The 42,446-nt window shown below is 68.9% G+C and carries 36 protein-coding genes (1 of these 36 only partly in view); 10 read left to right on the forward strand and 26 right to left on the reverse strand.

Annotated elements, in window-relative coordinates; translation table 11 throughout:
• From ABTZ43_RS02015 to ABTZ43_RS02035, 5 genes are all read right to left on the reverse strand, one after another.
• Positions 1-833: the 5' portion of a hypothetical protein gene (locus ABTZ43_RS02015; protein WP_350537659.1), read on the reverse strand. The gene continues 67 nt to the left of window position 1, outside the view; only the first 833 of its 900 coding nucleotides appear in the window; its start codon is at positions 831-833; its stop codon lies off the left edge, out of view.
• A 119-nt stretch (positions 834-952) separates the two neighbouring features.
• Positions 953-1,222, reverse strand: coding sequence for a 30S ribosomal protein S15 (rpsO, locus tag ABTZ43_RS02020; protein WP_017203073.1), 270 nt, complete (start codon positions 1,220-1,222; stop codon positions 953-955).
• Between the two features lie 208 nt (positions 1,223-1,430).
• Complete coding sequence (locus tag ABTZ43_RS02025; protein ID WP_056416795.1) at positions 1,431-1,985, reverse strand: YceI family protein; 555 nt, start codon at positions 1,983-1,985, stop codon at positions 1,431-1,433.
• Between the two features lie 181 nt (positions 1,986-2,166).
• Positions 2,167-2,535 carry an FKBP-type peptidyl-prolyl cis-trans isomerase gene (locus tag ABTZ43_RS02030; RefSeq protein ID WP_045255339.1) on the reverse strand — a complete coding sequence of 123 codons (369 nt, stop codon included), beginning with the start codon at positions 2,533-2,535 and terminating at the stop codon, positions 2,167-2,169.
• Between the two features lie 269 nt (positions 2,536-2,804).
• Positions 2,805-4,142, reverse strand: coding sequence for a PrsW family intramembrane metalloprotease (locus ABTZ43_RS02035; RefSeq protein WP_350537660.1), 1,338 nt, complete (start codon positions 4,140-4,142; stop codon positions 2,805-2,807).
• An 88-nt stretch (positions 4,143-4,230) separates the two neighbouring features.
• On the opposite strand from ABTZ43_RS02035, the gene ABTZ43_RS02040 reads away from it, so the two are divergent.
• Positions 4,231-5,100, forward strand: a complete 870-nt coding sequence (locus ABTZ43_RS02040; protein ID WP_056416792.1) for a fumarylacetoacetate hydrolase family protein — start codon at positions 4,231-4,233, stop codon at positions 5,098-5,100.
• A 76-nt stretch (positions 5,101-5,176) separates the two neighbouring features.
• Here ABTZ43_RS02040 and ABTZ43_RS02045 read toward each other — a convergent pair whose 3' ends face one another.
• On the reverse strand, positions 5,177-6,637 hold the full coding sequence (locus tag ABTZ43_RS02045) for an aspartate ammonia-lyase (protein WP_350537661.1): 1,461 nt from the start codon (positions 6,635-6,637) through the stop codon (positions 5,177-5,179).
• 93 nt (positions 6,638-6,730) lie between these two features.
• Positions 6,731-7,645 carry a metallophosphoesterase gene (locus ABTZ43_RS02050; protein WP_350537662.1) on the reverse strand — a complete coding sequence of 305 codons (915 nt, stop codon included), beginning with the start codon at positions 7,643-7,645 and terminating at the stop codon, positions 6,731-6,733.
• An 80-nt stretch (positions 7,646-7,725) separates the two neighbouring features.
• On the opposite strand from ABTZ43_RS02050, the gene ABTZ43_RS02055 reads away from it, so the two are divergent.
• The gene (locus ABTZ43_RS02055; protein WP_350537663.1) at positions 7,726-8,292 is read left to right on the forward strand and encodes a TetR/AcrR family transcriptional regulator; all 567 of its coding nucleotides are present in this window, start codon (positions 7,726-7,728) and stop codon (positions 8,290-8,292) included.
• A 75-nt stretch (positions 8,293-8,367) separates the two neighbouring features.
• On the opposite strand, the gene ABTZ43_RS02060 is transcribed toward ABTZ43_RS02055, so the two are convergent.
• Together ABTZ43_RS02060 and ABTZ43_RS02065 are read right to left on the reverse strand one after the other, a co-directional pair.
• Positions 8,368-8,703, reverse strand: coding sequence for a hypothetical protein (locus ABTZ43_RS02060; protein WP_056416781.1), 336 nt, complete (start codon positions 8,701-8,703; stop codon positions 8,368-8,370).
• Positions 8,700-10,064 (reverse strand): inorganic phosphate transporter, encoded by a 1,365-nt coding sequence (locus tag ABTZ43_RS02065; RefSeq protein WP_314096552.1) that lies wholly within the window; start codon positions 10,062-10,064, stop codon positions 8,700-8,702. Before ABTZ43_RS02065 ends, ABTZ43_RS02060 begins: the two co-directional genes overlap by 4 nt.
• A 156-nt stretch (positions 10,065-10,220) precedes the next feature.
• Between ABTZ43_RS02065 and ABTZ43_RS02070 the strand changes: the two genes are divergently transcribed.
• Complete coding sequence (locus ABTZ43_RS02070) at positions 10,221-12,320, forward strand: S9 family peptidase (protein WP_350537664.1); 2,100 nt, start codon at positions 10,221-10,223, stop codon at positions 12,318-12,320.
• A gap of 111 nt (positions 12,321-12,431) precedes the next feature.
• Here ABTZ43_RS02070 and ABTZ43_RS02075 read toward each other — a convergent pair whose 3' ends face one another.
• From ABTZ43_RS02075 to truB, 6 genes are all read right to left on the reverse strand, one after another.
• Positions 12,432-13,460 carry an ATP-dependent 6-phosphofructokinase gene (locus tag ABTZ43_RS02075; RefSeq protein ID WP_350537665.1) on the reverse strand — a complete coding sequence of 343 codons (1,029 nt, stop codon included), beginning with the start codon at positions 13,458-13,460 and terminating at the stop codon, positions 12,432-12,434.
• Positions 13,461-13,681: 221 nt separating this feature from the next.
• Entirely contained in the window at positions 13,682-15,826 is a 2,145-nt protein-coding gene (locus ABTZ43_RS02080) for a DEAD/DEAH box helicase (RefSeq protein ID WP_149423227.1), read from the reverse strand.
• A gap of 202 nt (positions 15,827-16,028) precedes the next feature.
• Entirely contained in the window at positions 16,029-16,979 is a 951-nt protein-coding gene (locus tag ABTZ43_RS02085; RefSeq protein ID WP_350537666.1) for a bifunctional riboflavin kinase/FAD synthetase, read from the reverse strand.
• A complete protein-coding gene (locus ABTZ43_RS02090) occupies positions 16,976-17,422 on the reverse strand; it encodes a hypothetical protein (protein ID WP_350537667.1) in 447 nt (148 codons plus the stop codon). Before ABTZ43_RS02090 ends, ABTZ43_RS02085 begins: the two co-directional genes overlap by 4 nt.
• A 64-nt stretch (positions 17,423-17,486) precedes the next feature.
• Positions 17,487-17,855 (reverse strand): hypothetical protein, encoded by a 369-nt coding sequence (locus tag ABTZ43_RS02095; protein WP_056416759.1) that lies wholly within the window; start codon positions 17,853-17,855, stop codon positions 17,487-17,489.
• Positions 17,852-18,745, reverse strand: coding sequence for a tRNA pseudouridine(55) synthase TruB (gene truB / locus ABTZ43_RS02100; protein ID WP_350537668.1), 894 nt, complete (start codon positions 18,743-18,745; stop codon positions 17,852-17,854). Before truB ends, ABTZ43_RS02095 begins: the two co-directional genes overlap by 4 nt.
• A gap of 132 nt (positions 18,746-18,877) precedes the next feature.
• Here truB and ABTZ43_RS02105 point away from each other — a divergent pair, with 132 nt between their 5' ends.
• The gene (locus ABTZ43_RS02105) at positions 18,878-19,741 is read left to right on the forward strand and encodes an iron-sulfur binding domain-containing protein (RefSeq protein WP_350537681.1); all 864 of its coding nucleotides are present in this window, start codon (positions 18,878-18,880) and stop codon (positions 19,739-19,741) included.
• 63 nt (positions 19,742-19,804) lie between these two features.
• On the opposite strand, the gene ABTZ43_RS02110 is transcribed toward ABTZ43_RS02105, so the two are convergent.
• The 5 genes from ABTZ43_RS02110 to nusA form a co-directional block, all read right to left on the reverse strand.
• Positions 19,805-21,874 (reverse strand): helix-turn-helix transcriptional regulator, encoded by a 2,070-nt coding sequence (locus ABTZ43_RS02110; RefSeq protein ID WP_350537669.1) that lies wholly within the window; start codon positions 21,872-21,874, stop codon positions 19,805-19,807.
• Positions 21,875-22,060: 186 nt separating this feature from the next.
• On the reverse strand, positions 22,061-22,495 hold the full coding sequence (gene rbfA, locus ABTZ43_RS02115) for a 30S ribosome-binding factor RbfA (RefSeq protein ID WP_056416747.1): 435 nt from the start codon (positions 22,493-22,495) through the stop codon (positions 22,061-22,063).
• Between the two features lie 95 nt (positions 22,496-22,590).
• Positions 22,591-25,410, reverse strand: coding sequence for a translation initiation factor IF-2 (gene infB, locus ABTZ43_RS02120; protein WP_350537670.1), 2,820 nt, complete (start codon positions 25,408-25,410; stop codon positions 22,591-22,593).
• A 94-nt stretch (positions 25,411-25,504) separates the two neighbouring features.
• Complete coding sequence (locus tag ABTZ43_RS02125) at positions 25,505-25,759, reverse strand: YlxR family protein (protein ID WP_082539347.1); 255 nt, start codon at positions 25,757-25,759, stop codon at positions 25,505-25,507.
• A 59-nt stretch (positions 25,760-25,818) separates the two neighbouring features.
• On the reverse strand, positions 25,819-26,802 hold the full coding sequence (gene nusA / locus ABTZ43_RS02130) for a transcription termination factor NusA (RefSeq protein WP_045255356.1): 984 nt from the start codon (positions 26,800-26,802) through the stop codon (positions 25,819-25,821).
• 129 nt (positions 26,803-26,931) lie between these two features.
• On the opposite strand from nusA, the gene ABTZ43_RS02135 reads away from it, so the two are divergent.
• Positions 26,932-28,287, forward strand: a complete 1,356-nt coding sequence (locus ABTZ43_RS02135) for a flavin monoamine oxidase family protein (protein ID WP_350537671.1) — start codon at positions 26,932-26,934, stop codon at positions 28,285-28,287.
• Here the strand turns inward: ABTZ43_RS02135 and ABTZ43_RS02140 are convergent.
• A complete protein-coding gene (locus ABTZ43_RS02140) occupies positions 28,256-29,296 on the reverse strand; it encodes an LOG family protein (RefSeq protein ID WP_350537672.1) in 1,041 nt (346 codons plus the stop codon). The two genes, ABTZ43_RS02135 and ABTZ43_RS02140, sit on opposite strands and share 32 nt — an antisense overlap.
• A 134-nt stretch (positions 29,297-29,430) precedes the next feature.
• On the opposite strand from ABTZ43_RS02140, the gene ABTZ43_RS02145 reads away from it, so the two are divergent.
• Positions 29,431-29,934, forward strand: coding sequence for a pyridoxamine 5'-phosphate oxidase family protein (locus ABTZ43_RS02145; RefSeq protein ID WP_149423237.1), 504 nt, complete (start codon positions 29,431-29,433; stop codon positions 29,932-29,934).
• Between the two features lie 62 nt (positions 29,935-29,996).
• Here ABTZ43_RS02145 and ABTZ43_RS02150 read toward each other — a convergent pair whose 3' ends face one another.
• Both ABTZ43_RS02150 and ABTZ43_RS02155 read right to left on the reverse strand, forming a co-directional pair.
• Positions 29,997-31,754, reverse strand: a complete 1,758-nt coding sequence (locus ABTZ43_RS02150) for a proline--tRNA ligase (protein ID WP_350537673.1) — start codon at positions 31,752-31,754, stop codon at positions 29,997-29,999.
• A 42-nt stretch (positions 31,755-31,796) separates the two neighbouring features.
• Positions 31,797-32,567: an isocitrate lyase/PEP mutase family protein gene (locus ABTZ43_RS02155; protein WP_056416734.1), complete on the reverse strand. Its 771-nt coding sequence runs from the start codon at positions 32,565-32,567 to the stop codon at positions 31,797-31,799.
• 443 nt (positions 32,568-33,010) lie between these two features.
• Here ABTZ43_RS02155 and ABTZ43_RS02160 point away from each other — a divergent pair, with 443 nt between their 5' ends.
• On the forward strand, positions 33,011-34,426 hold the full coding sequence (locus ABTZ43_RS02160; RefSeq protein WP_350537674.1) for an RNB domain-containing ribonuclease: 1,416 nt from the start codon (positions 33,011-33,013) through the stop codon (positions 34,424-34,426).
• 14 nt (positions 34,427-34,440) lie between these two features.
• Complete coding sequence (locus ABTZ43_RS02165; protein ID WP_350537675.1) at positions 34,441-35,133, forward strand: nucleotidyltransferase domain-containing protein; 693 nt, start codon at positions 34,441-34,443, stop codon at positions 35,131-35,133.
• 7 nt (positions 35,134-35,140) lie between these two features.
• On the opposite strand, the gene ABTZ43_RS02170 is transcribed toward ABTZ43_RS02165, so the two are convergent.
• A complete protein-coding gene (locus tag ABTZ43_RS02170) occupies positions 35,141-36,007 on the reverse strand; it encodes a hypothetical protein (RefSeq protein WP_350537676.1) in 867 nt (288 codons plus the stop codon).
• A gap of 135 nt (positions 36,008-36,142) precedes the next feature.
• Positions 36,143-37,294, reverse strand: coding sequence for a flavodoxin-dependent (E)-4-hydroxy-3-methylbut-2-enyl-diphosphate synthase (gene ispG, locus ABTZ43_RS02175; protein WP_188042367.1), 1,152 nt, complete (start codon positions 37,292-37,294; stop codon positions 36,143-36,145).
• Positions 37,295-37,524: 230 nt separating this feature from the next.
• Between ispG and ABTZ43_RS02180 the strand changes: the two genes are divergently transcribed.
• Positions 37,525-39,408, forward strand: a complete 1,884-nt coding sequence (locus ABTZ43_RS02180; protein ID WP_350537677.1) for a chorismate-binding protein — start codon at positions 37,525-37,527, stop codon at positions 39,406-39,408.
• A gap of 43 nt (positions 39,409-39,451) precedes the next feature.
• On the opposite strand, the gene ABTZ43_RS02185 is transcribed toward ABTZ43_RS02180, so the two are convergent.
• Complete coding sequence (locus ABTZ43_RS02185; protein ID WP_056416713.1) at positions 39,452-40,768, reverse strand: M50 family metallopeptidase; 1,317 nt, start codon at positions 40,766-40,768, stop codon at positions 39,452-39,454.
• A 134-nt stretch (positions 40,769-40,902) separates the two neighbouring features.
• On the opposite strand from ABTZ43_RS02185, the gene ABTZ43_RS02190 reads away from it, so the two are divergent.
• A partial coding sequence (locus tag ABTZ43_RS02190; RefSeq protein ID WP_350537678.1) for a Mur ligase family protein occupies positions 40,903-42,446 on the forward strand: 1,544 nt, incomplete at its 3' end.

The following is a 42,446-nucleotide window of genomic DNA, read 5'->3' on the forward strand; positions in this document are numbered from 1 at the left end:
CTCAGCACGCCGACCAGAACCGGAATGTCATCGACGAGCACCGCCAGCGACAGCACGCAGGCGGATACGGCGAAGGCAACGAGGTGAGGCCAGCGCCAGGAGGCACCGACGGCCGGGAGCCCCATCTCCGTGCGTCCCGCCATGAGCCAGGCGAACAACATCAGCACGACGAGCAGGAGCAGCGCGCTCGTGAGATTCCCGTCCGACGAGGACCCGAGCATCGCAAGCACACCGACGGCGATGCCGACGCCGATCGTTCCCCACCGCACGCCGCGCGGGAGCGGGGCAGGATGCGACCGTGGAGGGGGACCGTCATCGGCCGCCCGAGCGAGCTGCACCACCCCGTAGCCGCCATACCCGATGAGCACGAGCGCGGCAGGGATCCACATCCCGATCGTCGGAAATCGGGGATCCCAGACCACGAAGCCGAATACGACGAGTGCCGCGACCGTCAACACCGCGCCTGAGACCCACAGCAGCCAACGCGACCGCGTCAGGCGCCACTGCATCCCATTGCGCTGCGCGATGCCGCTGGCCAGCTGCCCCCACAGGAGGAACCCGAAGAGCATCACCTGGCTCGCCCCCGCGTGATGGTCGCCACGCAGGGCCGCCGCCATCGCGACGAGGTACACGGCGGTGATGACGGCGTTCGCGATCTGCAACCACGCCAGCCCTCGCCGATCGACGACACGCCCGCGTCGATGCACCACCGCATCCGCCTCGTCGAGATAACTCTGGGCGAGCTCCGCGCTCGGCGGTGCGAGCGCCTCCTGTCCCTGGACCGGCTTCTGCTCCATCGCGTGTCCTCCGATCGCTTTCCAGTAGGAAAGCACATTACTTTCCTACTGGAAAGAGATCGAGAGATCAACCCCGGACATGACGAAGGCCGCCCCACACCTGGGACGGCCTTCTCAAGAATGTTTTGCGCGATTGTACGCGCGAGCGCTCTGCGTTATCGGCGGAGACCCAGGCGAGCGATCAGCGAGCGGTAACGCTCGATGTCGACGCTCTGGAGGTAGCCGAGCAGACGACGGCGCTGACCCACGAGCAGGAAGAGGCCACGACGCGAGTGGTGGTCGTGCTTGTGCTCCTTCAGGTGCTCGGTGAGGTCCTTGATGCGCTGCGTCAGCATCGCGGCCTGCACCTCGGGGGATCCGGTGTCACCGGGGTGCGTCGCGTACTCTTCGATGATCGCCTTCTTGACGTCTGCTTCCAGTGCCATAGATTCGATCCCCTCTCTACTTGTTGCGCGGTGCCCGACGCCTGATGCGTGAGCTCTCTTTATCCGCGGCCGATCAAACGGCAACCTGTCGAGTCTACCAGGCATCCACCCCGTCGCACGACGCGAGCAGACTCCGAACGCTCAGGCCCCGGATGCAGAGAGGACCCCGAGCCCTCACGGGCCCGGGGTCCTCCGATGCGATGCGGGATCAGTCCTGCTGCAGAGCCGCCTGCAGGTCGAGGTTGATCGTGACGTCCTTGCCGACGAGCACGCCGCCGGTCTCGAGTGCGGCGTTCCAGGTCAGACCGAAGTCCTCGCGGTTGATGACGGCCTTCGCCGACGCGCCCGCCTTGTAGTTGCCCCACGGGTCGGAGCCGAAGCCGCCGAAGTCGACCTCGAACGTGACGGGCTTGGTGATGCCGCGAATCGTGAGGTCACCGTCGACGAACAGCTCGCCCTTCTCGGCGCGTGCACCGGTGGAGACGAAGTCCATGGTCGGGAAGTTCTCGGTGTCGAAGAACTCGGCCGAGCGGAGGTGCTGGTCGCGGCCCTCGTCCTTCGTGTCGACGGACGTGACGTCGACGCTGGCCTCGACCGTGGTCTCGAGGGGGTTCTCCGGGGCTGTGAGCGTCGCGCTCTTCACACCGAAGGTGCCGCGCACCTTGGAGATCATCATGTGGCGGACACTGAAGGTGACCTCGCTGTGGGCGGGGTCGAGGACGTAGGTGCCGGGACGGTAGCCCGGGATGTCGATGCTGGTCATGGTTTTCTCCTCGGGAGACGGGGGCCGCGGGTGGCGGCAGGGATGAGGGGCCGTGTTCACGGCGTCACGCGTAACAACTTACATGCGTACGCATATATTCCGCTGTATGCGACGAATGTCGTCCGCGTTCGCAGAAGGCGCCGACCCCGACGGGGTGCGGCTCCTTCGTCGCTCGTCGGTGTCAGCCGACCTTCACGAGGTCGATGATGAAGATGAGCGTCTTGCCGGAGAGGAAGTGCCCACCGCCGACGGGACCGTAGGCGAGGTGCGGCGGGATGACGAGCTCACGTCGGCCGCCCTCCTTCATGCCGGGGATTCCGTCCTGCCATCCCTGGATCAGGCCGCGCAGCGGGAACTGGATGGTCTCACCACGACCCCACGAAGAGTCGAACTCCTCGCCGGACTCGAACTCGACTCCGGCGTAGTGCACGGTGACGGTGTCGCCGGGCTTCGCCTCGGCCCCGTCTCCTTCGATGATGTCGCGGACCACGAGCTCCGCGGGTGCGGGGCCGGTGGGGGCGTCGAACTCAGGCTTTGTGCGATCAGTCATGATGTCCATCCAACCCGAGCACCGGGGGCAGGGTCAACGCGACGGCGCCCGCTCACAGCGAACACGTCAGAACCTGCCCGCTCGCCCCGGCAGCGCGACCGTCCTCACGAGCGCGGAAGGTCTTGACACCCGTCGATACCGGGTGCACCCTGTTTACAGATCAACTCAGCGCCCGGTAGACATGCAGGCATCGCCGCAGCACCGGGCGCTGAGTCTTTGCCACGGCAGACCCGACACCGCTCGAGGCGATCACTCCCCCGCCGTGGCGATCAGTACGCCAGCAGGGCCGCCCTCGCCGCACGGGTGCGCGCGAGCAGCGCCTGCTCGTCGGCGGGGGCCATCGGGTCGCGGCCGGTGATCGCCCGCTGGCGCACCGAGGCGAGCATCGTCGCGTCCTTGATGAACTGCCGCATGAGGGGACGTCGGTCGCCGCGCAGCTGCGATGCCCAGGCCAGCCCGGTCTTGCGCCCGGCCGGCGTCGCCAGCATCGTGACCTCCTCGGGGGTGAACCATCCGGCGGAGGCGTAGTCGCCGAGTCGCGCCCTGGTGAGGCGCGACTCCTCCCGCCGCAACGCGATGATGCCGAAGATGAAGCCGACGAACAGCGGAACCTGCAGAACGAAGTACAGCAGGAAGAAGTTCACGAAGGACGATCCGTTCCACAGGCCGTGCAGCAGCATCGCGCCGAGCATGCCGAGGACGCCGAATCCGAGCGCCGCGCCGCTGGAGGCGTGGCGACGGGCCGCGAGGCCGATGGCCAGGCCCGTCAGCGAGGTGAACATCGCGTGCGCGAACGGCGACATGATCGCCCGCAGGATGAAGGTCACGGTGAGCTGCCCGCCGCCACCCTCGATGAGGCTGATCGCGAAGTACTGGATGTTCTCGGTGAAGGCGAAGCCGGCGCCGACCAGCGCACCGTAGACGACGCCGTCGACCGGACCGTCGAACGATCGGCGCGCGATCAGGAAGATCAGGAAGACGCCGATGCCCTTCCAGAACTCCTCGACGATCGGGGCCTGGACCACTGCTCCCGCCACCTCGCCGCGGAATCCGAGGACCGCGGTGAGACCGAGATCGACCAGCAGGGTGAGGCCCACCGCGGCGATGGCTCCCCACGCGATCGCGAAGAACACCAGCGACTTGGGCTCCGGTTCCCACCGGTCGATCATGCGCACGACGAAGAAGACGATGGCCAGCGGCACGAGAGCGAGCACCAGGCCGATGACCGACGCCGCCGCTCCGAGGAACAGGCCGAAATACGCCACGAGAGCGAGCATCAGCAGACCGAGGAAGCCGAAGAGCGAGTAGAGAGCGATCCGGCCGCCCCGTCGCCCGGGCGGAAGAGGGGGAAGTCCCTGTGCCGGCGACGGCGCGGCAGGAGCCGGCGGCGAGTACGGGGTCGGCTGCGCGAGCACCGACGCGTACACGGGCTGCTGCGCGAACTGCGGCGGCATGTAGTTCGACTGCGCGTACTGCTGGGCCGAGTACTGCGGCGGCTGCCCGTGCTGCGGCTGCGGCTGCCCGTACTGCGGCTGCTGTCCCTGTTGCTGCGGCTGTGCGGGCGGCGGCGAGTAGGGCGATGGCTGGGACGGTCCTCCGGAACTCATAGCGAAAGCATATGGCGAACAAGCTCCTCCGCCCGGGTCTGGCGACTTCCTCCAGCCGATCCGGGGCGGCACCGGATAGCGTAGGAGTATGCGGTTCGCTCATCTGCGCCGTGCCGACTCCTCGACTGTGCATCTCGCAGTGGTGGAGGGGGCCGACGCCATCCTCGTCTCCGATCTCCTCACCGACCCTCCTGCGACTCTGCAGCAGCTGATCGAGGGCGGTGAGCCGGTTCTCGCCGCGCTGCGCTCGGCGGTCGCCGACGGCGAGGCGCCCCGGCATCCGCTCGACGGCTGGGACTACGCATCCGCCGTCATCGCTCCCCCGGCGGTGCTCGCCGTGGGACTCAACTACGCCGCGCACTCCAGCGAACTCGGTCTGAAGACCGACGCGGCGCCGACGGTGTTCACGCTGTGGCCGAACTCGCTCACCGGCCATGAGCAGACCACCTCCTGGCCGCGCGCGCTGAGCGAGGCCGTCGACTACGAGGCCGAGCTCGGGGTGCTCATCGGCACCCCGGCGAAGGACGTCGCAGAGGCCGAGGCCCTGTCGCACGTATGGGGCTACACCGTCGTCAACGACATCACGGCGCGCAACGTGCAGTTCTCCGAGGCGCAGTGGTCGCGATGCAAGTCGTTCGACGGCTTCACCCCGACCGGCCCCTTCGCCGTCACGGCCGATGAGATCGCGGATCCTCAGGACCTCCACATCTGGGCCGTCGTCGACGGGCAGACCGTGCAGGACGCCAGCACCGACCAGATGGTGCGGTCCGTCGCGAAGCTCATCGCGCACCTCTCGCAGTCGCTGACCCTGCTGCCGGGAACCCTCATCTCCACCGGCAGCCCCGGCGGTGCGGGCTACTCCCGCGATCCGCAGATCTTCCTCCGCGACCGTTCCACCGTCACCGTCGGCATCGACGGCATCGGCGAACTCACGACCCACTGCCGCGTGCAGGACTGACCGCAGACCCCGCATCATCGCGGACGACGAAGGGCCCGGCGACTCCGCCGGGCCCTTCGTCGTGTGCGGAGTCCGCTCAGATCTCGATCAGATCCTCGGAGGCGATGACCGGGATCGCGGCGGTGATCGCCTCGAGACCCGACAGACGCGCAGGCGACAGCTGCTTGATGACCTCGTCGCGAGACATGAGTCCGGCCTCGACGACCAGATCCGCGACGTTGCGGTTCGTGAGGAGAGCGGTCTTCGCGAGGGCGGCAGCCGCCGCGTAGCCGATGAACGGGGTGAGTGCGGTGATGACGCCGACGGATGCGCCGACCATGGCGCCGAGACGGTCGCGGTTCGCGGTGATCCCGTCGACGCAGTTCACCCGAAGCGTCCACATGGCCTGACGCATCCAGGTGATCGACTGGAAGATCGAGTGCGCGATCACCGGCTCGAAGGCGTTCAGCTGCAGCTGACCCGCCTCGGCCGCCATCGTCACGGTCATGTCGGCACCCGCGACGGCGAAGGCGACCTGGTTGACGACCTCGGGGATCACCGGGTTGACCTTGCCCGGCATGATGCTGGAACCGGCCTGCATCGCCGGGAGGTTGATCTCGCCGAAACCGGCCTGCGGCCCCGACGACAGCAGCCGCAGATCGTTGCAGATCTTCGACAGCTTCATCGCGTTGCGCTTCAGGGTCGACGAGAACGACATGAACGAACCGGTGTCGCTGGTGGCCTCGACGAGGTCGGCGGAGGTCACGAGGTCGAGAGTGGTGATCTCGCGCAGGTGCTTGAGCACGGCGGGCGCGTAGTCGGCGTGTGTGGTGATTCCCGTGCCGATCGCCGTCGCGCCCATGTTGATCTCGAACATCAGCGACGCGTTCTCGGTCAGACGCGTGTGGTCGTAGCCGAGCGTCGAGGCGAAGCCGTGGAACTCCTGGCCGAGGGTCATCGGCACGGCATCCTGCAGCTGCGTGCGACCGACCTTCAACACGTCGTGGAACTCGCGGGACTTGTTGAGGAAGGAAATCCGCAGGAGATCGAGTTCCTCGAGCAGCGAGCGCAGCGTGAGCGAGAGGCCGATCTTCACCGCGGTGGGGTAGACGTCGTTGGTCGACTGGCTGCGGTTGGTGTGATCGATGGGCGACAGGAACGCGTAGTCGCCCTTCTCGCGACCCGCGAGCTCGAGCGCGATGTTGGTGATGACCTCGTTCGCGTTCATGTTCGTCGAGGTGCCGGCGCCGCCCTGGATGACGCCGACCGTGAACTGGTCGTGGAACTCGCCGTCGATCACCCGCTGCGCCGCACGATCGATCAGATCGGCACGCTCGGCATCGAGGACGCCGATCTGTCGGTTCGCACGGGCGCTCGCCTGCTTGACCATCGCGAGAGCGACCACCAGATCGGGGTAGACCGAGATCGGACGCTTGGTGATCGGGAAGTTCGCATCGGCGCGAGCGGTATGGATCCCCCAGTACGCGTCGGCGGGAATCTCCATGCTCCCGAGCGAATCGGTCTCGGTGCGGGTACGGGTAGGCGCGGCAGAAGCCATGTCACATCCTTGTGGGTAGTGGCGAGTGTGGAGTGCGGGGGATGACCCAAGTCTACGCCCGAGCACATGCGCACACCGGGATACGTGTCCCGATCAGCGTTTCCGCGAGAAGACCTCGAGCCGCTCCTCGGGGCTGAGCGCGGCCATGCGCTCGACCCAGGTCTGAGAGAACACGTCTCCGGTCGGCGCGTCGACGACCGGCACCACGGTGTGCGTGATCGTGTCGGCGCGCACATGCACGATCTGGAACGCCTGCGCCGCATCCATGCCGTTGACGTCGGCCGCGGGACGCGCGACGTTCATGGTGTAGCAGGTGGCCGACGAGACGCTGACGGGCACACCCGCGAACGTCCCGTGTGCGGAATAGTGCAGGTGCCCGGCGAGGATCCCGCGCACGTCGCTCCCCCGGATCGCCTCGGCCAGCTCGTCCTGATGACGAAGCTCGAGGATGTCGAACAGCGGCAGGTGACTCGGCAGCGGCGGGTGATGCATCGCGAGCAGTGTGCCGTGCGGGGCCGGCTCACGCAGGATCTCCCGCAGCCACGACAGCTGGCCCTCGTCGAGATCGCCGTGATGCCAGCCCGGAACACTCGTGTCGAGGGCGATGAGCCGCAGTCCGTCGAGATCCCAGACGCCCGTCACCGGATCCGAGGTCGGCGCCAGATCCAGCAGTCCCTCGCGCAGCGCCGGGCGCTCATCGTGGTTTCCGGCCACCCACACCACGGTGGTGCCCAGCTCCTCGGCCACCGGCTCGACCGCCGCACGGAGCCGACGATAGGCATCCGGCTCGCCGAGATCGGCGAGATCGCCGGTGACGACGATCGCCGTGGGGTGCGGATGCACGGCGCGGACGGCCTCGAGCGTCCGGGCGAAGTTCGACTCGACGTCGTACCGCCCGCCCAGTCGCGCACCGTCGGCGAGGAAATGCGGATCGCTCACGTGGATGATCACGTGAGACGCGGGCTGGTGGCGACCGAAGACGTGCTCGCTCTCGGAATGCGCTGACATGCTCCCAGCCTAGGCCGCGCTCCGACACCGGCCCCGGCTCGGCACCACGTCAGGTGTAGTGATCACGATAGGGTTCTCGGATGGCGAAGAACGAGGCACGCAGGCGGCTCATCGCGGACGCGGGACTGACGATCCTCGCGACGGAGGGCTCGCGCGGACTCACCCATCGCGGGGTCGACGTGGTCGCAGAACTCCCGGTCGGCACGACGTCGAACTACTTCCGCAGTCGTGACGCCCTCATCGAGGGACTGGTCGATCGGATCGGGGAGCGTCTGGCGCCGAGCGAAGACGACCTGGCGCGTCGGGCGTCGGCGACCCCGAGCGCCGAGCTGTTCGCCGACTACCTGCGTGACATCGTCAGACGACTCAGCGATGACCGCGACGTGACGGTGGCACTGTTCGAGTTGAGGCTCGAGAGCAGCCGACGCCCCGAGGTCGCCGCGCTGCTCGGTGCCTGGCAGCGGGCGGGGTTCGAGGCCGACGTCGCCTTCAACGCCTCCGCCTCTCTGCCCGGCGGACGGCATGAGATCGCGCTGTTCCACTACGCCATCGACGGTCTCCTGCTCGACCGGCTGACCACGCCCATCGACCCCGACACCTCGACCGACGAGATCATCGACCGACTCGTGGCGGGGCTGCTGCGCTGAGGACGCAGGAGCGGCACCTCAGCGGGTGCTCAGCGGGTGCTCAGCGCGGGACGATGACTCGGGGCCCGTCGACGATCAGTGCCCGACGACGATGATGAGGATGCCGGCGACGACGGCGACCGCGCACAGCGCGAAGCAGCCGTAGGCGCCGAGCAGTGCGATCCGACGCTGCGCCTCGGTCAGCGGGCTCTTCTTCGCGGCCTTCGCCGCCTGCTTGGCCGCGCGACGCAGCTCCTTCTCGGTGATCACGGTGATGGCATCCGTGAACTCGGCCGGGCTCACGACCGGCGCGCGGCCGCTGCGCACCAGCAGGCGCAGACCCAGCGAATAGAAGGTCACGACGGCGCATGCGCCGATCAGCGCGGCGAGGAAGACCTGGAGGAACGCGCTCCAGTCGATGTCGACACTCACTTCGCCTCCTCGCTGTCCGTCGTCCCGGCATTGTCGATCCTGGGCGCGGCACCGGTGCTCGGTCCGCGCTTGGCAGCTTTGGCCGCGGCCTTCTCCTTGGCCTCGGCCTTGGCCTTCGCCTTGGCCTTCTCCCGCGCGTCGGCGCGCGCCTTGGCCTCGGCCTTCGCCTCGATCGCCCGCTGCTGACGGCGGGTGGGCGGCGGCATGTCCGGGTGCTCGATGGCGAGACCGGATTCCGCCACGTCGCTCATCGCGTTCGCGGGCGTCACGGCGTCCTTGCGCGAACGCAGGAACAGTCCGATGATGACCACGAGGGCGAGCACCGCATCGATCGCGATGCCCCAGGTGCCGAGCCAGGTGATCAACAGCGCCGCGAGAGCGCCGACCGCGCCGGCGGCGGGAAGCGTGAGCAGCCATCCGATCGCGATGCGCCCGGCTGTCCGCCAGCGCACGGTCGAACCGCGACGGCCGAGGCCGGAGCCGATGACCGAGCCCGAGGCGACCTGAGTGGTCGACAGCGCGAAGCCGAACGCGCTGGAGGCGAGGATCGTCGCGGCCGTGGAGCTCTCGGCCGAGAACCCCTGCGCCGGCTTGACCTCGGTGAGCCCCTTGCCGAGTGTGCGGATGATGCGCCATCCGCCGAGGTACGTGCCGAGGGCGATCGTGACGGCGCAGGCGATGATGACCCACAGGTGCGGATCCGCCTGCGAGCTGCTCTGCCAGCCGACGGTGATCAGCGCGAGCGTGATGACACCCATGGTCTTCTGCGCGTCGTTCGTGCCGTGCGCGAGGGCGACGAGCGACGACGTGAAGATCTGTCCCCACCGGAAGCCGTCGCGTCCGTCGGGCTTGCCGTCGTAGCGCCGGGTGATCGAGTAGGCGAGCTTGGTGGCCGCGAAGGCGATGATGCCGGCGGTCAGCGGCGCGATCAGAGCCGGGAGGATGATCTTCGACAGCACCATGCCGAAGTCGATTCCTCCCACGCCGACGCCGACCAGCGTCGCGCCGATCAGTCCGCCGAACAGCGCGTGCGAGGAGCTCGAGGGCAGGCCGAGCAGCCAGGTCAGCATGTTCCAGGTGATCGCGCCGATCAGCCCGGCGAAGATCATGGGCAGGAACGCATCGCCCTGGATCGTGTCCTCCCGGATGATGCCGTGCGAGACGGTCTTCGAGACCTCCGTCGAGAGGAAGGCTCCGACCAGATTGAGCACGGCCGCGAGGAGGACCGCGGTCTTGGGCTTGAGGGCGCCGGTCGCGATGGGCGTGGCCATCGCGTTCGCGGTGTCGTGGAACCCGTTGGTGAAGTCGAAGAAGAGTGCCAGCAGGATCACCAGCACGACGATGAGGGCTGCGGTTTCCACCGGTCGCTTTCGGTCGTTGAGGAAGAAGGAGATGTCGACGTGATCGACGTGACGAACGAAGAGTTCACCGTGGGTTTGACTTCCGTTAACCGGCCCCGTTGAATCTTCCCACCCTCCCGAGTGCCGGTCAACTCGACCTGGGCTAGCGTGGATCCCGTGACTGATGCTCCGATCGCAGACCGCCGCTCGACCCTCCGCACTCACCACGGCGACACGTTCGACGATCCGTACGAGTGGCTTCGCGCGAAGGACTCCCCCGAGGTGATCGCGCACCTCGAGGCCGAGAACGCGCACACCGACGCCGAACTCGATCACCTGGCTCCGCTGCGGGAGACGCTGTTCCAGGAGATCAAGGGACGCGTTCAGGAGACGGACCTCTCGGTCCCCACCCGCCGCGGCGACTGGTGGTACTACAGCCGCACCGAGGAGGGCGCCCAGTACGGCATCCACTGCCGCACCGCCGCGGCCGAGGGAGACTGGACTCCTCCCGTCCTCGAACCCGGTGTCCCGGTCCCGGGAGAGACGGTGCTGCTCGACGGCAACGTCGAGGCAGAGGGACACGAGTTCTTCTCGCTCGGCGCCTTCGACACCTCGGACGATGCCACGAAGATGCTCTGGGCCACCGACTTCGAGGGTGACGAGCTGTATACGGTGCACGTTCGCGACCTCGTGACCGGCGAGACCCTCGCCGACGAGATCCCCGACACCGGCGGCGCGTTCTTCACCCCCGACGGCACCGGCATCCTCTACACGACGCGCGACGACGCCTGGCGTCCCGACACCCTCTGGCTGCACCGCCTCGGCACCCCTGTGACGCATGACGTGAAGCTCTTCCACGAGCCCGACGAGAAGTACTGGCTCGGCGCGGGCATCACGCGCAGCCGGAAGTACCTCGTGATCGCCGTCGGCTCCAGCATCACGAGCGAGGAGTACCTCGTCGACCTGTCCGGTGACCTGACCGCGGCGCCGCAGATCGTGTGGCCGCGTCGCGAGGGCGTCGAGTACTCGCTCGAGCACGCCGTGGTCGACGGCGAGGACCGGCTCTACATCCTGCACAACGACGGCGCTCTGGACTTCGAGCTCGTCTCGGTGGCCGCCGCCGACCCGCTCGGCGAACGGCGCGTGGTGCTCGCGCACGAGCCGGGCCGGCGACTGCTCGGCATGGACGCGTTCCGCGACTTCGCGACCGTGGAGTACCGCAGCGAGGGACTGGAGCGCGTCGGACTCCTCGACTACGCGACGGATGACGTGGAGGATGTCGTCTTCGACGAGCCGCTGTACTCGGCGGGAGTCAGCGGCAACCCCGAGTGGCATTCGCCGTTCCTCCGGCTCGGGTACACCTCGTTCGTCACTCCCGGAACGGTCTACGAGCTCGACCTCGCCACCCGTGAGCTCGAGCTGCGCAAGCAGGTATCGGTGCTGGGCGGCTACGACCCGCTCGACTACGGCCAGGAGCGCGCCTGGGCGACGGCATCCGACGGCACGAGAGTGCCGATCTCACTCGTCTGGAAGCGCTCGTTCGGCGCCCCCGGAGCCGAGCCTCGCCCCGTGCACCTCTACGGCTACGGGTCGTACGAGCACTCGATCGACCCGGGCTTCTCGGTCGCACGCCTCTCGGAGCTCGACCGCGGCATCGTCTTCGCCGTCGCGCACGTCCGCGGCGGGGGTGAGATGGGGCGCCAGTGGTACGAGGACGGCAAACTGCTGAACAAGCGCAATACGTTCACCGATTTCGTGGCGTGCGCCAGGCACCTCGTCGACGAGGGGATCACCTCCCCCGAGACGCTGGTCGCCGAGGGCGGCAGCGCGGGTGGACTGCTGATGGGGGCGATCACCAACCTCGCTCCCGAGCTCTTCGCCGGCGTGCTGGCGGCTGTTCCCTTCGTGGACGCCCTCACCACGATCCTCGATCCCTCGCTCCCCCTGACCGTCATCGAATGGGACGAGTGGGGAGACCCGCTGCACGGGGCCGACGTCTACGAGTACATGAAGTCGTACTCGCCCTACGAGAACGTCCGTGACGGCGTCGCCTACCCCCGCATCCTCGCGGTGACCTCACTCAACGACACGCGCGTGCTCTACGTGGAGCCGGCGAAGTGGATCGCCGCGCTGCGCGTCGCCGGTGCCGCAGATGCGCTGCTCAAGTGCGAGATGGTCGCCGGGCACGGCGGCGTCAGCGGGCGCTACAACTCGTGGCGGGAGCGCGCGTTCGAGCTGGCCTGGATCCTCGACACGGTGGGGCTCGCCCGGGAGTGAGACCCGCGGGGTGGTCACCCCGCGGGATCAGGACGACGGTCCGGACTCAGGATGCTCCGCTGCGACGCATCCCGCGTTCGGGCGAGTCCCGTGTTCAGCCGAGTCCCGTGTTCAGCCGAAGAGCGCCGCGGCCTCGTCGTACCGGCTGCGCGGAACCGTGTTGAGCTCGCCCAGCGCCTCGGCGAACGGGACCCGCACGATGTCGGTGCCCTGCATGGCGACCATCTGTCCCCAGGAGCCATCGACGATCGCGTCTGCGGCGTGCAGACCGAGGCGCGTGGCGAGCACGCGGTCGAATGCCGACGGGGAGCCGCCGCGCTGGATGTGGCCGAGGATCGTCGCACGCGTCTCGATGCCGGTGATCCGCTCGATGGCCGGGGCGAGCTGATCGCCGATGCCGCCGAGACGCGGGCGGTTGAAGGCATCCAGGCCCTTGTCGCTGAAGGCCTCGTCCATGCCGAGCAGCTTGAAGCCCTCGGACACCACGACCAGCGGGGCGCGACCGCGATCATGGGCGCTCGAGACGAGATCGCAGATGTCGTCGATCGACATCGGGACCTCGGGGATGCAGATCGCGTGGGCGCCCGCAGCCATGCCGGCGTGCAGCGCGATCCATCCGACGTGACGTCCCATGACCTCGGCGACCATGCAGCGCTGGTGGGAGTCGCCCGTGGTGCGCAGTCGATCCATGGCGTCCGTGGCGATGTTCACCGCGGTGTCGAAGCCGAAGGAGTAGTCGGTCGCCCGCAGGTCGTTGTCGATCGTCTTGGGCACGCCGATGACGTTGATGCCGTCCTTCGCGAGACGGTCGGCCGCGGCCAGGGTCCCCTCGCCGCCGATCGCGATGATTCCGTCGATCTTGTGGCCGTACAGGGTCTTGGCGATGTTCTCCGCTCCGCCGCGCTCCCCCTCGTACGGGTTCGTCCGGCTCGTGCCGAGGATCGTGCCGCCGACCTTCGAGAGTCCCTTGACCTCGTGACGGGTGAGCGGGAAGAAGTCGCCGTCGACGACTCCGCGCCATCCGTCGCGGATGCCGACGAACTCGAGATCGTACGTGGTGGTGCCCTTGAGCACGATGCCGCGGATGACCGCGTTGAGTCCGGGGCAGTCGCCGCCGCTCGTCAGAATGCCGATCTTCATGCTTGCCTCAGACGGGTTCAGGGGAAAGGGAACAGGCGACGGTGCCTGCGATCGACACTATCGGTCTGCGACGTGCGGGCGCCATTCGAGAGGAGGAAAACCGCGGATCTTGCCCGAGGTTCGGCCACGATCTCCCGAATATTCGCGATCACGCCCTGTACGGCGCGAGATCGGCGTCAAGAACCGTGGTTCTTGACGCCGATCTCGGAGGACTGCTTCGCTCAGGAGGTGGCGAGCGTCTCCCGGAGCAGGTGCATGAGCGCACCGAGCTGCACGGGCTCGGCCGCAGCCTGGTCCATGGCCTCGCCATCGAGTGCACGGGCGGCGAGCCCCTGCTTCTGGTCGATGAGCTCCGCGATCTTCGCGTCGATCGTGTGCGCCGCGATGATCCGCCAGGCGGTCACCGGCTCGTCCTGACCGATTCGGTGCACGCGGTCGATCGCCTGCGTCTGCTCGGCGGCCGTCCACGAGAGCTCCGCGAGCACGACGTTCGATGCGGCCTGCAGGTTGAGGCCCACACCCGCCGCGGTGAGCGAGCAGACGGCGATGCCGACTCCCGGATCGCCGTTGAAGTCATCGATCGCCTGCTGGCGCGTCGTCGTGGTCTGATCTCCACGGATCGACACCGCACGGATCCCGACAGACGCGAAGTGCGCCTCCGCCTGATCCATCACGTCGATGTGCTTCGCGAAGAACACGACCTTGCCGACCGAGCGCTGCAGCTGGGCGGCGTAGTCCGCGGCGAGATGCGCCTTGGCCTGTCCGATCCGGCGGACCATGGTGAAGACGTTGTCGCCCCCGGTTCCCGCGGCCTTGGACTCCTCGAGCTCGTTCTGCGAGACGAGACGCACGATGTCGTCGTCGATCTCCCCCGGCGCGAGCCCGCGGTCGCCGCGGGCCTCAAGGATGCGACGGTAGCGCGCGGCGAGCCGCTCGCCCAGCTCGCGCTCCGCCTGGCGGATGCTGCGCCCGAACTCGTCGTCGAGCTGCACGGGCAGATCGGCGATGAGCTTGTCCGGCAGATCGGCGGCGACGTCCTTCTTCTTCCGACGGACGATCCCCATCGAGATCACCGCTTCACGCGCCTCGGGATAGAAGGCCTTGTCGGCCGGCGTGAACCCGGTCGCGTCGAGCTTCTCCATCAGCTCCGGTCCGGGCTTCTCGCCCGTGGTCCAGCCGAGGAAGCGCCAGATCGCGTCGAAGTCCTCGACGTCGTTGATGAGCGGGGTTCCGGTGAGCGCCAGCATGAGCGGCTTTCCGCCCGGGGTGCGCTCGCGCACCCGGTTGGCGAGCGACAGCACGTTCTGCGAACGCTGCGAGCTGAGGTTCTTGATGAAGTGCGCTTCATCGACGACCATGCCCCGCAGTCCGATCGAGGCGAGCCACGACATGTGCCGGTCGAGGATCTCATAGTTCACGATGAAGATGTCGGCGAAGGCGTCGATGTCCGTTCCGTCGCCCTGGATCACCGTCGCGCGCCGCTGCGGCGTCCACCGCTCGACCTCGCGGGCCCAGTTCATCTTCACGACGTTGGGCACGACGACCAGCAGCGGGTAGGCCCCGGCGACGGAGGCGGCCAGCACCGACTGCGCGGTCTTGCCCAGGCCGGGCTCATCGGCGAGCAGGAAGCTCCGATGGCCCTCTCGCACGGCCTCGAGGAAACGGGACTGGTGCACCATGATCTCGAGCCCCTTGGGCGAGAGGTGGTCGTACTCGGGTGCGGGAGGCAGATCCATGCTGGCCGCCCCTCCCCCGGCTCCCGTCTCGAACGACTTGTACAGCGGGCCCATGAGCTCCCAGCCGTCCAGACGACGGCGGGGCGTGGTGGCCGCGCGAGGCGTGAGGTCGGGCACGAGGAACGGGTTGGCGAGCTGGCGCGCCTCGACGGACGGCGGCGTGACCTGGCGCTCGGCGATCGCCGCGGAGACGACGGGCGTCTGCACCGGAGCGACGTCCGCGATGATCAGTTCCTCGGGCGCGAGCTCCGCACCCGATTCGAGCAGCCAGTCGCGACGCATGCGCTTCGCCACGGGCGACGTCGCCTGATCCGCCTCGAGCAGCTGGATCAGCGAGGTGTCGCGCGCCGCGGTCTTCGCCAGGATCGTCGCCACGCCGTCGAGCCGCTTGAGCAGCTCCGCCCTGGCGGAATCGACGATCTCGGTGTCCGCCTTCACCCTGGCGCGCTCCTCGCGCACCAGGAAAGCGATCACCTGGAACTTGACCCGATTGGTCGGGCCGAGCTTTCCGCGCTGGGACTTCGCCTCGATCTCGCGCACCTTGCGCGCGAGGATCGGGATGAGTGGTGCCTCGTCATCGCGACGAGACGTCTTCTTGCGCCGCGATGCGGCGGTTGCCGTGGTCGGCATGCTCCTCCTGAGCGTGAAGGCCGAAGCATCCCGGGGATGCAGAGGCCGTTCTCGATGTCCGCGTGTGGCGTGAGCCAGGACCGTACGAACGGTGATTCCGGTGATCGTCGACACGACTGACGCGAGGACCGTGAACCACCGACGCCAATCCTATGCCATCACGCCGGCGGACGCGGAACATCGCAGGAGAGTCGGAATCCCGTCAGCGTGCCCCGGCGAGCACGCGCTCCGCATCGTCGACGTCGGCGGCCATCTGATCCTTGAGCTTCTCGATGCCCTCGAAGGCCACCATGCCGCGCAGACGGCTCACGAACTCCACGGTCACGTCATGACCGTAGAGATCGAGGTCCGTCTCGCCGATGACGTGGGCCTCGACCTGCCGCTCGAGCACGTCGTCGAAGGTGGGGTTGGTGCCCACCGAGATCGCGGAACGATGACGGATGCCGGTCACGTGATCGATCAGCCACCCCGCGTACACACCGTCCGCCGGCACGAAGGAGTCGACGGATGCCGAGAGGTTGGCGGTCGGGAAGCCCAGCTCTCGGCCGCGCTTGAGACCGTGCACGACCTCGCCGCGCACGTCGACGTTGCGATCGAGCACCCGCGCGGCGGCCGTCACGTCGCCGGCCATCAGCAGCTCCCGGATCCAGGTCGAGGACACACGGCGGTCGGAGCCGTCGAGGAAGACGTCGTCGACCACCTCCACCGTGAACCCGTACCGCGGCCCGAGTTCCCGCAGCAGCGCCGGCGTGCCCTCTCCACCGCGGCCGAATCGGAAATCCTCGCCCACCAGCACGGTCGAGACCCGGAGCGCATCGACGAGGATGCCGGTGACGAAGTCCTCGGCACTGCGGGAGGCGAACTCCGCGTCGAAGGTCAGCAGAAGGGTGGCGTCGAGAGCCAGCTCACCGAGCAGCTCGAGCTTGCGGTCGACCGTGACCACGTTCTCGGGGCACCGATCGGGGCGGAGCACCGCGAGCGGGTTCCGGTCGAACGTGACCGCGACGGTGCGCAGACCGGACTCGGCGGCAACCTCCGTCAGACGGCGGATGACCGCGCGGTGTCCCGCGTGCACCCCGTCGAACTTGCCGATCGCGACGGCGGAGGCGCCGAAGTCGTTCGGAATCTCGTTCGGGTCGCGGAAGACGATCACGCGCCGACCTCGACGGACGCCCGTGCCGCGGTCCTCTCGACCGGCCGGTGGGTGCGGAGCCACCAGATGCCGAACACCGGCAGGACCAGCGGGATGAACAGGTACCCGCGACCGAACATCGACCATACGGTGTCGTGCGGGAACAGATCGGGGAGGAAGATGCTCAGCGCCCCGACCACCAGCACGCCGGTGAGCTCGAACACGATCGCCACCCAGGCAACGACGTACCAGCCGCGACGGCCGGCGAGCACGAGGGCGAGCGTCGCGAGGATGTACACGGCGGCGGCGAGTGCCGAGAGCGCGTACGCCACCGGTGCCTCGTCGAACTGTCGGAAGATCTGCACGAAGCTCCGACCGGTCGCGGCCAGTGCCATCACGGCGTAGACGATCACGAGGACGCGGCCGATGCCGGTCATCCGGGAGGTGGGGACGGTGGTGCTCATAGCGCCACCCATTCTAGTTCCGGGCCGGGGCACGAGATGCGCGCCACGGCAGCGCCCCAGCGGCTCAGGCGATCTGGATCGTCCAGATGACGTGCATGCGCCACACCATGATCGCGACGGCGAGCGCGGCGACCCCGAGGATGACGGTGCTCCAGCGGCTGCGCTCCATGAGAGCCCAGAGCACGGCGCCGATCGGCAGCAGCACGGCCGAGACGAGGTAGACCCAGTATTCGAGCAGATCGCCGGTGGGAGGGTTGCCCGCGAGCGGTGCGACGATGGCGACGACCACCTGCACGATCAGCAGCAGCTCGACGAGGGCGAGAGCACCCACCGAGTAGTCGCTCGGACGCCTGCCCGCGAGCCCGGCGACGAGGCAGAAGAGACCCGCGACGACCGCGACGGCCACCTGCGCGAGAGTGAGCCACAGGATCATCGCTGCACCTCGGGCATGTTCATGACGCTCTTCAGGTCGGTGCCGCGCTTCTCGACCACGCCGACGAGGACGTCATCCTCATCGATCGCGGCAGCGAGCGCCCCGTTCAGGCGCACGGCCTGCTGTGCGAGCCGTTTGCCGTGCCGGAGGTCGCGTGCCTCGTCGCCCGACACCCGCAGGGCATCGAGCACGCGCACGGCTGCGGCCGCAGGGGTGAGCAGCGCGGACTCCGTCGCCTCCTCGATCTGCACGGCATCCGCGACGTCGAAGTCCCCGACGCGCGTGCGGCGCAGCGCCGTCAGGTGACCGCCGACGCCGAGGTCGGCACCCAGATCGCGGGCCAGCGAGCGGATGTAGGTGCCCGAGGAGCAGTCGACGACGACATCGAGGTCGAGGAAGCCCTCACCGCGGCGCTCTGCGAGGACATCGAACCGGGAGACGGTGACCTCGCGCGCCGCGAGGACGACCTCCTCGCCGTCGCGCACACGATCGTAGGCACGACGTCCGTCGACCTTGATCGCGGACACGGAGCTCGGGACCTGGGAGATGGCACCGGTGAGCGATGCGATGCCGGCGGCCACGCGCTCGGGGGTCACCGCGGCCCAGGCCTGCTCGGGGGCGCGGGTCAGGACCTCGCCGTCCGCGTCGTCGGTTCCCGTGGTCTGTCCGAGTCGGATCGTCGCCTCGTACGTCTTGTCCGCACCGACGATGAACGTCAGCAGCCGCGTGGCTCCTTCGACACCGATCACGAGCAGGCCCGTGGCCATCGGATCGAGCGTGCCGGCGTGCCCGACCTTGCGGGTGCCGAGGGCGCGCCGCGTGCGGGCGACGACATCGTGGCTGGTCAGCCCAGCGGGCTTGTCGACGAGGAGGATGCCGGGCGAGACCATCCCTCAAGCCTACGGTGCGGCAGGCTCCGCATCGGCACGGACATCGAGGGTCGTCGGGGCGGTCGCTGCCCGGCACCGTTCGCCTAGGCTGTCGAGGTGCGCTCGACTCCCCCTCCCGCCGATGCCGTGACGATGCCTCTGGCCCGGTGGTACCGCGACGCCGCACGCGACCTCCCGTGGAGACGGTCGGAGTTCCACGACGAGTTCGGCGCCTGGGGGACGCTGGTCAGCGAGTTCATGCTGCAGCAGACACCGGTGAATCGAGTGATCCCGCATCTGGAGGCATGGCTCGCCCGCTGGCCCACACCGTCGGCCCTCGCCGCGGCGACGACGGCCGAGGTCGTGCAGCAGTGGGCCAACCTCGGCTATCCCCGCCGTGCACTCTGGCTGCACCGGGCGGCCGTCGAGATCACGGAACGCCACGACGGCGTCGTGCCGCGCGACGTGGAGGCGTTGCTGAGACTGTCCGGGATCGGCGACTACACGGCACGGGCGGTCGCCGTGTTCGCCTACGCCGACCGTCACCCCGTCGTCGACACGAACACCCGCAGGGTGCTGGCCCGGGCGGTCCTCGGGCAGGCGCAGCCCGGACCTCCGTCCCGCCGAGATCTGGTGCTCATGGAAGAGCTCCTGCCGGAGGACGTCGGAGAGTCCGCCGTGTTCAACGCCGCGGCGATGGAGCTCGGCGCGACGGTGTGCACCTCGAGATCGCCCCGGTGCGAGGCCTGCCCCCTCCTCGGGGGCTGCGCCTGGGTCGCCGCAGGTCGGCCGGACACCGGCGATGCCCGGCGCCGTCAGGCGTCGTTCGAAGGCTCGGATCGGCAGGCGCGCGGGGCGGTGCTCAGAATCCTCCGCGACGCGGCTCCGGACTCGGTGCCGCTCGAATCCGTGCTGCCCGAGTGGCCGGACCCGCTGCAACGACACCGTGCCATCGACTCCCTCATCGCCGACGGGCTGGCCGAGGCCGACGGCGAGCTGATCTCTCTCCCCCGCTGAGCGCTCTCCGCCCGCTGAGCCCTCTCCGCTCGCCAGGACGCCGATCCGTGCCGAGCGAGCATGCTATCCACCGATCCGGTGGGCCAGGACCGTGAGCTCGACGCGCGTGCGCACGTCGAGCTTGCCGAAGACCCGCCCGAGGTGCACCTCGACGGTTCGCACGGACACGTGCAGCGCATCGGCGATGTCACGGTTCGACGCCCCCTCGACGGCCAGCATGGCCACCTCGAGCTCGCGGGCGGTCAGCTGCGCCTCCCACACCCGCCGCGACGAGGAGAGGGGATCCTTCGCGAGCGGCGCCGTCTCTTCGGCATCCACCCGGTCGATCCGGCTCTCCACCGCGCGAGACCAGGCGGACGCACCCGACACCTCCAGCAGATGCCGGGCGGCCGCCAGGTAGTCGCGGCCGACCGCGACCTCGCCGTCACGAATCCACCGGATGCCGATCATGGCCTCGACGCGACCGCGGGTGAACGGGGATCGGAGGGTGCGTGCCGCCTCGGAGATCGAGGCGCGCTCGGCCCGCCAGTCCTGTCCGGGCAGGTTCAGGATGCGGGAGCGAAGCCTGCGGGCGAGGGCGATCTCGGGCGGTTCGATCGGCGCGGACCGCGGCGGGTCTTCATCGCTCTCGATACTCGCCTCCTCCAGCCCCGGCACGGACAGCGCCGGCCGGGGTGCCCCGCGATCGTGCCACAGTCGCATCAGCGCGATGGCCTCGTCCTCCTCGCCGGCCAGGAAGGCCTCTATACCCCGATCCACCAGCCGATCGATCTGCTGCGGCGTCGGGAGCGCAGCCGTGAGAGCGCGGGCGAAGGGGCCGAGCGTGCCGAGCACGGCGAGGTCGAGACGGCGGGTGATCACCACGCCGAGGCCCGCGAACGGCAGTGCGACGGGCAGCGCGACAGCCGCCCTCATCATCCTGATGCGGGCCGCACCGATATCACCCCGCCACATCAGCAGCAGCACCTCGACCACCGCGCGGTAGGCGGCGACCAGCGGACTGCGCTCGAACCCGGCGACGAGCGGATCGACCTCCGCGGCCATCCCCGTATCCCAGGCGGCCAGCAGGCGGAGGCCGAGATCGAAGTCCCCCTCCATACCCGCATGAAGCGCGCCGAGGATTCCCCTCGAGAGCGGGCCCGTCCCCTGCACGTCGTCGATGTCCCTGTCGCCGAGAACCAACCACGAGAGGGCCACGACGGGGTCGCGCAGGCAGCGGTCCGCGCCCACCTTCGCGCTGCCCTCCCGCATGGCGTCGAGCCAGGCACGCATCCCCCGGCGATCACCGCGCTCGGCGCAGAAGAACGCCGCGAGCCCCGAGGCCCGCGTCCAGGAGTACCAGTCGTCGAGGTCGTCGGTCCGCGGCGTGAACGTGTGGGCGTCCAGCTCCGGCACGGCGCCCCGGACACAGGCCTGAGCGACCAGCAGACCCCCGAGACCCTGCAGGCGGTGGCGCTCGGCGGCATCGGGGTACAGCCCGACGAGCAGTCGCACGGCGTCCACAGCGTGGCCCGCGGCGATCGCCGAGACCCCGGCCACGAGCGTGGCCTCGTCGTGCTCCGCGCCGGACGTGTGGGACGCCGCCTCGCCGGCGATCTGGAACGCCCGCCCGCTCCGCCCGGCCTGCGAGAGGATGCGGGCCGTGCGAATGAGCTCGCTCGCGGCCACCGGGCTCGGGGACGTGGACGACCTCGCCGCATGCCAGTCCGCGCACACCTGCTCCCCGCGGGCCAGGAAGACACGGTGCAGACGCGCGTGCACCGCCACCGTGTGTGAGGCGGGCGTCCCGGTCTGCAGCCAGATGGCGAGCCGGGGATCGATCAGTCGGATCCTTCCGGCGTGCATCTCGATCAGCTCCCCGACCGGGCCGGACGCCAGCTCACCGGCGGTGCGCCCGTCGAACGCGAGGATCGGCTCGAGGGAGTCGCTGAAGTGCAGCGCCACCGCGAGGAGCAGATCACGATCGCGGTCGGCGAGCTGCAGGCTCTCGTAGAGCGCGTCGATCTCGGGCACCGACGGCAACGGTGACGGCAGCGCCCTGAGCCCCTGGCGCTGCGCGAAATCGAGCCTGGCCGCCATGGCCCTGACGGTCGCCGTGTCTCCCGTCACCTCCGACACGAGCCTCGCGACCACGTGCGGAGCACAACTCAGGTCGTCATCCAGCAATGCGGAGACCAGAGCCTCCAGTGAGGCGGGGTCGATCGAGACCGCCCCCCGCGCACTCGATCCGTCGATGCCGAACCCCCCGAGTCCGTACGAGCATCCGCTCGTTCAGGTGAGGGTAGCAAGCCCTCGCACTCGGAGCGGGGCAGGCACAGGTCAGGAGCGCGAGTCGTCCTCATCCGGATGCAAGTAGGGGTCAGCCTCTCCCGCGTGCGACGCCGACGACGCGAGCGCCGCGACCTCCGCGTCACGCTGCTGCGCCTCGCGGAGCAGCGCGGAGATGTGGTCGGCGTTCTCGGGCAGAGCATCCGGGATGAACTCGAGCGTCGGCACCAGTCGGGTGCTCAGCTGTCGTCCCACCTCGCTGCGCAGCATGCCCGTCGCCGATGCCAGGGCGGCACCGCTGGCGATCCGCTCCTCCTCCGTGCCGAGCACGGTGTAGAAGACGGAGGCGTGCTGCAGATCGCCGCTGACGCGGCAGTCGGTGAGGGTCACGAAGCCGAGGCGCGGGTCGCGCAGCCCCTTCTCCAGTCGCTCGGCAAGGATCACTCGGATCCGATCGGCCAGACGGGCCTGACGTTCACCAGCCATTGTTCTCTCCCTCTGCGTACCCTTCGGGCGCCCTTCGTCTCGCTGGCCCGCTGAGGAGCCGGAGCGAAGGACGCCCGAAGATATATCGAACTCGATCAGCCGCGCGGCTTCTCGACCAGTTCCGTCGTCTCGATCTCGTCGCCGATCTGGATGTCGTTGAACTTGCCGAGGCCGATACCGGCCTCGTAGTCCGTGCGCACCTCGGTGACGTCGTCCTTGAAGCGACGCAGCGACTCGATGGCGAGGCCATCGGCGATCACGACGCCATCGCGGATGACACGAGCCTTGGCGTTTCGCGTGATCGTTCCCGACCGCACGATGACACCGGCGATGTTGCCGAACTTCGAGGAGCGGAACACCTCGCGGATCTCGGCAACACCCGACTGGATCTCTTCGTACTCCGGCTTGAGCATGCCCTTGAGCGAGCTCTCGATCTCGTCGATCGCGTTGTAGATCACCGAGTAGAACCGGATGTCGACGCCCTCACGCTGAGCGCGCTCGCGCGCCTTCGTGTCGGGACGGACGTTGAAGCCCACGATGATCGCGTTGTCGATCGTCGCCAGGTTCACGTCGGACTCCGTGATCGCACCGACACCGCGGTGGATGATGCGGAGCTGCACCGAGTCGTCGACCTCGATCTTGAGCAGCGACTCCTCGAGCGCCTCGACGGCACCGGAGACGTCACCCTTGATGATGAGGTTGAGCGACTCGACCTTGCCGTCCTCGAGAGCACGGGTGAAGTCCTCGAGCGAGATGCGCTTGCGGGCCTTGGCCAGCTGCGCGTTGCGCTCGACCGCTTCACGCTTCTCAGCGATCTGACGGGCCATACGGTCTTCCTCGGTCACGATGAAGACGTCACCGGCACGAGGCACCGAGTTGAGACCCTGGACCTGCACGGGACGCGACGGGTAGGCCTCGAGGACCTGCTCGCCGTTCTCGTCGGCCATCGCACGAACTCGTCCGTACGCGGTTCCGGCGACGATGGCGTCTCCGATCCGGAGCGTTCCGGACTGGATGAGCACCGTGGCGACCGATCCGCGGCCCTTGTCGAGCTTCGCCTCGATGGCCACACCACGCGCGCCCTTGTTCGGGTTCGCGGTGAGGTCGAGACCCGCATCGGCGGTGAGCAGCACCGCGTCCAGGAGTTCCTGGATGCCGGTGTTGGCACGAGCCGACACATCGACGAACAGCACGTCTCCGCCGTACTCCTCAGCGACCAGACCGTACTCGGTCAGCTGCTGACGGACCTTGGCCGGGTTGGCGTCGGGCTTGTCGACCTTGTTCACCGCGACCACGATCGGCACATTGGCCGCCTGGGCGTGGTTGAGGGCCTCGACCGTCTGCGGCATGATGCCGTCGTCGGCCGCGACCACGAGGATCGCGAGGTCGGTCACCTGCGCACCACGGGCACGCATGGCGGTGAACGCCTCGTGACCCGGGGTGTCGATGAAGGTGATGGCCCGCTCGATGCCCTCGTGCTCCGTCCAGACCTGGTACGCACCGATGTGCTGGGTGATGCCACCCGCTTCACCGTCGATGACGTTGGTCTGACGGATCGCGTCGAGCAGTCTGGTCTTACCGTGGTCGACGTGACCCATGACGGTGACGACCGGGGGACGGATCTCGAGGTCGTCCTCGCTCTCCGCCTCCAGCTCGGCCTCGAGGTCGAGACCGAAGCCCTCGAGGAGCTCCTTGTCCTCGTCCTCGGGCGAGACCATCTGGATCTTGTAGCCGAGCTCCTCGCCGAGCACCTCGAACGTCGCCTCGTCCAGCGACTCGGTGGCCGTGGCCATCTCGCCGAGGTTGAAGAGGATCGTCACGAGGGTTCCGGGCTGGACCGTGTAGCCGGTCAGCGTCTCGATCTTGTCGGCGAAGTCCGCGATGGACGCGCCACGGCGCATGCGGATGACCTCTCCGTTACCGCGGGTGACGTTGACGCCACCGACGACCGGAGCACTCCGCATCTCGAATTCCTGCCGCTTCGCCCGCCGCGACTTGCGCTGCTTGCTCTTGCCGCCGCCCTTGCCGAAGGCACCTGCGGTACCTCCACCGGGACCACGGCCACGGCCTCCGCCGCCACCGGGACGACCTGCGAAGCCGCCGCCGGGACGTGCACCGGGGCCACCTGCACCACCGGGTCCACCGGCACCGCCGGGACGGCCGGGGCCGCCGGGACGCTGCTGGAACGGTGCACCGCCGGGACGACCACCCTGACCACCGCGCGGAGCGCCGGGACGGGGGGAACCGGGACGAGGCGCACCCGGACGCGGCGCGCCGGGACGAGGCGCCTGCGGACGCGGGATGTTGCCGGGGGTCGGGCTCGGGCGCTGGCCCATGCCCTGAGCCGACGCGAACGGGTTGTTACCCGGACGAGGGCCGGCCGGGCGCTGGCCCATGCCCTGAGCCGACGAGAACGGGTTGTTGCCGGGGCGCGGGGCGCCGGGCTTCGGCGCTCCACCATCGGCGGGCTTCGCCTCTTCGGACTTCGCCTCGGCGGGTTTCGCCTCGGCGGGTCCGGGGGTCGCCGCTGCGGGTGCAGCCTGCGGAGCCGGAGCCTCCTCGACCGGAGCAGCGGGCTGCTCGGGCGCGGGTGCCGGCTTCGGACCGGGCTTGGGGCCGGGGGTCGGGGCGCCGGGCCGTGCGGCCGCGGGCTTGGCAGCGCCGGTCTTGGCGGCACCGGGCTTGGCAGCACCGGGCTTGGCGGCACCGGGCTTCGCGGCCGACGTGGTGTCTGCGGACGGCTTCAGCGAAGCATCCGCCTCGATCGCCGCGCGCAGCTTGCGCGCCACCGGCGGTTCGATGGTCGAAGAGGGGCTCTTGACGAACTCTCCGAGTTCCTTGAGCTTTGCAAGTGCGATCTTGCTGTCGACGCCGAGTTCGGCGGCGATCTCGTGTACGCGTGGTTTACCAGCCACAATTCTCCTGTCTGAGTCGGTCCACCCAGACAGGGCAGACCACTAGTCGCGGACGGGTCTCATTTCGAGCCGTTCACTTTGTTTCCATAGCTGTTCAGCCTTTGTTTCTTGGTGGATGCTGTGCGATGTTCCGCGTGTCCAGTTCGCTGGTCACGCGCAGTGCTCTTCCGAAGGCGCGGCGCCGCAGAGCGGCTTCCATGCATTCCGGTGTCGGATGCACCCACGCGCCGCGCCCCGGCAGGACAGCACTCTCATCGAGGATGAGGATGTCGTTCTGGGACACCACCCTGAGCAGAGTGGAGCGGGGAGCACGCGTGCGACAGCCGACGCACGTTCGTACGGGTTCCATCTTACACCTGAGTTCCCGTACGACTCACGTGAGAGCCGCGAGTCGTACGTGCCGCGTGGTCAGTCGAGGACGCTGTCGGGCTGGATGTCGATCTTCGCACCGGTGAGCTTGGCGGCGAGGCGCGCGTTCTGCCCCTCCTTGCCGATCGCCAGCGAGAGCTGGTAATCCGGCACGAGTGCGCGCACGGCCTTGGTGTTCGCATCGAGGATGAACGAGCTGGTCACCTTCGCCGGCGACAGCGCGTTGGCCACGAAGGGAGCGAGCTCGGGGTCGTAGTCGACGATGTCGATCTTCTCCCCCGCGAGCTCCTCGGTGACGGCGCGGACGCGTCGCCCCATCTCGCCGATGCAGGCGCCCTTGGCGTTGATCGCGGGGTCGTTCGCCCTGACGGCGATCTTGGTGCGGTGTCCGGCCTCGCGCGCGAGGGACACGATCTCGACGAGCCCGGCGGCGATCTCGGGAACCTCGAGCGCGAACAGCTTGCGGACGAGTCCGGGGTGCGTGCGCGAGACCGTGATCTGCGGACCCTTGAGCCCCTTGGCGACGCTGGTGACGTACACGCGCAGACGCGAACCGTGCGCGTACACCTCGCCGGGGACCTGCTCCTCGGGCGGCAGGATCGCCTCGACGGCTCCGAGGTCGACGTGGATCATGCGCGGGTTCGGCCCCTGCTGCACGACGCCGGCGACGATGTCGCCTTCCTTGTCCTTGAAGTCGCCGAGCACGACGTCGTCGGCGATGTCGCGAAGACGCTGGCTGATGACCTGCTTCGCGGCGAAAGCGGCGATACGACCGAAGTCACCGGGAGTCGCATCCTCCTCGCCGATGATCGCGCCCTCGTCGTCCTTGACGACCTGCAGCACGGCGACGTGGCCGGTGCGGCGGTCGAGCTCGACGCGCACGCCCTCAGGGGTGGCGCCGTCTTCGGAGACGTGCTTGGAGTAGGCGGTCAGGATGGCCTGTTCGATGATCGAGACGAGTTCGTCGAAGGGAATCGCCTTCTCCTTCTCGATCCCACGCAGCAGACTCAGTTCGATATCCATGACAACTCCCTATTCAGCTCTCGTCGCGCGGGTGTGCACACGCGACATCCGTACCACGATACCCTGTGCCCACCGCCCGTGCCACGAGTGCGGCGCAGCGCAGCCCGGTGACACCCGCAGGAGGATCCAGTGACCACGTACGACACGATCGTGATCGGCGCCGGGATGTCGGGCGTGACCGCGGCGCGGATGCTCGCGGACGCCGGCGAGTCGGTGCTCGTGCTGGAGGGTCGCGACCGCATCGGCGGACGGATGAACACCGACCGCTCCGCGGACTTCCCCGTCGACCTCGGTGCCTCGTGGGTCCACGGGATCGACGACTCGCCGCTCTGGGAACTCGTGCAGGAGCTCGGCATCCCCAGCATCGAGTACACGGTCGGCAGCTTCCAGGCCGGCGGCCGACCGATCGAGAACTTCGACGGAGACGGTGCGCGTATGGACGCCGCCGCCACCGCGCAGTGGGTCGAGGACGTCGCCGAGGCCGATCGCCTGCTCGTCGAGGAGATCGCGGCCTCCTCTCCCGGCGACACCTACCTCGACGTCACCGAGCGCGCCCTCGACAGATCGGGCCTTGCGCCGGAGCGGATCGACGAGATCCGCGAGTTCTTCCGCCACCGGGTCGAGGAGCAGTGCGGGGCGTGGATCGGAGACCTCGACGCGCACGGTCTCGACGAGGACGAGATCGACGGCGACGAGGTGATCTTCCCCCGTGGGTACGATGAGCTCCCCCGGCGCATCGCCGCCGGCCTCGACATCCGGTTCGACCACGTCGTGACGCGCGTCGCGCGCACCGCGGACGGAGTGACCGTCACGACGGCGGAGGGCGAATTCTCGGCCCGCACCGCGCTGGTCACGGTGCCGCTCGGCGTGCTCAAGGCCGGTTCGATCGACTTCACCCCTCCGCTGCCCGATGCCGTCGCAGGCCCCGTGGAACGTCTCGGAATGGGCGTCTTCAACAAGATCTTCCTCCAGTTCCCGGTGCGCTTCTGGGACGACGACAGCTATGTGCTGCGGGCACTCGGCGAGGCGGGCGAGCACTGGCACTCCTGGTACGACGTGTCGGCCGTCAGCGGTCTGCCCACCCTCCTCACCTTCGCCGCCGGCCCGTTCGGGAAGCGGATGCAGGAACTCACCGACGACGAGATCGTCGCGGACGTGCTCGCCGCCCTGCACAGGCTGTACGGCGACGCCGTCGGAGCCCCCACGGCACGGTGGATCACCCGGTGGGGACACGACCCGTTCTCGAACGGGTCGTACTCGCATCTCGCCGTCGGGTCCTCGCACCGCGATCACGACGACCTCGCCGGCCCGGTCGACGGCGTGCTGCACTTCGCGGGCGAGGCCACCTGGGGAGACGAACCCGCCACGGTGGGGGCCGCCTACTATTCGGGGCACCGAGCCGCCGAGCGCATCCTCGGTCGGTCGGTCGACCCGGCCGCCTTCGCGGCAGGCATCAGAGCGCGGGAGCAGACTCCAGCGCGTTGATCGCGCCGATCAGACGGAACAGGTTGCCGACCTGTCGCTGGTCCAGGTGGAGCGCGAGCCTCGGCAGATGCAGCACATCGTCGTCGGAGACCTCGGGTGACCGCGGCGCGGACCGCTCGATGCGGCCGCTGATCAGCATCCCGGCGAACTGCTCGTTGAGTGCCTCGAGCTCGGCATCGGTCGGCTCTGCGCGCAGGCGGAGCACGAGCGTGTCGCCCACCCACCGCAGCGAGTCGTAGTTGCGCCAGAATCCGGCGATCACGGCGGCCGCCGACCGGACCGAGTCCGTGATGACGACGCGGTCGAAGTCACCCTCGGAGATCACCCCGGTGGGCGCGAGATCTTCATCTATGAACCGCTTGAGCCCGTTCCAGAAGGTGCCGCCCGGTTCGTCGAGCAGCACGATGGGGGTCGGCTCGGCCTTTCCCGTCTGCTGCAGAGTGAGGAGCTCGAACATCTCGTCGAGGGTGCCGAAGCCGCCGGGGAGGCAGATGAATCCGATGGATTCCTTGATCAGCATCAGCTTGCGGGTGAAGAAGTACTTCATCGCGACGACGTGATCGCTCCCCGCGACGAGGCTGTTCGCCTTCTCCTCGAACGGCAGCCGGATCGACACGCCCAGCGAGAGTGCAGGACCCGCGCCCTCGGCGGCGGCCTGCATGATGCCGGGGCCGGCGCCCGTCACGACCATCCAGCCGTCCGCGGCGAGAGCCTCGGCGACGGCTCGCGCCTGGACGTAGAGAGGATCGTCCTGCCGCGTGCGGGCGGAGCCGAAGACCGTGACCTTGGGCACTCCCTCGAAAGGGGCGAAGAGCCGGAAGGCGTCGCGCATCTCGGCCAGCGCCGCGGACGCGATCTTGAGGTCGAGCCTGTCGGTGCCATCCTCGCCCAGAAGCAGCGCGGTGCGCATCATGCGCAGGACGAGTCGTCGGTCCGTCGTGACCCCCGCCTCATCGAGCACGGTGTTGATCTCGGCACTCAGCGATTCCGGCAGCACGTCGTCGGTCATGCCTCCAGCCTGTCACACGCGACCGTCGAGACGCACGAGCCACGGACCGGGATTCGACAGCCCTCGGCGCAGCACGCGCCACGGGACCTGTCAACCCCGTGCGCGTCGGCCCGCGGTGCACCAGCATTGTCGGCATGACAGAGATCACCGGACCTGAGGCACTGGCACGAGTCACCGAGCTCGTGGAGGACATCGACTTCACGATGCTGACGACGATCGACGACGACGGCAATCTGGTCAGCCGCCCGATGTCGACCCGGCAGATGGACGAGGCCGGCGACATCTGGTTCTTCACCGCGGAGGACACCGAGAAGGTCGACGAGGTGAAGGAGCACCGCCAGGTGGGGCTCTCCTACTGCGATGCCGGCGGCATGCGCTACGTGTCGGTCGCCGGGAACGCGTCGGTCGTCCGCGACCGGGCGAAGATGGAGGAGCTCTACTCTCCGTCGCTCGACATCTGGTTCGAGGAAGGGCTCGACACCCCCGGCATCGCGCTGCTGAAGGTGACCCCCACCGTGACGGAGTTCTGGGAGCCGTCGAAGGGCAAGATCGCGTTGGCGGCCGGGATGCTCAAGGCTCTGGTCACGCGGGACACCCCCGACGACGACACCATGAACCACGGGCGCATCGTCCGCTGACCGCATCCCTTGACGCAGAACGCCGCGCGCCCCGAGGGACGCGCGGCGTTCTGCATGAGAGATCAGCGCTGCGTGAGCCGCTCCACGGCCTCGACGATCGACACGGCATCCCGGTCTCCTGTGCTGCGGTCCCACAGCTCGACCTGGCCGTCGGCGGCACCACGGCCGACGATGACGATCTTCGGGACGCCGACGAGCTCGGCGTCGCCGAACTTCACGCCGGGAGAGACCTTGGGGCGGTCGTCGTAGAGCACGTCGAGTCCGCTCGACTCGAGCTGTGCGGCGAGGTCCGCCGCCACGTCGAACGCGACCTGATCGCGGCCCGCGGCCACGACCTGCACGTCGAACGGAGAGACGGATGCGGGCCAGATGAGCCCCTTCTCGTCGTTGTTCAGCTCGGCGATGATCGCAAGGATGCGGGTCACGCCGATCCCGTAGGAGCCCATCGTGACCGTGACGAGCTTGCCGTTCTCGTTCAGCACCTTGAGACCGAGCGCCTCGGCGTACTTGCGCCCGAGCTGGAAGACGTGGCCGATCTCCATGCCGCGGGCGAGCTCCACCGGGCCCGAGCCGTCGGGTGCGGGGTCGCCCGCACGGACGTTCGCGATCTCGACGACGCCGTCGGCGAAGAAGTCCCGCCCCGCGACGACGGAGTGGGCGTGCTTCTGGTCGATGTTCGCTCCGGTGATCCACGAGGTGCCCTCGCTCACGCGCGGGTCGACGAAGTAGCGGATGCCGGTGGCCGATTCCTCGCCCAGCACGGCGCCGGTGGTCGACCAGGGGCCGATGTATCCCTTGACCAGCAGCGGGTTGTTCTCGAAGTCGTCGGCCGTGGCGGTGTCGACCTCGGCCGGCGCGAACGCGACCTCGGCGCGCTTCTGGTCGACCTCGCGGTCACCGGTGAGACCCACGACGACGAGCTCACGAGAGCCGTCGAGGTGGGTGAGCGCGAGCACGACGTTCTTGAGCGTGTGGGCCGCGGTGTACTCGCCGTCGAGATGCGCGTTGACGTGTGCGACCAGGGTCTCGATGGTCGGAGTGTCGGGCGAGTCGAAGATGACGGGCGACGCATCGGCGTCGAAGGACACCGCCTCGGGGACGGCCGTGGTGAACGCCTCGACGTTCGCGGCGTAGCCGCCGGCACTGCGCACGAACGTGTCTTCGCCCACGGGCGTCGGGTGCAGGAACTCCTCGCTGCGCGAGCCTCCCATCGCCCCCGCATCCGCCTGGACGATGACGTACTCGAGTCCGAGGCGCTGGAAGATGCGCTCGTACGCGTCTCGCTGCGCCTGATAGCTGACATCGAGGCCTTCGTCGGACGCGTCGAAGGAGTAGGCGTCCTTCATCGTGAACTCGCGCCCGCGGAGCAGGCCGGCACGGGGACGGGCCTCATCGCGGTACTTGTCCTGGATCTGATAGATCGTCAGGGGCAGGTCCTTGTACGAAGAGTAGAGGTCCTTCACCAGCAGCGTGAAGGCCTCCTCGTGCGTCGGCGCGAGCAGGTAGTCACCGCCCTTGCGGTCCTGGAGGCGGAACAGCAGGTCGCCGTACTCCTCCCAGCGACCGGTCGCCTCGTAGGACTCACGCGGCATCAGCGCGGGGAAGTGCACCTCCTGGGCACCGGCCGCGGCCATCTCCTCACGGACGACGGTCTCGATCTTGGCCTTGACCCGCAGACCGAGCGGCAGCCAGGCGAAGATCCCGGCGGCCTGCGGTCGGATGTATCCGGCGCGGATCAGCAGCTTGTGGCTCGCGACCTCTGCGCCTGCAGGGTCTTCACGGAGCGTACGGAGGAAGAAGTTCGAAAGACGAGTGACCACGGGGCAAGTCTACTGACCGCGGCCACTCGTCTTCACGGTGCGTCAGTTGAGCGCAGGGAGTCCGTTGGGGATCACGCCGCCCGCGTACAGGCTCGCCGCCAGCTCCTGGGTCGCGGTGAGCGCGACCCGCTGCGGCAGGGGTCCGTACGAGATGCGGGCGACACCGAGCTTCTCGTACTCGGAAGCCGCGAGGGTGCCGGGGAGCCCGATGACACTGAGCTTCCCCTCCCCCAGCCCCTCCACGAGCTGGCGGGTGATGGCGGCGTCGAGCATCCCCGGCACGAACACCGCCGTGGCTCCCGCGTCGAGGAACGCGCGGCCGCGCTGGATCGCGTCGGCGATGCTCTCGGCGACCGGGCGGTGGCCGGCGCGAACGAAGGCGTCCGTGCGGGCGTTGAGAGCGAACGGGACTCCCTCGGCCTCCGCCGCCTTGACGATGGCCTCGACCGCCGCGACGGACTCGTCGAAGGGCTTGAGGCGGTCCTCGATGTTGGCGCCCACGACACCTGCGCCGATCGCGAGGCGGGTCGTCTCGCCGGCGTCGCCGTATCCGTCATCGAGGTCGGCGGTCACGGGCACCGAGACGGCCGCCGCGATGCGTCCGACCATGTCGATCATGATGTCGCGGGTGATGGTGCCGTCTTCGAAACCGAACGATGCGGCGATGCCGTGCCCCGCGGTGGCGATGGCCTTCGTCTCGGGGAGTGCCGCGACGGCGCGGGCGGAGACGACGTCCCACACATTCACGACGCGGAGGATCTCCGGTGCTTCGTAGAGTCCGATCAGGGTCTGGGCTTTCGCAGCAGTGGTCATGCCCCCACGCTAACGCCCAGCATTCCGGTCGGGGCCGGACGGACACGCGAATCACAGGTTCGGGACAGTGCGCCGACGTTCATCGACTCGACTCTCGCAGCACTGTTCTGTCTGCGAGCCGTTGTCGTGTTCCGGCATGTCGATGTCCTGGACCTGGGGGCGGGTTTTCGGCCCTGATCTGGGGCAGGAATGTCGGTGGTCGGCGGTGTGATGCGGCTATGACGGCATTGAAGGACGCGACGGTGGAGCAGGTGGCCGCTGACGCACCGCACGCCCTGGCATGTCGAGAATCTCGGCGACGGCGTCTTCGCCTGGACCAGCCCGACCGGCCGGATATACGTCGACGAACCTCCGGCGCAGAACACCACGACCACCGAAGACGACACACCACCACCCTTCTGAGGGGTTCCTCCCATTCACGGCGGGCGACATAGTGTGGGGGCATGCCTCAGCGCCGATCCCACGTTGCTCCGTCCGCCGCGCAGACGGAACTCGCCACGGCGCTCGCCACGCTCAAGGAATCCCCGGACGCGCCCGCAGAATTCCCTGCCGCCGTGCTCGCCGAGGCAGCGGCGTCGGAGGCCGTGACGCCCGAACTCGACCTGCGCGACATCGCCTTCGCCACGCTCGATCCTCGCGGGTCGCGTGACCTCGATCAGGCCTTCCACCTCGAACGGCGGGGTTCCGGATACACCGTCCGCTACGCGATCGCCGATGTGCCGGGATTCGTGACGCCCGGCGGCGCGGTGGACGAGGAGGCCCGCCGTCGCGGTCAGACGTTGTACGCGGCCGACGGCACGATCCCGCTGCATCCGAAGGTACTGAGCGAGGATCGCGCCTCGCTACTGGCGGATGTGGATCGTCCCGCGCTCGTCTGGACCTTCGCCCTCGATTCGGCGGGGGTCGTCGAGGACTTCCGGCTCGAGCGCGCACTGATCCGCTCGCGCGCCCAGCTCGACTACGCCAGCACTCAGGCGTCACTCGACCGGGGCGAGGACGGACCGGCCGCACTGCTGCCGGAGATCGGAGCTCTGCGGATCACGCAGGAGAAGCTCCGCGGCGGAGCGAGCTTGAATCTTCCGGACGAAGAGGTCGTGCGCGGCGCCGACGGAACCTACTCGATCGAGCGACGGCATCCGCTCCCCGTCGAGGAATGGAACGCGCAGCTCTCCCTCATGACGGGTATGGCGGCCGCGACGTTGATGATCGACGCCGGCATCGGCATCCTGCGGACCATGCCGCAACCCGACGAGAAGGCCTTCGCCGCGTTCCGTCATCAGACCGAGGCGCTCGGCCGCCCCTGGACGACGGGCAGATACGGCGACTATCTGCGCGAGCTGGATCGCGCAGACCCCATGACCCTCCCGATCCTCGAGGCGGCGGCGTCGCTCTTCCGCGGAGCGGGGTACGTGACCTTCGACGGCTCGGTGCCGCCCGACACGGAGCAGGCGGCCATCGCCGCTCCGTACGCACACGCCACGGCACCTCTGCGTCGTCTCGTCGATCGGTGGTCGCTCGCGATCTGCCTCGCCGTGTCCGAGGGGCGTGAGGTGCCGGGCTGGGTTCGCGAGTCGCTCGCCGATCTCCCCGCCCTGATGCAGGAGTCCGGTCAACGCGCGTCCCGGCTCGATTCCGCGACGATCAACTGCGTCGAGGCCGCACTGATGACTCCCCTGGTCGGCTCCACGGTCGATGCGACCGTGATCGAGATCCGCGGCGAGCGCGCCACGGTCCAGCTCGCCGACCCCGCCGTCACCGCCTCCGCGCCGGTTCCGGACGGCGCCGTCGCCGGAGGTGTCGTACCGCTGCGAGTCGTGAGCGTCGACATCGCCGGAGGCGAGATCGAGTTCTCCGTCTGACATACGCTTGCGGCGTGGACCACCTCGCCGTCGCCGAACGATTCGTCGCCGCCCGCTACCCCGGAGCGGACATCGCCATCGTGGCGGGAAGCACCGCACGCGGCGAGCGCACCACGACGAGCGACATCGACCTGCTGCTCCTCGGAGACGAGCTCTTCGAGGCCGAGAACCAGAGGAGCGAGGCCTCGACTCATGAGTTCGAGGGCGAGATCTTCGAGGTCTTCGCGTACACACCCGCGGGTTTCGAGGAGTGGGCCGACCGAGGTGTGGCACAGCACAGGCCGGTGACCGGGCACATGCTCGTCGAAGGCACTGCGTTCCGAGACGACGGCCGTCTCGCCTCACTCCGCCGTCGCTGGCAGAGCGTCCTCGACGAGGGCCCCTCACTCAGTGCGCAGGAGTCCGCCTTCCGTCGCTACGTCATCACCGATGTGCTCGACGACCTCAGAGACGCCGCAGACCCCCTCGAGCAGCAGGTCGAGGCCGCCATCCTGTTCGAGCGGATCGCGGAGTTGATGCTGCTCAGCGAGGGACGCTGGATCGCGACGGGCAAATGGCTCCCCCGGCGGCTCCGGACGCTCAGTCGCGAGCGCGCCGACCGGCTGAGCATCCCGCTGCTCGACCGCGACTACGCCACGTTCGCCGACCGCGTCGACGACGAGCTCGATCGTGCGGGCGGCAGGGTGCAGAGCGGGTTCGTGCGCTGAACCGGGCTCAGGACGCGGGAACGGCCCTCGTCGTCATGACCAGCAGCTGCGGATCGGTCAGGTCGAGCGTCACGGAGATCGAGACGAACTCGTCGAGGGATGCCGCGTGCGTGCCGCCGCACAGGATCTCGGCCGTGCCGTCGGGAAGCTCGCACTGCCAGCTGCGCCGATCCACGATCGTCGGACCTTCTGTGACCACCCTGCTCGATGCATCCGAGTCGACCCAGTCGGCCAGCCGCGCGTTGATCGACGCCTCACGGTCCGCGAGAGTCGCGGCGAACGTCTCGGTGTCGAAGCCGGCCCTGCGCAGGCTCTTGCCCAGGCGGTACTCGTCGACGGCACCGTCCGCATGGATGCGGCTCGACTGATTGGCCTTGCCCTCGAAGTCCGGGGCACCCAGAGCATCTTCTCCCGGGTCCTTGCGCCACAGATCCGCAAGGGCGAGATCGAGCGCCAGAGACGCGAGATGGCACGCCGTGTGACCCCGGCTGAGACCGGCTCGCCTGGACGAGTCGACCGAGAGTCCCACGCGTGCGCCCTCGACCAGCCAGGACGGAACATCGCCCTCGAGCGGATGACCGACGAGCCACGTCCATCCCTCCGCGCCGCGCTTCACGGGGATGTCGGAGCCGACCGCGAACCGGCCCTCGTCCGACACCGCGGCCATCACGGCTTCCGTGACGCGCACCGCCGACCCGTCGAGCGTGATCTCGCCGCTGTCACCGGGCTGATCCGGCCACGTGTGATCGACCGGATGAAACGGTGTGGCGTCCACCATGACCACGGCGCCCGCGGATGTCGATTCGACCCGGGTGACGGTGCTCGATCCCGAGACATCGCCGCCGGCGAAGGACACGACGGTTGACGAGGGCATGGGGCTCCTTGAGATGCTCACGGGCGCCGCCCCTCGTGGGAGGAGGCGAGCGCCGGAATCGGGTGCGGACGAGATCTGGTCGTGGGACCGAGGCGACCTGCGCGATGCCGACGGCGTCGGGACGCGTTCCGGCCGTCAGACCGTGACGACCTGCGCGGTGCCGAGAGGTGCTTCGGGTCCCATGTCGGCGGCGATCCGGTTGGCCTCTTCGATCAGCGTGGCGACGATGTCCGCCTCGGGCACGGTCTTGATGACCTCGCCCTTGACGAAGATCTGTCCCTTGCCGTTGCCGGAGGCGACACCGAGATCGGCCTCGCGCGCCTCGCCCGGCCCGTTCACGACACAGCCCATGACCGCGACGCGCAGCGGCACCGTCATGTCCTTGAGCCCCTCGGTCACGTTCTCGGCGAGCGTGTAGACGTCGACCTGCGCGCGTCCGCACGACGGGCACGAGACGATCTCGAGCTTGCGCTCGCGGAGGTTCAGCGACTGCAGGATCTGGTGGCCGACCTTGACCTCTTCGGCAGGGGGCGCCGAGAGCGACACGCGGATGGTGTCGCCGATTCCCTCTCCGAGCAGGATGCCGAACGCCGTGGCGCTCTTGATCGTGCCCTGGAACGCGGGCCCCGCCTCGGTGACGCCGAGGTGCAGCGGCCAGTCTCCCCGCTCGGCGAGCAGACGGTATGCCTTGACCATGACGATCGGGTCGTTGTGCTTGACCGAGATCTTGAAGTCGTGGAAGTCGTGCTCCTCGAACAGCGACGCCTCCCAGACGGCGCTCTCGACGAGGGCCTCGGCCGTCGCCTTGCCGTATTTGGTGAGGATGCGACGGTCGAGCGATCCGGCGTTCACGCCGATACGCAGGGAGACGCCGGCGGCCTTCGCCGCCTCGGCGATCTTGCCGACGTTGCCGTCGAACTCGCGGATGTTGCCGGGGTTGACGCGCACGGCGCCGCAACCGGCGTCGATCGCCGTGTAGATGTAGCGGGGCTGGAAGTGGATGTCGGCGATCACCGGGATCTGACTCTTCATCGCGATGATCTTCAGCGCATCGGCGTCGTCCTGATGCGGCACGGCCACGCGCACGATCTCGCAGCCGGATGCGGTGAGCTCGGCGATCTGCTGAAGTGTCCCGTTGATGTCGGTCGTCTTCGTCGTGGTCATCGACTGGACGCTCACGGGGGCGTCGCCGCCGACGAGCACCTTGCCCACCTTGATCTGGCGGGTCTTGCGACGTGGGGCGAGGACTTCGGGGATCTTCGGCATCCCGAGATTGACTGCTGGCACACCTCCAGCCTACGCCGCTCTGATGCACGCAGGCTGGAAGCGGGACCACTCTCCACCTCCGTCACGCGAACGGGGACGCGGTCGGTGGTGTGATAGTTTTCAGCCCATGCTCGCGAACCTCACCTGGTGGCCCGCCTCCTAGGCGGTGTGTTCGCGTTCCCACGAATTCAGACCGCCTCCGGGGCGGTCTTTTCGTTGAGCCGAGCCGGAGCCACGCACAGGAGACATCGATGACCCTCTCACGTCTTTCCGAGCTCACCGCGGATCCCGCGGCATCGTTCGTGCTCATCGCGCGCGACGGCGCCGAATCCGTCGAGCTGCTCACCGGCGACATCCTGGATGTCGACCTCCTCGCCGACATCCCCCTCACGATCGACGGCACCGACCGGGAGATCTTCGCGATGGTGCCCTACCGCCAGGTGCGGGAGCGCGGATTCGTCGCCCAGGACGACGGCGCCCCGCTGCGCTGCCTCGCCGTCGAGGAGCACCTGTATCTTCCGACCGCCGAGCTGCTCACCGCACTGCCGGCCGAACCTGTCCCGCTGCGAGACGGCGGTTTCGACATCGCCGACGAGGAGTACGCGGCGATCGTCGAGACGGTGATCGCCGACGAGATCGGACGCGGTGAGGGCGCGAACTTCGTGATCCGCCGGGACTTCACGGCGAACATCGACGTCGACGACCGCACGGCGGCACTCACCTGGTTCCGTGCTCTGCTCACTCACGAACGCGGCGCGTACTGGACCTTCGCCGTCGTCACCCCCGACCACATCGCCGTCGGGGCCAGCCCCGAGGCTCACGTCGTGGCGCGGGGCGGGGTCGTGACGATGAACCCCATCTCGGGCACGTTCCGTCACCCGGCGGGCGGTGCCACGAAGGACACCCTGGTCGATTTCCTCTCCTCCACCAAGGAGACCGAGGAGCTGTTCATGGTGGTCGACGAGGAGCTCAAGATGATGAGCGCGGTGTGCTCCGACGGCGGGCGCATCACCGGCCCGCACCTCAAGGAGATGTCGCGGCTCACGCACACCGAGTACATGCTCCGCGGACGCAGCACGCTGGATCCCCGTGACATCCTCCGCGAGACGATGTTCGCGCCGACCGTGACCGGCTCCCCCATGCAGAACGCCTGCGCGGTCATCCGCCGTCACGAGCGCAAGCCGCGCGGGTACTACTCCGGCGTCGCCGCCCTGTTCACCCCCAACGCCGAGGGCGGACACGACCTCGACGCCCCGATCCTCATCCGCACCGTCTACGTGCAGGATGGCGCGCTCAGCGTGCCGGTCGGTGCCACCCTCGTCCGCCACTCGGATCCGCACGGCGAGGTGTCCGAGACCCACGGCAAGGCGGCAGGGGTGCTCGGAGCGATCGGCGCGATCGACAGGGACGGTGCGGCAGAAGCACGGGAGGACGCCGATGCCCCGGGCGAGCCGCGCTCCCTCGCTGCCGACCCCACGATCGAGTCCCTGCTCGCCTCGCGCAACGCCCGGCTCGCGGATTTCTGGCTCAACCCGCAGGGCGACGGTCTCACCGGTCCGTTCACCGGCACCTCGGCCGTCGTCGTGGACGCCGAGGACCGGTTCACCACGATGCTGGCGCATCAGCTGCGGCATCTCGGCCTCGACGTGACCAACCGCCCCTGGAGCGAGGTGACGGACGACGAGCTCGCCGCCGCCGACCTCGTCGTCGCCGGTCCGGGCCCCGGCGACCCGCGCGATCTCGACAGCCCGCGGATCGCCCGGATGCGCGACGTCGTCTCGCGTCGGGTCGACACCGGCGCCCCCCTGCTCGCGGTCTGCCTCAGCCACCAGATCCTGAGCGACGGCCTGGGGATCCCCCTGGTGCCGCTCGACGCCCCGCATCAGGGACTCCAGAAGGCGGTGCCGGTGTTCGGCGAGGACGCGTCGATCGGCTTCTACAACACGTTCACCGCCAGGGTGGCCGCCGGAACCACGTCGGCGGGAGCCGCGGAGATCTCGGCGGACCCTGCGACCGGCGATGTCTACGCGCTGCGGGGGCCGCACTTCGCGTCCGTGCAAGGGCACCTCGAATCGATCCTGTCGCGCGACGGCATCCGCACCCTCGAGCGTCTCGTCTCGCACGCCCTGTCCTGAACGCGGGTCGCCGTGAGCTTCGCCCACGGAGACAGAGCCGCGGTCAGCCGCCGAAGAGCTTCACGGGGTTGAACACGTCGGCGAGCAGCAGAACCGCACCCATCGCGATGAGCAGCGTCGCGACGACCACGGTGAGGGGCACGAGGCGCGTGGCGTCGACCGGTGCGGGCGGCGGACGACGGAACAGCGTCGCCCAGGCGCGGCGGATGCCGTCCCACAGCGCCACCACGACGTGACCTCCGTCCAGCGGCAGCAGCGGGATCAGGTTGAACACGAACAGCGCCACGTTCAGCGAGCCCAGCAGGCTGAGCAGCACCGAGAAGCGGTTGAGGACCGGGGCGTCCGTGGCGGCGACCTCACCGGCGAGGCGACCGACACCCACCACGCTCAGCGGTCCGTTCGGATCCCGCTCGCCTCCCGTCACCAGCGAGACTCCCACGTCCCAGATGCGCACAGGCAGTGTCAGGATCATCGACCCGACGCGCGAGACGGTGTCACCCGCCATCTGCGGTCCCGCCGAGAGGGGCTGCTGCACGAAGCCCATCTGGGCGGCCATGCCGACGTAGCCGACGTCTTTGACGACCGGGTCGCCGTCGTCCCCGAGCACCGGCTGGCCACTGGCATCCGTGATCGTCCGCTCGGCCTCGACGGGAGTGATGCGCAGTGTCTTCTCCGCGCCGTCGCGACGGACCACGAGATCGAGGGTCTTGCCAGGTGCCGCCTGCACGATGGCCGTGGCCTCGGCGAAGGTCGAGACGGCCTGCCCGCCCACCGACACGAGGACGTCTCCCGGCCGGATACCCGCCTCGGCGGCCGGCGTCGCGGGGTCGTCCGCCGCGCACTCGGTCGCGGTCGATCCGGCAGGGAGCACGCACTCGTTCACCGAGGCGATCGTCGTCGTCCCCTGCTGCACGCCGATGCCCGAGACCAGCACCGTGAAGATCACGACGGCGAGGATGAGGTTCATCAGCGGACCGCCGAGCATGACGATCACGCGCTTCCAGACCGGGAGACGGTAGAACACCCGGTCCTCGGCGCCTGCGGCGATCGTCTCGTCATTCGCCGACCGCGCGTCCTGCACCAGCGCGCGGAAGAGTCCCTTGGCGGGACCTGCGGCCGTGGAGGCCGGGTACATGCCCGACATCGAGATGAAGCCGCCCAGCGGCAGCAGCTTGAAGCCGTACTCCGTCTCCCCGATGCGCTTCGACCACAGCCGGGGCCCGAAGCCGATCATGTACTGGCCGACGCGCACGCCGAAGAGCTTCGCAGGCAGGAGGTGACCGACCTCGTGCAGACCGATCGAGAGGCCGAGGCCGATCAGCATGAACACGATGCCACCCAGATAGAGCAGGACATCCACGTGATCACGTTAGTGCGCGCAGCCTAGGAATGAGCCCCACGAGTCTCCGAGGCCACGACGCGCCGCACCGCGGTGTGCGGGCGGACGTGCCGCACCCGGAGATCGCACCGCCGCCGTGAGATCATGGAGAGGACATGTCGATTGAACAACAACCGAGCCTGCCTCCCGTGCTCCGCCCCGCGAACCCGCCCCGGCGTGAGCTGTCCGAACTCGCCTCCCGATTCGCCCGAGAGGTGCGCGGCGAGGTGAACGGTGTCACCCTGTCGGGGATCACCCTCGCCACCGCCGACCTCCGCGCCGGCGAAGCCTTCGTCGCGATCCGGGGGGTGAACCGCCACGGGGCCGAGTTCGCCGCAGCCGCCGCCGACAAGGGCGCCGTCGCGATCATCACCGACGAGGCCGGTGCCGAGATCGCCGCCTCCGCGGGGCTCCCGATCCTCGTGGTCGACGATCCGCGCGCCGTGCTGGGCGCCCTGAGCGCGTGGGTCTACGGCACCGGAGCCGGCGACCCCCTGCCGCTGCTGTTCGCCACCACCGGCACGAACGGCAAGACCAGCGTCTCGCACCTGCTCGAGGGCATCCTCGACCAGCTCGGCGTCGTCACCGGTCTCTCCTCCACCGCCGAGCGTCACATCGCCGGCGAGGTCATCGTGTCGCGACTCACGACGCCCGAGGCCTCCGAGATGCACGCGCTGCTCGCCCTCATGCGTGAGCGCGAGGTCGAGGCGGTGGCCGTCGAGGTCAGCGCTCAGGCCCTCTCCCGACACCGTGTCGACGGCATCCGCTTCGATGTCGCCGGCTTCACGAACCTCAGCCACGATCACCTCGACGACTACGCCGACATGGACGAGTACTTCGAGGCGAAGCTTCCGCTGTTCCGCCCCGACCGTGCGGTCCGGGGCGTGGTGTGCCTCGATTCCCTCAACGGCGCGGTCGTGGTGGAGCGGGCCGAGATCCCCGTGGTCACCGTCGGCACCCCCACGATCGCCGCAGATCCGGAGGCCGCCTCCGCCGCGGACTGGGTGGTCGTGATCGACGACGAGCGCGCCTCCGGCACGACGTTCACGCTGACCGGCCCCGCGGGATCGCTGACGACGACCGTGCCGGTGATCGGGCCGCACATGGCCGCGAACGCCGCCCTGGCCATCGTCATGCTCCTCGAGGGCGGCTACGCCTGGGATCGCATCGTCGAGGCGCTCGACGGCGGACTCATCGACGCGCACCTGCCCGGACGCACCCAGCTCGTCTCGGGCGATGAGGGCCCCGTCGTGTTCGTGGACTTCGGGCACTCCCCCGATGCCTTCGAGAAGACGCTCGCGGCCGTCCGCCGGGTCACCCCGGGTCGGGTGCTGATGCTCTTCGGCGCCGATGGCGATCGAGACGCCAGCAAGCGCTACGACATGGCGCGCACCGCGGTCGAGGGCAGCGACATCCTCGTGGTCACCGACCACCATCCGCGCTTCGAGGATCCGGATTCGATCCGGGCGACTCTCGTCGCCGGTGCGCGCGCCGCCCGCCCGGACGCGGAGATCCACGAGTACTCGCCACCGGAGGCGGCGATCATCGCCGCCGTCGGCATGGTCGGCGACGGCGACTCCATCCTGTGGGCAGGGCCCGGACATCAGGACTACCGCGACATCCGAGGCGTGCGCACGCCGTACTCGGCACGGGAGCTGGC

It is taken from the genome of Microbacterium sp. NPDC097977, from assembly GCF_040302605.1.
Taxonomy (GTDB): domain Bacteria; phylum Actinomycetota; class Actinomycetes; order Actinomycetales; family Microbacteriaceae; genus Microbacterium.

Bases quoted from the DNA above. Each gene is read 5' to 3' on its own strand.
- rpsO (WP_017203073.1), bottom strand. From the start codon at position 1,222: ATGGCACTGGAAGCAGACGTCAAGAAGGCGATCATCGAAGAGTACGCG.
- ABTZ43_RS02025 (WP_056416795.1), bottom strand. From the start codon at position 1,985: ATGACCAGCATCGACATCCCGGGCTACCGTCCCGGCACCTACGTCCTC.
- ABTZ43_RS02030 (WP_045255339.1), bottom strand. From the start codon at position 2,535: ATGACTGATCGCACAAAGCCTGAGTTCGACGCCCCCACCGGCCCCGCA.
- ABTZ43_RS02035 (WP_350537660.1), bottom strand. From the start codon at position 4,142: ATGAGTTCCGGAGGACCGTCCCAGCCATCGCCCTACTCGCCGCCGCCC.
- ABTZ43_RS02040 (WP_056416792.1), top strand. From the start codon at position 4,231: ATGCGGTTCGCTCATCTGCGCCGTGCCGACTCCTCGACTGTGCATCTC.
- ABTZ43_RS02045 (WP_350537661.1), bottom strand. From the start codon at position 6,637: ATGGCTTCTGCCGCGCCTACCCGTACCCGCACCGAGACCGATTCGCTC.
- ABTZ43_RS02050 (WP_350537662.1), bottom strand. From the start codon at position 7,645: ATGTCAGCGCATTCCGAGAGCGAGCACGTCTTCGGTCGCCACCAGCCC.
- ABTZ43_RS02055 (WP_350537663.1), top strand. From the start codon at position 7,726: ATGGCGAAGAACGAGGCACGCAGGCGGCTCATCGCGGACGCGGGACTG.
- ABTZ43_RS02075 (WP_350537665.1), bottom strand. From the start codon at position 13,460: ATGAAGATCGGCATTCTGACGAGCGGCGGCGACTGCCCCGGACTCAAC.
- ABTZ43_RS02080 (WP_149423227.1), bottom strand. From the start codon at position 15,826: ATGCCGACCACGGCAACCGCCGCATCGCGGCGCAAGAAGACGTCTCGT.
- ABTZ43_RS02090 (WP_350537667.1), bottom strand. From the start codon at position 17,422: ATGAGCACCACCGTCCCCACCTCCCGGATGACCGGCATCGGCCGCGTC.
- ABTZ43_RS02095 (WP_056416759.1), bottom strand. From the start codon at position 17,855: ATGATCCTGTGGCTCACTCTCGCGCAGGTGGCCGTCGCGGTCGTCGCG.
- truB (WP_350537668.1), bottom strand. From the start codon at position 18,745: ATGGTCTCGCCCGGCATCCTCCTCGTCGACAAGCCCGCTGGGCTGACC.
- ABTZ43_RS02105 (WP_350537681.1), top strand. From the start codon at position 18,878: ATGCCTCTGGCCCGGTGGTACCGCGACGCCGCACGCGACCTCCCGTGG.
- rbfA (WP_056416747.1), bottom strand. From the start codon at position 22,495: ATGGCTGGTGAACGTCAGGCCCGTCTGGCCGATCGGATCCGAGTGATC.
- ABTZ43_RS02125 (WP_082539347.1), bottom strand. From the start codon at position 25,759: ATGGAACCCGTACGAACGTGCGTCGGCTGTCGCACGCGTGCTCCCCGC.
- nusA (WP_045255356.1), bottom strand. From the start codon at position 26,802: ATGGATATCGAACTGAGTCTGCTGCGTGGGATCGAGAAGGAGAAGGCG.
- ABTZ43_RS02140 (WP_350537672.1), bottom strand. From the start codon at position 29,296: ATGACCGACGACGTGCTGCCGGAATCGCTGAGTGCCGAGATCAACACC.
- ABTZ43_RS02145 (WP_149423237.1), top strand. From the start codon at position 29,431: ATGACAGAGATCACCGGACCTGAGGCACTGGCACGAGTCACCGAGCTC.
- ABTZ43_RS02155 (WP_056416734.1), bottom strand. From the start codon at position 32,567: ATGACCACTGCTGCGAAAGCCCAGACCCTGATCGGACTCTACGAAGCA.
- ABTZ43_RS02160 (WP_350537674.1), top strand. From the start codon at position 33,011: ATGCCTCAGCGCCGATCCCACGTTGCTCCGTCCGCCGCGCAGACGGAA.
- ABTZ43_RS02170 (WP_350537676.1), bottom strand. From the start codon at position 36,007: ATGCCCTCGTCAACCGTCGTGTCCTTCGCCGGCGGCGATGTCTCGGGA.
- ABTZ43_RS02180 (WP_350537677.1), top strand. From the start codon at position 37,525: ATGACCCTCTCACGTCTTTCCGAGCTCACCGCGGATCCCGCGGCATCG.